47 protein-coding genes, 1 tRNA gene and 1 pseudogene (2 of these 49 only partly in view) are annotated in these 57,513 nt (G+C 68.7%); 35 read left to right on the top strand and 14 right to left on the bottom strand.

Going from position 1 to position 57,513, the window contains the following annotated elements; translation table 11 throughout:
* The 7 genes from infB to ASF57_RS14005 all read left to right on the top strand — a co-directional run.
* A protein-coding gene (infB, locus tag ASF57_RS14035; protein WP_056484294.1) for a translation initiation factor IF-2 crosses the window boundary here: on the top strand, nt 1-255 show its 3' portion. The gene continues 2,667 nt to the left of window position 1, outside the view; the window shows 255 of its 2,922 coding nt (coding positions 2,668-2,922); its start codon lies beyond the left edge, outside the window; the stop codon is at nt 253-255.
* A gap of 309 nt (nt 256-564) precedes the next feature.
* Nucleotides 565-999, top strand: coding sequence for a 30S ribosome-binding factor RbfA (gene rbfA / locus ASF57_RS14030; RefSeq protein ID WP_056484291.1), 435 nt, complete (start codon nt 565-567; stop codon nt 997-999).
* Between the two features lie 161 nt (nt 1,000-1,160).
* Nucleotides 1,161-2,189: a tRNA pseudouridine(55) synthase TruB gene (gene truB / locus ASF57_RS14025; protein WP_056484597.1), complete on the top strand. Its 1,029-nt coding sequence runs from the start codon at nt 1,161-1,163 to the stop codon at nt 2,187-2,189.
* Nucleotides 2,190-2,398: 209 nt separating this feature from the next.
* A complete protein-coding gene (locus ASF57_RS14020; RefSeq protein ID WP_056484288.1) occupies nt 2,399-3,925 on the top strand; it encodes a pilus assembly protein in 1,527 nt (508 codons plus the stop codon).
* Complete coding sequence (locus ASF57_RS14015; protein ID WP_082503947.1) at nt 3,922-4,512, top strand: TadE/TadG family type IV pilus assembly protein; 591 nt, start codon at nt 3,922-3,924, stop codon at nt 4,510-4,512. The genes ASF57_RS14020 and ASF57_RS14015 overlap by 4 nt, the downstream gene beginning before the upstream one ends.
* A 68-nt stretch (nt 4,513-4,580) precedes the next feature.
* On the top strand, nt 4,581-5,099 hold the full coding sequence (locus ASF57_RS14010) for a TadE/TadG family type IV pilus assembly protein (RefSeq protein WP_244476936.1): 519 nt from the start codon (nt 4,581-4,583) through the stop codon (nt 5,097-5,099).
* A 218-nt stretch (nt 5,100-5,317) separates the two neighbouring features.
* Nucleotides 5,318-6,202, top strand: coding sequence for a transporter (locus ASF57_RS14005; protein ID WP_244476935.1), 885 nt, complete (start codon nt 5,318-5,320; stop codon nt 6,200-6,202).
* Nucleotides 6,203-6,332: 130 nt separating this feature from the next.
* Here the strand turns inward: ASF57_RS14005 and ASF57_RS14000 are convergent, their stop codons facing one another.
* Both ASF57_RS14000 and cueR read right to left on the bottom strand, forming a co-directional pair.
* Nucleotides 6,333-7,505, bottom strand: coding sequence for a M20 aminoacylase family protein (locus ASF57_RS14000; protein ID WP_056484593.1), 1,173 nt, complete (start codon nt 7,503-7,505; stop codon nt 6,333-6,335).
* A gap of 93 nt (nt 7,506-7,598) precedes the next feature.
* A complete protein-coding gene (gene cueR, locus ASF57_RS13995) occupies nt 7,599-8,081 on the bottom strand; it encodes a Cu(I)-responsive transcriptional regulator (protein ID WP_056484280.1) in 483 nt (160 codons plus the stop codon).
* A 204-nt stretch (nt 8,082-8,285) separates the two neighbouring features.
* Here cueR and ASF57_RS13990 point away from each other — a divergent pair, with 204 nt between their 5' ends.
* From ASF57_RS13990 to ASF57_RS13975, 4 genes are all read left to right on the top strand, one after another.
* On the top strand, nt 8,286-8,564 hold the full coding sequence (locus ASF57_RS13990) for a hypothetical protein (protein WP_056179682.1): 279 nt from the start codon (nt 8,286-8,288) through the stop codon (nt 8,562-8,564).
* Nucleotides 8,565-8,651: 87 nt separating this feature from the next.
* Nucleotides 8,652-9,467 carry a transglutaminase family protein gene (locus tag ASF57_RS13985; protein ID WP_056179679.1) on the top strand — a complete coding sequence of 272 codons (816 nt, stop codon included), beginning with the start codon at nt 8,652-8,654 and terminating at the stop codon, nt 9,465-9,467.
* Nucleotides 9,468-9,540: 73 nt separating this feature from the next.
* Entirely contained in the window at nt 9,541-9,891 is a 351-nt protein-coding gene (locus ASF57_RS13980) for a hypothetical protein (RefSeq protein ID WP_056179676.1), read from the top strand.
* 553 nt (nt 9,892-10,444) lie between these two features.
* Nucleotides 10,445-11,464 (top strand): helix-turn-helix domain-containing protein, encoded by a 1,020-nt coding sequence (locus ASF57_RS13975; RefSeq protein ID WP_056484277.1) that lies wholly within the window; start codon nt 10,445-10,447, stop codon nt 11,462-11,464.
* Nucleotides 11,465-11,688: 224 nt separating this feature from the next.
* On the opposite strand, the gene ASF57_RS13970 is transcribed toward ASF57_RS13975, so the two are convergent.
* The 3 genes from ASF57_RS13970 to ASF57_RS13960 all read right to left on the bottom strand — a co-directional run bounded on the left by ASF57_RS13970 (nt 11,689) and on the right by ASF57_RS13960 (nt 16,699).
* Nucleotides 11,689-13,161 (bottom strand): serine hydrolase, encoded by a 1,473-nt coding sequence (locus ASF57_RS13970; protein WP_244476945.1) that lies wholly within the window; start codon nt 13,159-13,161, stop codon nt 11,689-11,691.
* Between the two features lie 251 nt (nt 13,162-13,412).
* The gene (locus ASF57_RS13965; protein ID WP_056484274.1) at nt 13,413-15,965 is read right to left on the bottom strand and encodes a PBP1A family penicillin-binding protein; all 2,553 of its coding nucleotides are present in this window, start codon (nt 15,963-15,965) and stop codon (nt 13,413-13,415) included.
* Nucleotides 15,966-16,063: 98 nt separating this feature from the next.
* A complete protein-coding gene (locus ASF57_RS13960; RefSeq protein ID WP_056484271.1) occupies nt 16,064-16,699 on the bottom strand; it encodes an HdeD family acid-resistance protein in 636 nt (211 codons plus the stop codon).
* 215 nt (nt 16,700-16,914) lie between these two features.
* Between ASF57_RS13960 and ASF57_RS13955 the strand changes: the two genes are divergently transcribed.
* Together ASF57_RS13955 and ASF57_RS13950 are read left to right on the top strand one after the other, a co-directional pair.
* Nucleotides 16,915-18,117: an HlyD family secretion protein gene (locus ASF57_RS13955; RefSeq protein ID WP_082503971.1), complete on the top strand. Its 1,203-nt coding sequence runs from the start codon at nt 16,915-16,917 to the stop codon at nt 18,115-18,117.
* Nucleotides 18,114-19,712 carry a DHA2 family efflux MFS transporter permease subunit gene (locus tag ASF57_RS13950; RefSeq protein WP_056484268.1) on the top strand — a complete coding sequence of 533 codons (1,599 nt, stop codon included), beginning with the start codon at nt 18,114-18,116 and terminating at the stop codon, nt 19,710-19,712. Before ASF57_RS13955 ends, ASF57_RS13950 begins: the two co-directional genes overlap by 4 nt.
* Nucleotides 19,713-20,072: 360 nt before the next feature.
* Here ASF57_RS13950 and ASF57_RS13945 read toward each other — a convergent pair whose 3' ends face one another.
* A complete protein-coding gene (locus ASF57_RS13945) occupies nt 20,073-21,296 on the bottom strand; it encodes a transglycosylase SLT domain-containing protein (RefSeq protein WP_056484265.1) in 1,224 nt (407 codons plus the stop codon).
* 314 nt (nt 21,297-21,610) lie between these two features.
* Here ASF57_RS13945 and ASF57_RS13940 point away from each other — a divergent pair, with 314 nt between their 5' ends.
* The 11 genes from ASF57_RS13940 to ASF57_RS13890 are packed head-to-tail and all read left to right on the top strand — an operon-like array spanning nt 21,611 to nt 33,533.
* Nucleotides 21,611-22,801 (top strand): inositol-3-phosphate synthase, encoded by a 1,191-nt coding sequence (locus tag ASF57_RS13940; RefSeq protein WP_056179656.1) that lies wholly within the window; start codon nt 21,611-21,613, stop codon nt 22,799-22,801.
* Nucleotides 22,801-23,724 carry a hypothetical protein gene (locus ASF57_RS13935; RefSeq protein WP_056484262.1) on the top strand — a complete coding sequence of 308 codons (924 nt, stop codon included), beginning with the start codon at nt 22,801-22,803 and terminating at the stop codon, nt 23,722-23,724. Before ASF57_RS13940 ends, ASF57_RS13935 begins: the two co-directional genes overlap by 1 nt.
* A 31-nt stretch (nt 23,725-23,755) precedes the next feature.
* Entirely contained in the window at nt 23,756-24,940 is a 1,185-nt protein-coding gene (locus ASF57_RS13930; RefSeq protein ID WP_056179650.1) for a methyltransferase domain-containing protein, read from the top strand.
* Nucleotides 24,940-25,941, top strand: coding sequence for a Gfo/Idh/MocA family oxidoreductase (locus tag ASF57_RS13925; RefSeq protein WP_056484259.1), 1,002 nt, complete (start codon nt 24,940-24,942; stop codon nt 25,939-25,941). The genes ASF57_RS13930 and ASF57_RS13925 overlap by 1 nt, the downstream gene beginning before the upstream one ends.
* Before the next feature lie 19 nt (nt 25,942-25,960).
* The gene (locus ASF57_RS13920; RefSeq protein ID WP_056484254.1) at nt 25,961-27,550 is read left to right on the top strand and encodes a YcaO-like family protein; all 1,590 of its coding nucleotides are present in this window, start codon (nt 25,961-25,963) and stop codon (nt 27,548-27,550) included.
* Nucleotides 27,547-28,392 (top strand): sugar phosphate isomerase/epimerase family protein, encoded by an 846-nt coding sequence (locus ASF57_RS13915; protein ID WP_056484250.1) that lies wholly within the window; start codon nt 27,547-27,549, stop codon nt 28,390-28,392. The genes ASF57_RS13920 and ASF57_RS13915 overlap by 4 nt, the downstream gene beginning before the upstream one ends.
* Nucleotides 28,389-29,612 (top strand): glycosyltransferase family 4 protein, encoded by a 1,224-nt coding sequence (locus ASF57_RS13910; protein WP_056179638.1) that lies wholly within the window; start codon nt 28,389-28,391, stop codon nt 29,610-29,612. Before ASF57_RS13915 ends, ASF57_RS13910 begins: the two co-directional genes overlap by 4 nt.
* Before the next feature lie 4 nt (nt 29,613-29,616).
* Nucleotides 29,617-30,381, top strand: a complete 765-nt coding sequence (locus ASF57_RS13905) for a PIG-L family deacetylase (RefSeq protein ID WP_056484247.1) — start codon at nt 29,617-29,619, stop codon at nt 30,379-30,381.
* Nucleotides 30,371-31,078 carry a uracil-DNA glycosylase gene (locus ASF57_RS13900; RefSeq protein WP_082503945.1) on the top strand — a complete coding sequence of 236 codons (708 nt, stop codon included), beginning with the start codon at nt 30,371-30,373 and terminating at the stop codon, nt 31,076-31,078. The genes ASF57_RS13905 and ASF57_RS13900 overlap by 11 nt, the downstream gene beginning before the upstream one ends.
* A gap of 57 nt (nt 31,079-31,135) precedes the next feature.
* Nucleotides 31,136-32,224, top strand: a complete 1,089-nt coding sequence (locus ASF57_RS13895) for a lysylphosphatidylglycerol synthase domain-containing protein (RefSeq protein WP_056484587.1) — start codon at nt 31,136-31,138, stop codon at nt 32,222-32,224.
* A gap of 28 nt (nt 32,225-32,252) precedes the next feature.
* Complete coding sequence (locus ASF57_RS13890) at nt 32,253-33,533, top strand: ATP-binding protein (RefSeq protein ID WP_056484244.1); 1,281 nt, start codon at nt 32,253-32,255, stop codon at nt 33,531-33,533.
* Between the two features lie 4 nt (nt 33,534-33,537).
* Here the strand turns inward: ASF57_RS13890 and ASF57_RS13885 are convergent, their stop codons facing one another.
* On the bottom strand, nt 33,538-35,007 hold the full coding sequence (locus tag ASF57_RS13885) for an AMP nucleosidase (protein WP_210166826.1): 1,470 nt from the start codon (nt 35,005-35,007) through the stop codon (nt 33,538-33,540).
* Nucleotides 35,008-35,304: 297 nt separating this feature from the next.
* Here ASF57_RS13885 and ASF57_RS13880 point away from each other — a divergent pair, with 297 nt between their 5' ends.
* Nucleotides 35,305-37,695 carry an EAL domain-containing protein gene (locus ASF57_RS13880; RefSeq protein WP_056484241.1) on the top strand — a complete coding sequence of 797 codons (2,391 nt, stop codon included), beginning with the start codon at nt 35,305-35,307 and terminating at the stop codon, nt 37,693-37,695.
* 118 nt (nt 37,696-37,813) lie between these two features.
* The gene (tsaA, locus tag ASF57_RS13875) at nt 37,814-38,308 is read left to right on the top strand and encodes a tRNA (N6-threonylcarbamoyladenosine(37)-N6)-methyltransferase TrmO (RefSeq protein WP_056484238.1); all 495 of its coding nucleotides are present in this window, start codon (nt 37,814-37,816) and stop codon (nt 38,306-38,308) included.
* Nucleotides 38,309-38,336: 28 nt separating this feature from the next.
* Here the strand turns inward: tsaA and ASF57_RS13870 are convergent, their stop codons facing one another.
* Genes ASF57_RS13870 through ASF57_RS13860 form a run of 3 tightly spaced genes read right to left on the bottom strand, consistent with a single transcriptional unit; the run spans nt 38,337 to nt 43,721 of the window.
* Nucleotides 38,337-41,444, bottom strand: a complete 3,108-nt coding sequence (locus ASF57_RS13870) for an efflux RND transporter permease subunit (RefSeq protein WP_082503943.1) — start codon at nt 41,442-41,444, stop codon at nt 38,337-38,339.
* Between the two features lie 58 nt (nt 41,445-41,502).
* A complete protein-coding gene (locus ASF57_RS13865; RefSeq protein WP_056484235.1) occupies nt 41,503-42,579 on the bottom strand; it encodes an efflux RND transporter periplasmic adaptor subunit in 1,077 nt (358 codons plus the stop codon).
* Complete coding sequence (locus ASF57_RS13860) at nt 42,576-43,721, bottom strand: efflux RND transporter periplasmic adaptor subunit (protein WP_244476934.1); 1,146 nt, start codon at nt 43,719-43,721, stop codon at nt 42,576-42,578. Before ASF57_RS13860 ends, ASF57_RS13865 begins: the two co-directional genes overlap by 4 nt.
* Before the next feature lie 207 nt (nt 43,722-43,928).
* Between ASF57_RS13860 and ASF57_RS13855 the strand changes: the two genes are divergently transcribed.
* Nucleotides 43,929-44,504 carry a TetR/AcrR family transcriptional regulator gene (locus ASF57_RS13855; protein WP_056484232.1) on the top strand — a complete coding sequence of 192 codons (576 nt, stop codon included), beginning with the start codon at nt 43,929-43,931 and terminating at the stop codon, nt 44,502-44,504.
* A 387-nt stretch (nt 44,505-44,891) separates the two neighbouring features.
* Complete coding sequence (locus ASF57_RS26965) at nt 44,892-47,882, top strand: PAS domain-containing protein (RefSeq protein ID WP_156376128.1); 2,991 nt, start codon at nt 44,892-44,894, stop codon at nt 47,880-47,882.
* Nucleotides 47,883-47,937: 55 nt separating this feature from the next.
* Here ASF57_RS26965 and ASF57_RS13845 read toward each other — a convergent pair whose 3' ends face one another.
* Both ASF57_RS13845 and ASF57_RS13840 read right to left on the bottom strand, forming a co-directional pair.
* On the bottom strand, nt 47,938-48,840 hold the full coding sequence (locus tag ASF57_RS13845; protein ID WP_056484226.1) for a histone deacetylase: 903 nt from the start codon (nt 48,838-48,840) through the stop codon (nt 47,938-47,940).
* A gap of 24 nt (nt 48,841-48,864) precedes the next feature.
* Nucleotides 48,865-49,809 (bottom strand): FAD-dependent oxidoreductase, encoded by a 945-nt coding sequence (locus ASF57_RS13840; RefSeq protein WP_244476933.1) that lies wholly within the window; start codon nt 49,807-49,809, stop codon nt 48,865-48,867.
* Between the two features lie 156 nt (nt 49,810-49,965).
* Between ASF57_RS13840 and ASF57_RS13835 the strand changes: the two genes are divergently transcribed.
* The 5 genes and pseudogenes from ASF57_RS13835 to ASF57_RS13820 all read left to right on the top strand — a co-directional run.
* A complete protein-coding gene (locus ASF57_RS13835; RefSeq protein ID WP_082503970.1) occupies nt 49,966-51,222 on the top strand; it encodes a ceramide glucosyltransferase in 1,257 nt (418 codons plus the stop codon).
* A 97-nt stretch (nt 51,223-51,319) separates the two neighbouring features.
* Nucleotides 51,320-52,696 (top strand): ethanolamine permease, encoded by a 1,377-nt coding sequence (eat, locus tag ASF57_RS13830; protein ID WP_056484220.1) that lies wholly within the window; start codon nt 51,320-51,322, stop codon nt 52,694-52,696.
* Between the two features lie 359 nt (nt 52,697-53,055).
* On the top strand, nt 53,056-53,721 hold the full coding sequence (locus ASF57_RS13825) for a class I SAM-dependent methyltransferase (RefSeq protein WP_056484217.1): 666 nt from the start codon (nt 53,056-53,058) through the stop codon (nt 53,719-53,721).
* Between the two features lie 3 nt (nt 53,722-53,724).
* Nucleotides 53,725-54,744 (top strand): glycosyltransferase family 61 protein, encoded by a 1,020-nt coding sequence (locus ASF57_RS24805; RefSeq protein ID WP_082503941.1) that lies wholly within the window; start codon nt 53,725-53,727, stop codon nt 54,742-54,744.
* Between the two features lie 76 nt (nt 54,745-54,820).
* Nucleotides 54,821-55,713, top strand: a pseudogene (locus ASF57_RS13820) (IS630 family transposase); the annotation flags it as partial.
* 11 nt (nt 55,714-55,724) lie between these two features.
* Here ASF57_RS13820 and ASF57_RS13815 read toward each other — a convergent pair.
* Nucleotides 55,725-55,808: transfer RNA gene (locus tag ASF57_RS13815), tRNA-Leu, on the bottom strand.
* A gap of 193 nt (nt 55,809-56,001) precedes the next feature.
* Here ASF57_RS13815 and ASF57_RS13810 point away from each other — a divergent pair.
* Both ASF57_RS13810 and ASF57_RS13805 read left to right on the top strand, forming a co-directional pair.
* Nucleotides 56,002-56,583 carry a YqaA family protein gene (locus ASF57_RS13810; protein WP_056179590.1) on the top strand — a complete coding sequence of 194 codons (582 nt, stop codon included), beginning with the start codon at nt 56,002-56,004 and terminating at the stop codon, nt 56,581-56,583.
* A 2-nt stretch (nt 56,584-56,585) separates the two neighbouring features.
* Nucleotides 56,586-57,074 (top strand): disulfide bond formation protein B, encoded by a 489-nt coding sequence (locus ASF57_RS13805; RefSeq protein WP_056484215.1) that lies wholly within the window; start codon nt 56,586-56,588, stop codon nt 57,072-57,074.
* 12 nt (nt 57,075-57,086) lie between these two features.
* Here ASF57_RS13805 and ASF57_RS13800 read toward each other — a convergent pair whose 3' ends face one another.
* On the bottom strand, nt 57,087-57,513 hold the 3' portion of the coding sequence (locus tag ASF57_RS13800; protein ID WP_056484212.1) for a DUF1178 family protein. 65 nt of this gene lie beyond the right edge of the window; the window shows 427 of its 492 coding nt (coding positions 66-492); its start codon lies off the right edge, out of view — the gene reads right to left on this strand; the stop codon is at nt 57,087-57,089.

Raw genomic sequence — 57,513 nt, 5'->3', positions numbered from 1 at the left:
GTGTCGAAGGTCGGCAAGATCGCCGGTTGCCGCATTCTCGACGGCGTGGTTCAGCGCGGTGCGCATGTCCGCCTGATCCGCGACAGCGTGGTGATCCACGAGGGCAAGCTGGCCCAATTGAAGCGCCTGAAGGACGACGCGAAGGAAGTCACCGCCGGTTACGAGTGCGGTATGTCCTTCGAGAACTTCCAGGATATGCGCGCCGGCGACACCATCGAGTGCTACCGGGTCGAGGAGATCCGGCGCACGCTCTGAGCGGCGATGCCGCTTCGGTATACCAGCGGGGTCGCGACGAGGTCGCGGCCCCGTTTCGCGTTTCGGCTTCCGAAAAGCAGGCCCCGTCGACGACCTATCGGCCGCGACGGGGAAACCTGCATGACAGGCCTATCTCCCGGGCGCCGATTTGCGTTAAGAGGTGCGCCTTCGGCGTCCGCTTCGTTTCGACCCGCTCAGGCCCTGGCCGCGCGGCGGCGCATCGACGTTCCGTTTCAGCAACGCTCGGATGAGCGTGACCGCGCCGGCCGGTGTCGAACCGCTTCGACGACAAGACGATCAGAATTCTTCATGGCCCAGAAACAGACCCCCACCGGACCCTCGCAGCGCCAGCAGCGCGTCGCCGAGCTGATCCGCCACGCGATCGCCGAGGTGCTCCAGCGCGGAGACATCCAGGACGCGGTGCTGAGCGCGCATGTCATCACGGTGCCGGAGGTACGGATGTCGCCGGACCTCAAGCTCGCCACCGCGTACATCATGCCGCTGGGCGGCCTCGACGAGGCACCGGTGCTGGCCGCCCTGGACCGCAACAAGAAGGCGCTGCGCCAGGAGGTCGCCCGCCGGGTGAACCTGAAATATGCGCCCGACCTGCGCTTCCTCCGCGACGAGACCTTCGACGAAGCGGACCGGATCGACGCCCTGCTGCGGACTGATAAGGTACGGCGCGATCTCGAATCGCAGGCGCCGGGCGAAGAGGCCGATCCGTCGGACCCCAAAGCGGACTGAGGCGGTTTCGGCCCGCGAGAGCGCCGCCGGCACGAACCCGACCCGCACCCTGCAGGTTCTCCGGCCCAAGGCGGCGGAAGACCCCGACTCAAGACTTGAACGGGACGGATGACGGCGCAGCGCGTGCCGCCCGGCCCCTGTGATCAGTGACCGAGGATTTCATGATCAACGAACCGACCATCGAGCGACCCGAGGGCTCTCCCCCGCCGAATCCGGCGGACCGACCCGTGGCCGCCGAGGGCCGTCGCCCGCCGCGTGGTGCGCCGCGCCCGGATCGGCCGAAGCGCCGGGACGTCAATGGCTGGGTCATCCTCGACAAGGGCGTGGGCATGACCTCGACCCATGCCGTCGCGGTGGTGAAGCGCGCCTTCAACGCCAAGAAGGCGGGACATGCCGGCACCCTCGATCCCCTGGCCTCCGGCATCCTGCCGATCGCCCTCGGCGAGGCGACCAAGACGGTGCCGTTCGTGATGGACGGGCGCAAGGCCTACGTCTTCACCGTCACCTGGGGCATCGAGACCGACACTGACGACGCCGAGGGTCGTCCGGTCGCCACCAGCGAGGCGCGGCCGACCCGGGAGGCCGTCGTGGCCGCTCTGCCGACCTTCGTCGGCGCCATCGAGCAGGTGCCGCCGCGCTACTCGGCGATCAAGATCGCGGGCGAGCGCGCCTACGACCTCGCCCGCGACGGCGAGGAGGTGGTGCTGGTGGCGCGCCCGGTCCAGATCGACCATCTCGCGGTGGTCGAGCACAGCCCCGAGCGGACGGTGATCGAGGCCGCCTGCGGCAAGGGCACCTATGTGCGGGCACTCGCACGCGACCTCGGGCGTCTGCTCGGCTGCTACGGCCATGTCTCGGCCCTGCGCCGTACCCGCGTCGGTCCCTTCACGGAGGCCGATGCCTGCCAGGTGGCGGCCTTGGAAGAAGCGGGACCGGACGGCAATGCCGGCTCGCTCCACCCGGTCGAAACCGCCCTGGACGCGGTGCCCTCGGTGCCGGTCTCCCGCGACATGGCTTTGCGCCTGATGCGAGGCCAGCCGGTGATCCTGCGCGGGCGCGACGCCCCGGTCGAGGGGAAGGCCTTCGCCACCTGCGGCGGCATCCTTGTGGCGGTCGGCGATGTCGAGCGCGGCGAGCTGGTCCCGCACCGGGTGTTCCATCTCGGCGGCACGGCCAATCGCTCGGACTGAGAGATCGAAGGAGGAAGGTGCGTTCTCGAACGCCCTTCTTCGGCCTCGAAACAGACGTCCGCCATCGCTCTCAAACAATCGATGAAAAAGACGTGATCACGACTTCGGTTGTTCGAGCGCGTCGACACGACCAAACCTCGGCGTCTGTCTTAAGTGAATCGTAAATCTTCGTTGGCATTCGTCAGCTCAAGCTTCAGCTCGGGCGACGAATGCGCTGCGATATCTTTCGACGGTTCCGCAATGACGGACAGGGCGTCGTTGCGCTGATCTTCGCCCTGGGAGCGATCCCCCTGCTTCTATTCGCCGGCACGGTCATCGATTACGGCGTCAAGTCGATGGCGCGGCAATCGGCACAGGGGGTGACCGACGCCACCGTGCTGTCCCTGGCCAAGCTGCCGATCACCACCACCGATGGCGATCTGTCGAGCAAGGCCGACGCGCAGGTGCGCGCCGCTCTGGTGAAGACGCCGATCGACGGTCTGCTGGTCCGGACCACCCGCAACGGCGACGACATCACCGTGACGGCGAGCGGCAGCACCCCGACCAGCCTGACGCGTCTCGTCGGCCTCACCGGCATGCCGATCTCGGTCTCGAGCACGGGCCGCCGGGCCTCGGACAACCTCGAGATCGCCCTCGTGCTGGACAATACCGGTTCGATGGAGGGCACCAAGCTCACCAACCTGAAGTCGGCCGCCAAGGATCTCGTTTCGACGCTGTTCAAGGCCGTAGACCCCTCGAAGCCGAATGCCCTGCGGATCGGGATCGTCCCCTTCTCGATGACGGTCAATGTCGGCCCGTCGAACGCCGCCGCCTCATGGATCGACACCGACGCCCGGTCCTCGGTCCACGGACAGATCTTCAATTCCGCCGCCAACCGCCTGACCCTGTTCCGGCAGATGGGCGTCACCTGGGGCGGCTGCGTCGAGGGTCGGCCGATGCCCTATGACGTGCAGGAAACGCCCCCGAGCGCGGGCACGCCGGACACGCTGTTCGTGCCCTACTTCGCCCCGGACGAGGCGGATACGGAGTATTACCGGACGCCCATGTGGAACGACTACATGGCGGACGGCGTGAGTTCGGGCACTCTGCGCAGCCGCCAGGGTCAAGTGAATAAGTATCGGACCAGCCCGATCATCAGGACGGGCCGGATCGGCAATGACGGCGACAATTATCTCTACGGTCCGAATTCCGGTTGCGAGTTGCAGCCCATCACCCACCTGACGACCTCGCAATCCACGCTCAACAGCGCCATCGACGCCCTGACCGTCCGGGGCGACACCAACATCCCGATCGGTCTGATCTGGGGCTGGCACGTTCTGTCGCCGCTCGGTCCCTTCGCCGAGGGGGCGGCCTATACCGACAGGACCACGCGCAAGTTCGTGGTGCTGATGACGGACGGCCAGAACCAGTCCGCGACCCGCCCCAACAATTCGAACAACTCCTATTACTCGGGCATCGGCTACATCTGGCAGAACCGCATCGGCACGATCTCCGATGATTCGAACACACGGCGGAACGCCATCGACAGCCGGCTGTCGACGCTGTGCGGCAACATGAAGAGCGCCGGAATTGCGATCTTCACGGTGCGGGTCGAGGTCTCGGAAGGCACCAGCGACATCCTGAAGAACTGCGCCTCGGGCAGCGACAAGTTCTACGACGTCCAGAACGCCTCCGACCTCAGCGCCGCCTTCAAGGCCATCGCGGCGCAGATCAGCGAATTGCGGATCTCCCGATGATGGGGCGCCTCATTCTCGCAGGCGTCAGGCCGGCGATGCCGCCCGTGGCCCCGGCCCTGCGCCGACTGGCCCGCGACACGCGCGGCGGGGCCTCCATCGAGTTCGGAATGGTGGCGGTGCCGTTCCTGCTTCTGCTCGGCGCGATCATCGAGGCCGGCATGCTGATCCTGGCCCAGCAGCTCCTCGACGACGCCCTCGATCGGGGCGGCCGCGCGGTCTTCACCGGCGTGTACCAGGACGCGGCCGGCACCAAGCCTCCGGTCGACCGCCTCGTGGCGGAGATGTGCCGGGGCCCGGTGCTGTTCGACTGCACCAAGCTGAAGGTCGAGATGACGACCGCGTCGACCTTCAGCGCCACTGCGGCTGCCTCGCCCTACGATTCCACGACCGGGACCGCGTCGTCGACCTTCGGCACGCGCTTCACCTGTCCGCAGGGCAGCGACATCGTGACGATCCGTGCGGCCGTGGTGATCCCGCGCTTCTTCGGCTTCACGGGAATCGTGGCGCTGCCGGTCTCGGCCACCGCCCAGATGATCACCGCGACCACGGTCTTCCGCGCCGAGCCCTATCCGGTGGGAACGTGTTGAGGCTGTGCCGGCGGGGTGGCCGGCGAATTCGCCGGCAGATTCGCCGGCTCGCGGGCGACCGGGCCGGGGTGAGCGCGGTGGAATTCGCCCTGGTCGCCCCCGTGATGATCGTGATCTTCATCGGAACGATCGAGCTGCCGCGGGCCTACGCCACCAAGCAGCGCCTGGTGCGCGCCACCCGCTCGATGGCCGACCTGATCTCGCGGGGCAGCCTGACCAGCGTCACCGACGTCTACGCGGCGGGCCGCGCGGTCATGTATCCCTCGGACGCCAGCGGGTCCGGCATCATCCTGACGGCGGCGGGCGTCTACCAGCTCGCCAACAAGTCCTACGAGGCAAGGGTGTGCTCCAGCGCCGCCGACAAGGCGACCAAGCGGGTCGCCAATGCCATCCTGGGCGAACCGCCGCCCTCCGAGGCGCGTGTCAACGCGCGCTACATGATGGCGGAGATGACCTACCGCTACGTGCCGATCTTCAACCTGTTCCCGGCCCTGAACGACCTGACCTTCTCACAGGTGACCACCTGGCCGGTCCGCTCGGTGACGGGCGCCCCGGTCGTGCTGCCGGGCGGGGCGGCTTGCCCGTAAGACACGAGGCCCCCGACAGCGTGCTGGCCTCAAGGCGTGCTGTGGCGGCAGGGTGACGGTGTTTCGCAATAGGGACTCCGCCTAACCCAGGATGGTGGCGGAGCACGAAGAACCGACCAGTTTCATCCCGGCGGGCCGTCGTTTCAGTGCGGCCCGGGAGCAGAGCCATGACGTCATCTCGGACGACCGGATCGCCATCGATCCGGGACGGCTCAACCTTGGGCCTCCGCTTGGTGCCGGCGGGTCTCGCCGCTGTGAGTCTCGCACTTCTGGGTCTCGCGCTGGATTCGTCCAACCGTCAGGCGCGGGCCGCGTCGGCGGCCGAGCCGGGCCAGACCGTCGGGCAGGCCCCCGGCGCGCCACTGCCGGTCGGTCTCTACTTCATCGACACGTCGAGCTTCGGCGTACGCGACATCGCGCCCCGATCGACCGATTCAAACATCAACCTGCCATCCTTCGTCTGGGCGACGCCGGCCGACGTGGCGGGCGGACGGCTGCAGTTGATCGTACTCCAGCCGATCGCCGTCTCGAGCACCGGTGGCGCGCCCTACCAGAGCGGCTTCGGCCAGACCCTCCTGGCCGCGCAGGTGGCGTGGAAGCTCGGGAGCAACCTCAACTTCAGCTACCTGCTCGGCGCCTATCTTCCGAGCCAGACCAAGATCGTGATTCAGAACCCGGTCCTGCACCAACGCTTCGCGATCACCTACAACGGCGACGGCTGGAACCTGACGGCGAACTTCCTCTACGGCACCTATTTCGACACCACATCGCGCACGGGGGCGTACTACCCCGACTTCCTCAACCTCGATCTCACGGCGACGAAGAAGTTCGGCAAGTGGGAAGTCGGGCCGGTGGCGTTCGGCGCAACCGACCTGCCGACGCGCAATCCCGGCTATGCCCGCCAGGGCCAGTTCGCCGTGGGCGGTCTCGTCGGCTACAATTTCGGACCGGTGAACCTGCAGGCCTACGTCACCCGCGAGGTCGTCGAGCGGAACTACCGCGGCCTGGAGACGCGCGGATGGCTGCGTGCCACCGTGCCGATCTATCAGGAGAACGCCGAGGCGGCCTCCGCCGCGCCGCCGGCGATGATCGGCAAGTTCTAGGATTGGACAGGCCTGGGGCGAGGCTTTGCGGGGGAGCGGATTGACCGCCCTCCCCTGCGGAAGTCTGCGCCCGCGATACGCCCGGCTGGCGCCAGGATCTGTAAGGACTTTGCCCGGCTGGCGCCCGAGGCTAGTCCCGGATCGGCAGCCCGGTCTCGATCACCCGCGCCCACAACGAGGCGCCATAGGGCGCGGCGGCGTCGTTGAAGTCGTAATCCGGGTGGTGCAGGCCGGCGCTGTCGCCGTTGCCGAGGAAGATGTAGGCGCCGGGGCGGTGGGCGAGCATGTAGGAGAAATCCTCCGCCGCCATCAGGGGCGCCACCGCCCGGTCGATCCCGGCCTCGCCGACCAGCCCGGCCGCCACGTCGGCGATGAAATCGGTCTCGGCCGGATGGTTCTCGGTGACGGGATAGCCGCTGTTGAAGTCGATCGTCCCGCGCGCCCCGAAGGCGGCCGGGACATGGGCGACGATCGCGCCGATGCGGTCCTGCATGAGCGCGCGGACCGGCTTCGACAGCGCCCGCATGGTGCCCCGCAGGGTCACGTCCTGCGGCAGGACGTTGAAGGCCTCCCCTGCCTCCAGGGCGCAGACCGAGACGACGGCGCTCTCCAGGGGATCGACGCTGCGCGACACCACCGATTGCAGGGCGGTGATGACGTGGCTCGCCACCAGCACGCTGTCGATCGCGTGGTGGGGCTGGGCCGCGTGGCCGCCCCGCCCCGTGATGGTGATGGTGAAGCGGTCGGTGGAAGCCATGATCGGCCCCGGCCGGATGGCGAAGGTGCCGAGAGCGAGGCCCGGGATGTTGTGCATGCCGTAGACGCTCTCGACGCCGAACCGCTCCATCAGCCCGTCGCGGACCATGGCCTCGCCGCCGCCGCCGCCCTCCTCCGCCGGCTGGAAGATCAGCACCGCGGTGCCGTCGAAGTCGCGGGTCTCGGCGAGGTATCGGGCGGCCCCGAGCAGCATCGCCGTGTGCCCGTCGTGACCGCAGGCATGCATCTTTCCCGGGACCGTCGAGCGGTAGGGCAGATCGCGCGCCTCGTGGATCGGCAGGGCGTCCATGTCGGCGCGCAGGCCGATGGCGCGGTTCGATCCGTGCGCCCGCCCCCGGATGAGGCCGACGACGCCCGTGCGGCCGATGCCGGTGACGACCGCGTCGCAGCCGAAGGCCCGCAGCTTGTCGGCCACGACGCCCGCCGTGCGGTGGACGTCGTATTGCAGCTCCGGGTGGGCGTGGAGATCGTGGCGCCAGGCGGTGATCTCATCCGCGAAGGCGGCGATCCGGTCGAGGACGGGCATGGACAGCGACTTTCGCGAGGCGACGGCTCTCAGGACGGACTGCATCCGGGACGGGACGTCATCGATCCAGCAAACAAGAGGCCAGAGACGCGGTCAACGCGTCCGGTGCCCGGATGGCGCCCCTTCGGCGCGATGATCCCCCCGCGCCAGTGTCGCGCCGGGGGAGTCCTGGGGTCCGGCCGCGAGGTCGTCGAGGATCGGGCAATCCGGCCGCGCGTCGCCGCCGCAGTGGGCGGCGAGATCCTCCAGGGTGCGGGCCATGCCCGCGAGGGCGTCGATCCGGCGGCGCAGGTCGGCGACATGGGCAAGCGCGAGCTGACGCACCTGCGCGCTGGCTCGCGAGCGGTCGTGCCACAGGCCGAGCAGGGCCCGGATGTCGTCGATGGCGAAGCCGAGGTCGCGGGCCCGGCGCACGAAGCGCAGGGCATGCAGATCGGCCGGTGCGTAGAGCCGGTAGCCGCTGGCCGTGCGCTCGGTCGGCGCCAGCAGCCCAATCTCCTCGTAGTAGCGGATCATCTTGGCGGAGACGCCGGTGGCGCGGGCCGCCTCGCCGATGGTGATCGCCTCCGCGCTCATTCCCAAAACTCCAGTGGGGGGACGGAACGCCCGCCTGCGCCCTCATCGGCCCGAGGCGTCGAAAGAGGGTCAAGCCCCGCGATGCGAACGCGCGAGGTTTTCCGCCCGTTTCCCGATGCGCTCTGCTAGAGTAGCGTATTCGGCTCATGAGAGGGGGACCCGTACGGGACCCTCCGGTGAACTCGCCCTTCGAGAGGAACACCCATGACCCGCGACAAGCCCACGGTCGACGCGCCCGCGCTAGAATACTCGCACTTGACCGGGCGCGCGACCCAGGCGGGCATCACCGTGACGGTGAACGTCTATCGCTCCGCTCACAGCGAGGATCCCTGGACCCTGGAGGTCATCGATCCGGCCGGCTGGTCGACGGTGTGGAGCGAGCCCTTCGCCTCCGACGAAGACGCCCTCGACGCCTTCATGGAGGCCGTCGAGGATGCGGGCGGCATGTGCGATTTCCTGGAGCCGCCGCCCACCCTGCACTGACGCCCCCGCGCCGACGCGCCTGTGCGCGTCGCGCCGGCCGCGCGGCAGGACGGCAACACGGCACGCCCCCATTCCAGGAGAGACCCGATGCGCATCCTCGTCGGCTGCGAGATGACCTACCTGTTTCCCCAGCCCACCCCGGTCATCGCCACGCTCAACGTCCACGCGTCGCGGGTCTCCGACCTCGAGCGGCCGGACCATCTCGTCACCAGCCCGTCGGTACCCCTGGAGGGATACCGCGACAGCTTCGGCAACTGGTGCCAGCGCATGACCGCTCCGGCGGGCACGTTCACGCTGAAGACCGAGACCGTCGTGCGCGACGGCGGCAAGGGCGACACGCTCAAGCCGGACGCCAAGGAGACGCCGATCGGACAGCTGCCCACGGACAGCCTCCTGTTCCTCCTCGGCAGCCGCTACTGCGAGACCGACCGCCTGTCGCAGATCGCCTGGGACCTGTTCGGCCACCTGCCGCCCGGCTGGAGCCGCGTGCAGGCCATCTGCGACTACGTGCATGACCGGATCACCTTCGGCTACGAGCACGCCCGCGCGACGCGGACCGCCTTCGAGGTGTTCGAGGAGCAGCGCGGCGTCTGCCGCGACTACGCCCACCTCGCCATCGCGTTCTGCCGCTGCCTCAACATCCCGACCCGCTACTGCAACGGCTATGTGAGCGACATCGGCCTGCCGCTGCCGCACGCGCCGGGCGACTTCGCGGCCTGGATGGAAGTGTTCCTCGACGGGGGCTGGCACACCTTCGACCCGCGCAACAACGCCTCGCGGATCGGACGCATCCTCATCGCCTATGGCCGGGATGCCGCCGACGTGCCGCTGACCCTGACCTTCGGCGCCAACACCCTGACGAAGTTCGTGGTCACGACCGAAGAGGCTCCGGCCGCGGCCTGACATCCACCGCGCGCCGCCCTTCATCCGGCGGGCGCCTCACCCTCCCTGTCCGACAGCAGAAAGACTTTTCGACGTGGCTAAACCCGACCTTCTCGCCGAGAACTTCTCCATCCCCGACCTGAAGGGCCGCCGGCCGGACCGCGTCGAGTATCTCCGCGGCATCTACCTCAACATGGTCCCCGATCAGGCCAAGAACCCGACCCTGCGGGTGCGCCTGAGCCGGCTCGGACCGGACGCCCAGCCGGCCTACCGCATCGAATGCGACGACGCCGACGGCAACACCGTGGTGCTGGGCTGGTACCAGGGCGACAAGCACAAGCCGCTGACGAAAAAGCTTCAGGAGAGCGAGGAATCGACCTGGAGCCGGGCCACCACGAGCTACATCGAGCTGCGCACCCTCCATAACCGCGAGATCGGCGTCTGAGACCCGCTCGCGGGAGCAGAGCGTTCCGATAGCCGAGCGCCCGCGCGGCGCTTTTGAATCCGCCATCCCGCAAGGGGTCGGCGGATCGGGCCCGAGCCCTGTACCTGCTCTTGGGTCCGACATGAGAGCGACCGGCGGGCAGGTTCGCGTGGCGAATGCGAGTCGCCTCACGGCCTCAGGACACGACCCATCGTCCTGCCCAGGCACCACATCGGTCGCGCCATTGTTGCCCACGCCGTTGCCGCCCACACCGGTGCGTTCGTTCCGGACGGCGCTGACGACGCGGTCCGCCCGTCATCGAACCGGGCGGACCTCTTCGCCGGGAGGTCCAAACGGAAACGGGCAGCCTGGACTCTACCCCAAGCTGTCCTGCCGCTGGCGACCCGGTGTCGCCACGGATGCCGGCTTGCGATGTCGCGCAACGCAGCCCCTCGACTTGCGTGCGACGGCTTCGCGGTCATCGGACCGGACACAAGTATTTGTCTTGCCCGACCAAACGACGTCATGCTCCCGTGCTTCGCCAAACGGGTCGGATAGCGAAGGATTTGGCTCGTTGGGTGCAGACGACACCACGGCCGAGGCTGGCCTGCCGCACTTCTTCCTGACGACGTCCGGCTTGCCGCCCGGAGAGGCCTTCGAGCGATGGCGCACGCTCCTGGCGCCGATGTACGCGGTCAGCCCGACCACGCCATCCGCCCCACTGCCGTTCGGCAGCAACATCGCGTACCCGATCGACGACCTCGTCGCGCATCGCACGCTGCTCTCGACCCAGCGGCTCCAGCGTGATCGCCGACGTGTCGAGGCCGGTCCCGACCACTACATCGTCCAACTCTACCGATCCGGACGCTTCCAGGGCACGGTCGCCGGCAAACCGATCTCGGCCTCGCGGGGCACCGTCACCCTCATCGGCCGCCGTCACCTGCTCGACGGCCTGCTCGACCGGGCCGATGCGATCGGCATTGCCGTTCCCTGCACCCGCCTTCACGGGCTGCCGCTCGAAAAGCACGACCTGCTGTTCGATCCGGTCCGCAATCGGCTGCTGGCGGCGCGCATTCTCGACATCTATCGCCGATTGCCGACCACACGCGCCGCCGAAGCCCCGGCTCTGGCCGATGAGTTCGTGACCTTCCTGCACCGCCTCCTCGATCGCTCGCATGCCACGGACGTGCTGGACGGCCGCGAACTCGATGGCGGCCTGATGGCGCTGGCCAGGATGATCGTACAAGCGAACCTGTCGCGCCCCGATCTGTCGCCTGAATTCATCGCGGGGCAGATGCTGGTCTCGCGGTCCACGCTCTACCGGCTGTTCGAGCCGGAGGGAGGCGTGATGCAGTTCGTAAGAGGCGAGCGCCTGCGGGCGGTGCGCGACGCACTCGCCGATCCCATGGAACGGCGCACCATCGGCCGATTGGCGGAGGTCTACGCCTTCAGCAGCGTATCGCTGCTCAGTCGCAGCTTCCGCAACCGGTACGGCGCCCCGCCCCAGGCTTGGCGTGGCGAGCGTCAGGCCGTCCAGCGGATCAGCGGTCAGGGAACGGTGCAAAACGTCTGGAAGTGGCTACGCGAAACCTGATGCCGTCATCCGAGGGTGTGCCGCACGTTCGGTGCGTTGCGACGGCGTGCGTATCCCGCACGCTGTGAGTGGCGTCCGCGGGAAAGCACCGGCAGCGCGGGATGACGTCGACGAAAAGCGTTTATCGCCCGGAAGTCGACTGTCGGACATTCGCCCGAAACAGCCATTCATCGAAGAAAGCCAGGCATCAAAAAACCCAAGACGAACCAAGCGCCCAGCGATCCCTAATCCGGTACGCGCGCGAGGGTGCCGAGGCCGTTGCTGTCGAGGGCGTCCACCGTCACCGCGTCGGCCTGGCCGCCGGGTCCGATCGCGAAGCGGATCGCCGAGGGGCGGTCGGGCATCTCCGCGTCGGGGAAACTGGCGAAGCGGTCGCGGTCGACGTGCCGGAGCGGATAGGTCCGTCCGGGCTTAGGCCCGAGCGTCAGGGTCAGGGCGCCGTCCACGGCAGCCACGACGGCCTCGCCGGCATAGGCGTTGGCGTAGCGGCCCATATAGGCGGCGAGCGGGAGGGACCCGGTGGCATCCACCGGCGCGGCGTTGGCGGCTTTGGCGGCGGCGAGGCTCGGCGCGAACAGGCTGCCGTAGGCGGCGCCCCATTCCTGCAGCCAGGACCGGGACACCTGCCCGTCGAAGACGAGATCGGCGAAGCTGTCGGCGAGGCCTTCGGGCACGCCGGACGGAAACCCGTTGGTCAGCACCACGAGGCCGAGTTTCGCGCCCGGATGGATCGCCACCAGCGTCTGGGCGCCGACGCTGAACGCGCCGGCATGACCCCAGACGGTGCCGTGACGGCCATACTCGACATTCCAGCCGAGCCCGTAGAACGAGGCGCCGCCGGTGACGGGATTCGGGCCGCGCGCCATCAAGGACTTGTGCGTCTCGGCCAGGGCAGCGGACGGGATGCGCTGGCGCCCCTCGAACTGTCCCGCATTGACGACGAGGCGCAGCCATCGCGCCAAGTCGCGGGCGCTCGAACTGACACCGCCGGCGGGTGCCTGCGCATCCGGATCGCGGGTGAGGCGGGCCACCCAGGCGTCAGCGACCCGGACGTGCAGGGCCGCCCGGTCGGGGCGCGCCAGGAAGTCCCGGTGCACCATGCTGGTCGCATTCATGCCCAGCGGATCGAAGAGGTGTTCGCGCGCCACGATTTCCCAGGGCTTGCCGGTCGGGCGCGCGGCCGCGACGGCACCCTCGGTGAAGCCGAAATTGCTGTAGGCGTAGCCCGCGCGGAAGCTCGACGACGGCCGGACCAGTCGCAGCCGGGGCAGGATCGCATCGCGGCTGAAGCCGAGATCCTCGAGATCGTCGCCCGCGCTGCCCGGCAGGCCGCTGCGGTGATTCAGGAAATCCCGCACCGTGACGGCGGCGGTCGGGTAGGGCTCGGAGAGCCGGAACGCGGGATCGAGATCGGCCACGCGCGCATCCCAATCGACGAGCCCGGCGCCCACCAGGGCGGCCACCACCGTCGCGGTCACCGCCTTCGACAGGGAGGCGACCTGAAAGACCGTGTCGGGACCGACCGGCTCGGTCCGGCCCGTTTGCTTGAGCCCGAAGCCCTCGAGGAACAGCGTCTCGTCGCCGAGCACGACCGCGATCGCCACGCCCGGCACCTCTCCCGCCGCGACGGCCCGCTGCGCCAGCGCTGCGAGGGCGGGCAGCTTCGCCACGACCTGCTCGCGGGTCGGCGCCCGCATCCCCGGGAGAGCCTGCGCCAGAGCGCCACCGGGCGCCATCAAGACCGCGGCGAGCACGAGACCGGTGGGCAAGAGGCGGGCAAACAAGAGGCGGGCAGCGACGTGGAGCCGGGTGAGGCACACCATGGACAGACCAGTTCGATTCCGGTGAAGTCCGGCGCCGAGACTGGATACCAGGTGTCTCGATAAGTCTATCGGCGAATCGAACGGTCTATCGGTCTTCCGCGCCATCTACTGATAGACGAAGCGCGCTATCGGCGACTCCACAGGCCGGCCCGCTCGGAGCGGGCCTGCTCCTCGGCCGCCAGGAGGTCGGCGGGGGCGTCCTCGGTGGCGCGGGCGCCGCCGGCCGTGAGGATCAGGGAGGCGAGGTCGTCGCCGTCGATCTGGCAGCGGAGCTGTTCGCCGGGGCCCTCGGTGGCGGGCATGCAGGTGACCTCGCGGCGGCGCAGGTAGCGGGCGAGCTGCCGCGCTAGGGCGCCGCCCTCCCCCTCGACGCCGGCGAGCCGGACGGTGCGGCCCCGGAACGCCAGGGTTCCGGTGTCGATCACCTCGGGCACGCCGCGCACGGTCGCGGCGGTCCCCGGGGAGGCGTTGGGCTGGGACGAGACTTCGCGGGCGGGCGGCGGCTCGGCGCGGGCCGCTTCCCCCCGGGCGGTGGAGGGACGCTTGCGACCCTTGGCCAGTTGCGCGGTCGCCCGCTGCACGAAATCACGGAAGAGGCTGGCGGGCAGGTCGCCGCCGCCGACCCGGTTCATCGAACTGTTGTCGTCGTTGCCGACCCAGATGCCCACGATGAGGTCAGGCGTCATGCCGATGAACCAGGCATCGCGGTAATCCTGCGTCGTGCCGGTCTTGCCTCCGACCGGCAGGCCGGAGACCCGCGCCGCCTTGCCGGTGCCGCCATCGACCACGGCCTGGAGCGAATCGAGCATCATCGCCCGGCTCTCGGTGGGGATCGCGGTGCCGCCCTTGGTCTCGGCCCGCAGGTATAGCGGCTGCGGCTGGGCGCCCCGGATGGCATGGACGCCGTGCGCGTCCACCGGCACGGTGCCGGCCAGCACGCCCGCATAGGCCCGGGTCATCTCCAGCAGCGTCACCTCGGCCGAGCCGAGCGCCAGGCTCGGCACGTTGGGCAATTCGGAGGTCACGCCCATCCGGTGCGCGGTGGCGATGACGGCCGGAATGCCGACCTCGTCGGCGAGCTGCGCCGCCACGGTGTTGATCGATTGCGCGAAGGCGCTGCGCAGGGGCATCGCCCCTTTGAACCGGCCGGTGGCATTCTGCGGCTCCCAATCGCCGATCTGGATCGGCCGGTCGACCAGCACCGTGTCGGGATTGAAGCCGGTCTCGTAGGCGGTGAGGTAGACGAACAGCTTGAACAGCGAGCCAGCCTGGCGCTTGGCCTGGGTGGCGCGATTGAACTGGCTGTCCTCGTAATCGCGACCGCCCACCATGGCGAGGATCGCGCCCTCCTTGTTGAGGACCACCATGGCGGCCTGGCTCGCCTTCTTCTTGGCGCCCTCGGCATCGAGGCGGCGGGCGACGACGCCTTCGGCCAGGCTCTGCAGATCAAGGTTGAGGGTGGTGCGGACCGTGACGTCGCCCGGCGCGTCGGCGAGCTTCTTGGCTTCCGCCGAGACCATGTCGAGGAAGTAGTTGGTGCCGGGCGGCGTCTCGGGGGGCGTGCGCAGGGTGATGGTCTGGGCGCGCGCCTTGTCGGCCTCGGCGGCCGTGATGGCCCCGGTCTCGACCATGGTCTGCAGAACCACGTCGGCGCGCTCCTTGGCGCCCCCGAAGTTCCGCGTCGGCGCCAGTTGCGAGGGTGCGCGCACGAGGCCGGCCAGCATCGCGGCCTCGGGCAGCGTCAGGGCCTTGGCGCCCTTGCCGAAATAGCGCCGGGCGGCGGCGTCGACCCCATAGGCGCCGGCTCCGAAATAGGCCGTGTTGAGGTAGCCGAGGAGGATCTCGTCCTTCGACATCGTGGCTTCGAGCCGCAGGGCGAGGAACGCCTCCTGGATCTTGCGGCGCAGGCTCTTCTCCTGAGTCAGGGAGGTGAGCCGGGCATATTGCTGGGTGATGGTGGAGCCGCCCTCGCGCACGCCGCCGCCGATGGCGTTGCGGTAGAGGGCGCGCAGGAAGCCGCGCGGATCGATGCCCCAGTGCGAGCGGAAGCGCCGGTCCTCGATGGCGATGATCGCCTGCCCGAGATGGGCCGGCATCTCGGCGGCGGTGAGCTTCTGGCCCTGGAACACCCCGCGCGTGGCGAAGACCCGTCCGTCATCGGCCTCGACGGTGATCGCCCGCTGCCCGGTCTCCGGCACGACGCCGCCGAGCGGCGGCAGGGTGGCGAAGCTGTAGAGGACGAGCCCGGCCAGGAACACCAGCGGCAGCAGCACGACGGCGAGCGCGGCCGCGACCCAGGGCCGGCGCCGCAGGCGACCGGCCAGGGAGGCGGCCGGCGCGGCCGGGCCGGTGGGCGTCGCAGCGGGCCTTGGGGCAACGGGATTCGGGGCAGCGGAACTTGCGGCGGCCTTGGTCGACGGCATCGCGGCGGGCGGGCGCGCCCGGATGCGGTGGGCGAACCCTTTCCAGGCGGGGCCGGCGGCCTGTGCCGCGCCGGCCGCACGGCGACCGGCGCCCCGCGCGGCGCCCAGGGCCAGCACGCCGAGTTGTCGACCGAGAACCTTGGCCGCGGCCGCGGCCTCGCGGGCGGCCGCCCGGGTATCCTCGGGGGGCGCCGGCGTCGTCCGGGGCGGGTCCGCCCTCTCGTGGCTCGGGCGTTCCGGGTCGAGAGAGGTCATCGGGGGCCATGATCACGGACAAACGACGCGCGACGGCTCGGCGCCGCACGGTCTCGGCCCCGGTTCTAGACCATGTCCCGCGGCCAAGGCTACGCCGTTCAGGACCGCCCGAGGGGGGCCGGACGACCGGCTTCGGCGTGGCGTCCGCGCAGGCGCAGACCGAGGATGACCAGCAACACGCCGAAGGCGACCGTGTAGGACCCGATCCACCAGGCCAGCACCAGCGCGGATATGCCGGGATTGATCAGCAGCGCGATCCCGAACAGGATCGACACCACCCCGCCGAGCACCAGGAACCAGCGCCCGTAATGGGCATGCAGGCGGAACCCGGCCGCGACCATCAGGCCGCCGGTGACGAGAGCCCAGAACGCCACGAGGTAGACGAAGGCCCAGACGGCGGCGGCCGGCACCATCACGGCGGCGATGCCGACGACGATGTCGAGGAGCCCTTCCACCAGCAGGAAGCCCCAGCGCTCGTGCCGCTGCGCCGCCCGCACCGAGGCGACGATGCCCACGATGCCGTCGACCAGCATGTAGGCGGCGAAGAACAGCACCAGCGACAGCACGAACGCGCCCGGCGCCACGAAGGCGACGAGGCCGAACAGGATGGCGACGACCCCGCGCAGGGCGACCAGCCACCAGTTGCGGGCGAGCACCGTGCTCATCGCGTCGAGCCTCGGGGTGCCCCCCGGGCTGGCTCTGCCGGGAGAAGACAGGGGAGAACCGGTCGCCATACGAACCTCCTACAGGTTGCAGGCGGAGCGTCCGCCTCGCCCGTGAACGCATCCGGAAATCGGGACGTTCCGTGCGGATCAAGACCAAAACGTCGAATGTCCGGAGGCGCCCGGGAACAATCCGGAGCGCTACTTCTTGTTGTCGCCGAGGTGGGAGTTACGGGCTGCGCGGTCGGGAACCGGGCGGCCCATGGATGCGTGCGGACGGTCAGCCGATGCTTCAGGACCAGCAGACCGGGCGGCGCCAGCCGGCACGGGACAGCGCGACGCGGCCTTCGGATCCTGAAGGCAAGGCGCCCGGAGATTCCGGGGCGGACGAGGCGGAATCGTCGCCCGATGGTGCGAGCGCCGAAGACGAGGCCGCCCAGGACAAGAACTCCGAGACGAAGCCGAACATCCTGCGCCGGCATCCATTCTGGGCGCTCGGGATCGCGGTGGCTTTCGTGGTCCTCGCGGTCGGAGTCTATCTGTACTGGCTGACCGCCCTGCACCCTTACGAATCCACCGACGACGCCTTCGTGGATGCGCGGCAATTCTCGATCGCGCCGAAGGTTGCCGGCTACATCGTCGACGTGCCGGTCACCGACAACCAGCATGTCGAGGCCGGCGCCGTGCTGTTCCAGATCGACAGGCGCGACTACGACGTGGCTCTGGCGCAGGCGCGAGCCCAGGTCGCCTCGGCCGAGGCCTCGATCCGCAACTTCGAGGCGCAGATCGAAGGCCAGAAGGCTCAGGTCGACGCGGCGCAGGCGGAGGTGACCCAGGCGGAGGCGTCCCTGAAATTCGCCCGCGAGGACGCGGCCCGGTATCGCGACCTCGCCGAGAAGGGCGCCGGGACGATCCAGCGCTCGCAATCCTCGTCCTCCACCTTGGAGCAGCAGCAGGCCGCCGACGATCGTGCCAAAGCGGCCCTGACGGCGGCGCGCACGCAGGTGGGCGCCCTCTCCGCCCAGAAGGCGGGCGCCGAAGCCAGTCTGGCCACCAGCAAGGCCCAACTGGCCCAGGCCGAGCTCAATCTCGGCTACACCACTGTCACGGCCGCGCAGGCGGGCCGGGTGGTCCAGCTTTCCGGCGCCAAGGGCCAGTTCGCCCAGGCCGGACAGACGCTCTCGACCTTCGTGCCCGACGACATCTGGGTCATCGCGAACTACAAGGAGACGCAGATCACCGACATGCGGCCGGGTCAGCACGCCGACATCGAAATCGACGCCTATCCCGATCGCAAGATCACCGGCCACGTCGATTCGGTGCAGCCTGGCTCCGGAACCGCCTTCAGCCTTCTTCCTGCCCAGAACGCCACCGGCAACTACGTCAAGGTGGTCCAACGCATCCCGGTGAAGATCGTCGTGGACCAGTGGCCGACCGACGTCTCGATCGGGCCGGGCATGTCGATCGTGCCGCGCGTGCACGTGAGATGAGCGCCGCGGACAGCGGCGCGTCGGCGAAGGCCCCGGGTGGCCACAATCCCTGGGCCATCGCCCTCGTGGTCTCTCTAGCGACCTTCATGGAGGTGCTCGACACCACCATCGCCAACGTCGCCCTGCGCTACATTTCCGGCGGCCTCGCGGTGGGACCGGACGAGGCGGCCTGGGTGGTGACGAGCTACCTCGTCGCCAACGCCATCGTGTTGACGGCTTCGAGCTTCCTGGCCAAGCGCTATGGCCGCAAGGCCTTCTTCATGTGGAGCATCGCGCTCTTCACCGTCGCCTCCGTGCTGTGCGGCTTCGCCTGGAACCTCGAATCGCTCCTGGTCTTCCGGGTGCTCCAGGGTCTCGGCGGCGGCGGCATGGCGCCGCTGGCCCAGTCGATTCTGGCCGATTCGTTCCCGCCGGCGAAGCGGGGCCAGGCCTTCGCGCTCTACGGCCTCGCCGTCGTGGTGGCGCCCGTGATCGGCCCGACGCTCGGCGGCTGGCTCTCCGACAACGTCTCCTGGCACTGGTGCTTCCTGATCAACGGCCCGATCGGCCTCATGGCGCTGGGGCTGATGCACATGCTGCTCGAGGACCCGCCGGGAGCGGTGGAGGAGCGCAAGCGCCTGCGCCGCGAGGGCGTGCGCTTCGACCTGATCGGGTTCCTCCTCGTCGCGACCTTCCTGGGCGCGCTCGAGGTCGTCCTGGACGAGGGTCAGCGCAAGGACTGGTTCGGATCGAACTTCATCGTGGTGTTCGCGGTGATCTGCGCCTTCGCCTTCGTGGCGATGATCCCGTGGGAGCTGACCCGCAAGAACCCGGTGGTCGACCTTCGCCTCCTCGGCAGCCGCCAGTTCGGCTCGTGCTTCCTGGTGATGATGGCCACCGGCGCCATCCTGATCGCGACGACGCAGTTCGTGCCGCAGTTGGTGCAGGAATATTTCGGCTATACCGCGACGCTGGCTGGGCTCGTGCTGGCGCCCGGCGGCCTCGTCACCGTGCTGATGATGCTGGTGGTCGGCCGCATTTCCGGCAAGGTGCAGCCGAAATACCTCATCGCGATCGGCGCCGCGATCGTCTCGGCCGCGATGTACGACCTGACCCGCCTGTACGGCGATACCAGCTTCTGGTTCTTCGCCTGGTCGCGCATCTATATCGGTATCGGCCTGCCGCTGATCTTCATCTCGATCACGGCCGCATCCTACGACGGCATCGCCAAGTCGCAGACCGATCAGGCCTCGGCCCTGATCAACGTCGCCCGCAACGTCGGCGGCTCGATGGGCGTGAGCCTGGCTCAGAACGTGCTCGCCTACCGGCAGCAATTCCACCAGAGCCGCCTCGGCGAGAGCATCTCCAGCGCCAACCCCAACTATCAGGAGGCTCTGCGCACCGCGACGCGGTACTTCCAGACCCACGGGGCCAGCGGCGTCGAGGCGCAGAACCAGGCCATGGCCTGGATCGGCCAGCAATTGCAGACCCAGGTCGCCTATTGGGGCTACATCGACGTGTTCTGGTCGCTCTGCCTCGTCTCCGGGGCGGCGGTGCCCCTCGCGATGATCCTGCGCAACGTCAAGCTCGGCGGCGAGACGCCGGCCGGGCATTGAGCGCGGACATGCGCGGCGATTGACGACGACGACTGCGCATCAGGGCGCCCTCTCCCGCACAGCAGGGGGATCGCAGATGGCACCACACCGTCATTCCGGGGCGCCGCAGGCGAGCCCGGTACCGAAGGGGCGCGCCAGCGGCGTGCAATCCAGATCCGCCGACGGCGCAAGGTCTTGCGCCACCTGTGCTTCTGGAACCCGTGATCCGCCGCGCGGCCCCGGGATGACGGCGTGCCGCAAGGGGGTTTCCGACAAGCGAAACGGCTTCTGCAAATGCCCTGCTTCGACGGGAGGGAGACCCGCGATTGATCCTGCCGGACCGGTGCTCAAGTCGGCGGACACGCACGGGGTGAACAGGCCTCACTCGGCGGGCGCCAGCGCCTCGGTGACGTGGACGCGCTTGCCGGCCTCCGCCGGCGCCGGGTCGGTGTCGATCTCGGTCAGTGTCACTTCGGCCTTCGCCTCCGGGGCCGCGAGGGCACCGACGCCTTCGTAGCGGTCGAGGCGGCGATCGATCATGCCGCCGATTTTTTCCCGGACCTCCGCGACGGTGAGGCTGCGGCGACCCTTGCCGGCCTTCTCGGTGAACAGGCTGCGGTTCGCCTTGGCGGCCGCCTTGAACACCTGCTTGGCGACCTGGTCGGGCTTCTCAGCGGTGAGCGCAAGGAAGCGGCCGGCGCTGGCCGTCCCGAGAAAATGCGCGAAGTACAGTTCCGCCGTCGACAGGTCGCGGCCGATGCGCTGCTCGATCCGGCCCTTGTCGCGGTTGATCAGTTCGCCCGCCATGAGGGCCGCGATGTAGGGGTCCTGGCGCAGGCGCAGCACGCGGGTGCGGGTGGCCTCGTCGGGAATCGTGATCGCGCTGCCGCGCCCCTTCACGGCCGCCGCCTCGTCGGCGAGCCCGTGCCGGGCGCCATAGGTGCGGATGAGTTCGAGCCAGGTGCCCGACAGGAACTGGAACAGGCCTTCGGCGGAGGAGGTCGACGCCTTGACCGTGGTGGAGAAGCTCGACTCCTTGTCGGCGAGCGCCATCATGTAGGCCGGATCGACGCCGGTTTCGGTCGCGGCGCGCAGAATGGTGTCGACGATCTCGCGCCGCACAGCCATGTCGCCGAAGCGCAGGTGCTCCGCCCCACTGGCATCCCGGCTCGGAGCGAGGGCTGCCAGATCGCTCTCGATCAGCGTCAGAGTGGCAGGCTCCTGCTCGATGACGGGAACCCCCGCCCAATCGGATGCGTTGGAGGTGTCGCGCGCAAGATCCGAAACAAGATCCAGGACCGGTGCGGTTGGGATCGGCGCAGCGCTTTCACGGGCCAGGGCCTGCGCCGTCACGGCGCGCTCGTCGATCCGGTCGTGGGCAGCGGCTGCCGGTGCCAGGGCATTCTGCGGAAGGGCTGCGCCCAGAATGGCGCCCGCCAGGAGCGTGGCGAGGGTTCGGCGGCCGAGAGCGGCGAAGTTCCGGCGCGCACGGCGCTCGGTCCGGGGCAGCCACGCCACGGTATCGTCTGCATTGAAGGTCTCGTTGGGCACGAGACGGCTCACGTCGTCGGCGCAGAGCGCCGGCTCCGGGAAAACCCCCATCATTGGTCCTTGTTCGTACCGCTGCCTTCGTGGGCGCGGCTTCGTTGTCATTCAGCGAGAGGACGTCTCGCCGGTCGCTGTGACCAGAATGGGACAGCTCCGTGATTCAACGATGGCAGCCTTAACGTTGAGTTAAGCCATTGTATTTACGGATTTTTAACGATTCGTTCGGCCGTCGTTCAGTCATACCGCGTCAAAAAGGCGTCCTGGCCAGGGTTGGAACGCAACCTCGGAAGCCCAGTTAGTGAGGGCTGAGCGGAATGGCCCCCGGGTTGGGAATGGCTCCCGTTCGACCTGAAGAAGGAAGCCGTTTTCCAATGAGCATGCAGACCGGTCGCCGTGTCGGCGTTGCGTTCGTTGGCATGGGTGGCGCTGTCGCCACCACCGCCATCGCAGGCATCGAGATGATCAAATCCGGATCGAACCGCCTCGACGGCCTGCCCCTGGCGGGCGTCTCCGTCGCTGGAATGGCCGATTACAAGGATCTCGTGTTCGGCGGGTGGGACCTGAACGACGACGACCTCGGCTCCGCGGCCACCGGCCACGGCGTCCTCTCCGCCCAGGACATCGAGAACGGCGCCCAGGTCCTGAAGGGCATCAAGCCCTGGCCTGCCGTCGGCAGCGCCAAGTTCTGCAAGAACATCGAGGGTGCCAACCGCATCGTCGCCAAGGACCACCGTGAGGCGGTCTCGGTGATCGCCAACGATCTTCGCCGCTTCAAGGCCGAGAGCAACCTCGACGAGGTGGTGGTCATCAACCTCGCCTCCACCGAGCGTTGGCCCGACCTGTCCGATCCGACCCTGAACTCCACCGCCGCCTTCGAGAAGGGCCTCGACAGCAGTGACGAGTCGATCAGCCCGGCGATGCTCTACGCCTATGCGGCGATCAAGAGCGGCGTGCCCTACGCCAACTTCACCCCGAGCGTGGCGGCGGATGTGCCGGCCCTGCTCGAACTCGCCAAGGACCTCAACGTCCCCGTGGCGGGCAAGGACGGCAAGACCGGCCAGACCATGATGAAGACGGTGCTGGCCCCGGCCCTGAAGGCCCGCGCCCTGCACGTCGATGGCTGGTTCTCGACCAACATCCTCGGCAATCGCGACGGCCTTGCGCTGAACGACAAGGACTCGCTCCAGTCGAAGCTGAACACCAAGGGCACGGTGCTCGACTCGATCCTCGGCTACCCGGTCGAGGACCATCTGGTCCACATCCACTATTACCGCCCGCGCGGTGACGACAAGGAAGCCTGGGACAACATCGACGTCACCGGCTTCCTGGGTCAGCGGATGCAGATCAAGGTCAACTTCCTCTGCAAGGACTCGATCCTGGCGGCCCCTCTCGTCATCGAGATCGCCCGCGTTCTCGATCTCGCCAAGAAGCGCGGCGACGGCGGCCCGCAGGAGCAGCTTTCGAGCTTCTTCAAGGCGCCCATGGTGAAGAACGGCCACGGCCCCGAGCATGATTTCGGCAAGCAGCAGACCATGCTGCTCGATTGGCTCGGCGCTCACTGATGACCGCTCAGACGGAGGGCGCCGGTCCCGCGGCCCCGCTGGCGCTGCGCGCCCTCCTCGTCGAGGTCAACGACCTCAAGCGCGTGCATTCGGCCGGGCGCACCGGCTCGATCGCCGAGCGCCTGTTCGCCCAGGGCTGGGGCGCCCTCACGGGGGGCGCCCCGCCCGAGGCGGTCGCCCTCGACATCACCGCCAAGGCGCTTACGGCCGCCCGCCTCTGCGATCTCGACGCGGCCTTCCTGGCCTCGGCTGGTCTCGACGAGGCGGCAGTGGCGGAGGTGCTGGTATCCGGCCTCGATGCGGTCGCCGACAGCGTCGATCCGGTCCTGCGGGACCGCCTCCGGGCGGCCCTGCGCCAGCCGGCCACGTTCGTACAGGGTCCCCTGCCCGGCTTCGTCGCCGCCCTGGCCCATCAGCCCCGGGCCGGCGTAACCTGCCCGGGCAAGCCGCGCATCCTGCTCGAGCCACCCGAGAACCACGCCGAGCATTGCCTGATGGTCGCGGTCTACGGCGTCGTCCTCAGCCCGTTCTACCGGGCCGACCCGACGCAGGTGTTCCTCGCCGCCATGGCGCATCATTTCCACAACGCCGCGATGCCGGATGCCGGTTTCACCGGCGAGATGCTGCTCGGCGACCACCTGCTGCCGATCATGGCCCGGACCACGCAATGGGCGCTGGACGAGCTTGACCCGGCCCTGCGGGAGACGATGGAGCGGGCGCGGGCCATCCTGCCGGACGATGCCACCGCCGAGGGCCGCGCCTTCCACGCTGCCGACTGCATCGACCGCGTGCTGCAGATCGCCCAGCATCTGCAGGCCGCGAGCCTGACCATGGGCACCGTCCTGGACGACATGGAACTCGTCCATGCGGGGCCGGTGAAAGGCTTCCACGATCGGGTCCTCGCGGACATGCGGATCCCGTGATCAGACCTCGCGACCGTACGGGCGCTTCAGCATGATCCCGTTCGACCTCCGCTCTCCGGACAGCGGCGAGCCCCTCAAGGCCGACACGCCGCACTCGCTGCGCGAGGCCCAGAGCGGCGCGCGCTGGCCGGTGATCGACGGCATTCCCTATCTCAGGACCAACCGCGCCGATCTCGTCGCCCAGACCTTGAAGTTGCTCGATGCCGGCGACGTGAACCTGGCCCTCGAAGGTCTGCTCGCCGACCAGGACGATTGGTGGACCGGCCCACCGGCCGATCCGCTCGATCTGCATGAGCTGATCCGCGAGCGCGACACCCGTTCGCTACGCGATGCGGTGCGCCTGCTCGGATGGGGCCGGGTCGGCGATTACTTCCTGCATCGCTGGACCGACCCGACGTTCCTGGCCGGTCTGACGCTCCTCGAAGCGCATTGGAACGACCCCATCTGCGTGTTCGAATTCGCCTGCGGCATCGGCCACTACCTGCGCGAGTTCCAGACCCGGGGCGTCAAGGTCGCGGGCGCCGACGTCGTGTTCGCCAAGCTCTGGGTCGCCCGGCACTGGGTGGTCGGCAAGTCGGCCCAGCTCGTCTGTTTCGACGCCCATTCTCCGCACTGGCCGATCCCGGGCGCGCCGATCGACCTCGTGGTCTGCAACGACGCCTTCTACTTCCTCGACCGCAAGGCCGAGGTGCTGGAATGCCTGCGCCAGAACGCCGGCGACGACGGCTGGCTGGCGTTCAGCCACATTCACAACAGCGACCGCCCCGGCTTCTCCGCCGGCCGCGCCGTCTCGGCCGCCGAGATCGACGACCTGTTCCCCGACGGTCTCGTCTACGACGACGACGAACTGACCCGCGCCCTGGTGGAGCGGCGCGCGCCGCACCCGCGCAGCCCGCACGACCTCACCGGCTGCGAGGCCTTCTCGGTGGTGGCCGGCCCCGGCATGCGCCCGGCGCCGCGCGCGGTGATCGACGGCATCGCCATGCCGCGCCCCGGCCGGTCGCTGCACCTGAACCCGCTCTACGGTTCGGAGTCCGGGGATCGCCACGCCATCCGGTGGCCGTCCGAGCGCTACGAGGCCGAGTACGCGGCGCGCGCCACCTATCCGAAGGTCTTCGACGGACCGGAGGCCATCGACTGGCAGGGCGGATCCGAGGCGCCGGAGAGCACCGAGGTGCGCGACCGGACCTATGTCGACCTGCCGGAGCGCTGGTGATGGAGCCCGTCCGCTGGGGCATCGTCGGCTACGGCTGGGTTGCGCGCGACTACATGGCGCCCGGTATCCGGGCCGCCGGCCATCGCCTCGTCGCCGTCGCCGATCCGGGCGAGGCGTCGCGCGCGGCGGCCGAGGCCGAGGGGGCACGGGCCTATGCCGATCTCGCCGACCTGGTGAACGACCCCGAGATCGAGGCGGTCTACGTCGCGACGCCGAACCACCTCCACCGCACCGCGATCGAGGCGCTCGCCGGTTCCGGCAAGGCCATCCTGTGCGAGAAGCCGATGGCGGCCTCGCTCGGCGATGCCGAAGCCATGGTGGAGGCTCTGCGCGGCAGGGACACCTTCTACGGCACCGCCTTCGACCAGCGCCACCACCCGGCCCATCGCGCCATGCGCGACGCCGTCCGGGCGGGCCGCCTCGGCACGGTGACGGCGATCCGGATCGTCTATGCCTGCTGGCTGCCGCGCGCCTGGACCTCCTTCACGGGCCAGGACAACTGGCGCATCGACCCGGCCAAGGCCGGGGGCGGCGCCCTGATGGATCTCGCTCCGCACGGCCTCGACCTCGTGGACTTCCTCCTCGACGAGTCGATCCACGATCTCGCCGCCCTGACCCAGGCGCGGGCGCAGGATTATGCCGTCGACGACGGCGCGCTGCTGATCGGGCGCACGCCCTCGGGCGTGCTGGCCAACCTCCATGTCGCCTATAACTGTCCGGACGTCCTGCCGCGCCGGCGCCTCGAAGTCACCGGCACGAACGGTCTGCTCACCGCCGTCGATACGATGGGACAGGTGGCGGGCGGGACGCTGTCGTTCACCGACGGGTCAACCGGCACATCCGACACTTTGCCCTTCGACGGGGCGGCGTCGCCCTTCCTGGAACAGGTGAAGGCCTTCGGATCGGCGCTGCGCCGGCCGCAGGAGCGCGAGGCCTACAGTGCGGCGCGCGACCTTCACACCATGCGATTGCTGGCCCGCGCCTACGCCGCGTCGGCCTGAACAACGGAAACGCACCACCGTGAACGAGCAGGACCAGGACGACCGCGCCCGCCACAGCCGGATCAAGGCGCCGCGCGCCTACACCTATGGCGGTCCCCGCCGGATCGAGGGCCTGCCGAGCGCTCTGCCCGAGCCGGTGCGGGCCTATCTCGACATCCTGCCGGAGGGCCGCATCGTCGGCTTCCCCCTGGCGCCCCTCGACCGGACCGGTATCCCGGTCTGGTTCGTGTCGCTGTTCCTCGACGACCCGTTCTTCGTCGGCGCGATGCCGAGCGGCATCGGCTACGGCGCCACCGACGACGAGGCGATCATCGGCGCGGTGGCGGAAATCGCCGAGAACCTGATGCCGTCGCTGGCCGTGATGCCGCGCAAGAAGGAGCGGGCCAGCTACGACGACCTCGTGCGGGTCTACGGCGCCGGTGCCGTCGCCGATCCCCTCACCCTGTGCCTGCCCGCCGGCAGCCCGGTCGGACGCGGGACCACGCTCGAATGGACGGCGAGTCTGCGCGCCCGCACCGGCGAAACGGTGCTGATGCCGCTCGACATCGCCGCCACCGATTATTTCGAGCTGTCGGAGGGCTACAAGCCCTTCACCAACCTGATCACCAACGGGCTCGGCGCCGGTCCGGACGTCGATTTCGCCCTCGGGCACGGACTGCTCGAATTGCTCCAGCGCGACGGCAACGGCCTGCTGTTCCGCGCTCTCGACCAGGGCGTGGTGCTCGACCTGTCGGACGGGCTCGGACCCGAGACGCGGAGGATGCTCGACCGGCTCGAATCGCTCGGGATCAAGGCCCTGCCGAAATTCGCCACCGACCAGTTCGGCCTGACCAACCTGTACGTCGTCGGCTACGACCGGAATCTCGCCGATACGCCGGTGCCGATCGCGCTCTCGGCCTGCGGCGAGGCCTGCGACCCGGACCGCGAGCGGGCGCTGCGCAAGGCACTTCTCGAATTCCAGGCCGCCCGCGTGCGCAAGGCCTTCGGCCACGGGCCGTTGGCCTTCGCCGAGCAGGTGACGCCGCCGGGCTACGTCAAGGCCTTCATCGACAAGGCCCTGCCGAGCCTCGACCTGGAGGAGAGCCGCGCCCTCAAGGCGATGCTCGAATGGATCGTGCAGCCGCCGGAAGGCATCGCCGCCACCTTACGCGACACCGTCTATTCCGAGCGTGCGACCAAGCGCTTTACCGATCTGCCGACCACGGAAGCGCCGGACGGGCATGCGCGTGGCCGCATCGCCCGCGAGCGCCTGGAACAGGCCGGCTTCGACGTGCTCTACGTCGATTGCTCGCCGCCGGGCGGTCGCGTCGGCGTGGTCAAGGCGATCGTGCCGGGGCTCGAGGTCGAGACCATGAGCTATCACCGCATCGGCGAGCGCAATACGCAGAAGCTCATCGAGCGCGACCATCCGCTGATCCGCTTCGGCGAAGCCACCGACACCCTCAAGCCCGTGCGCCTCACCCCGGAGGCCATCGAGCGCTTCGGCGGGCAGCCGCTGTTCGACACCGCGCTCGCCGACCGCATCGTCGGCTCGCATTACCCGCTCTACCGCGAGCCGGAATCGCACCACGCGCCGTTCCGGCTGGCCCAGCAGGGACGCGCCGCATGAGCCTGCGCTTTGCCTACAACACCAACGGCACCGCCAATCACCGCCTCGACGACGCGATCGATCTCATCGCGGAAGCCGGTTACCAGGGCGTGGCGCTGACCCTCGACATCCACCACCTCGATCCCTTCGCCGAGAACTGGGTGCAGGAGGCACAGCGGGTGTCGAGCCGGCTGCAGCGCCTCGGCCTCGGTTCGGTGATCGAGACCGGCGCCCGCTTCCTCCTCGACCCCCGCGCCAAGCACGAGCCGACCCTGGTCAGCGGCGATGCCGCGGACCGTGCCCGGCGCATCGGCTTCCTCAAACGCGCCATCGACATCGGGGCCATCCTGCATTCCGAGGCCGTCTCGTTCTGGGCAGGCGTCACGAAGCCCGGCATCGATCGGGCGGACGCGGAAGGCTGGCTGCGCGAGGGTCTGGCCGAGGTGGTCGCCTACGCCGCCGAGCAGAACGTGGTCGCCTGCCTGGAGCCCGAGCCCGGCATGCTGATCGAGACCCTCGATGATTTCGATGCCCTCGACGTGCCGGGCTTGAGGCTCGCCCTCGACACCGGTCACTGCCTCGTGACCGGCGAGCGCGACCCGGCCGTCGCCGTGAGCGAATTCGCCGACCGCATCGGCACCGTGGCGATCGAGGACATGGCCCGGGGCATCCACATCCACCTGCCCTTCGGCGAGGGCGACATGGATGTCCCCTCCGTGCTCGCCGCCCTCGACGCGATCCACTTCGAAAAACTCGTCTGCGTCGAGCTCTCCCGCGAGAGCCACCGGGCCGACCTGATGGTGCCGGCCTCCCTCCAGTATCTGCGCGCCTGCCGCAATCCGAACCCGGGAGCCTCTGCGTGAGGATCTGCTTCGTCTCGCGCCGTTACTTCCCGGCGATCTCCGGCATGAGCGTCTACGCGCAGAATCTTTTGCGCGAGTTGGTCGAGGCCGGCCACGACGTCACGATGATCTCGCAATATCGCGGCGACGCCTTCGGTACGCGCGTGTATGGTGGCGGCCCGCCCCCCGCCGTCCCCGGCGTGACCGTGATCGGCCTGGAACAGCTCGGCGAGCAGGAGAGCGGCGATTTCGAGCGCGACATCGACACGATGGTGGCGACCATCGAGGCCGAGCACGCCAAGGCGCCGTTCGACATCCTGCACGCGCAGTACGGCTACCCGACCGGATGGGCGACGCTGCTGGCCTCGCGAAACATCGGCGTGCCCAACGTGGTCTCGATCCAGGGCGGCGACGGCCACTGGGTCGGCTCCTGCTGTGAAACCCACCGGGTCGCGATGTGCGAAGTGCTCGCCCACGCCAACGCCCTCCTGATCGGCGGCGCCTCCTTCGTCGGCGAGGTCTGCGACCGGCTGGGCTCGGACCCGGCCCGCTTCACCATCGTGCCGGGGGCCGTCGACACCGCGCGTTTCACGCCCGGACCCGGCGGGCATGACGGCCCGGTCCGGTTGTTCTACCACGGCCGGGTCGACCGCCGGAAAGGCGTCCTCGACCTCATCGACGCCCTCGCACTGCTGCGCGACCGGGCCATTCCGTTCGAGGCCGTCATCTCGGGCATCGGGCCGGACGTCGATTCGTCGAAGGCCCGCGCCGCCGAACTGAACTTCTCGGAGACGGCCATCCGGTTCACCGGCTACGCCGATTACGACACGGTGCCGGAGCTTTACCGGGCGGCGGACGTGTTCGTGTCCCCGACCTATGCGGAAGGGTTCTCCAACACGATCCTGGAAGCGATGGCGGCCGGGCTCGCGGTGGTGTCGACCCACTCGGTCGGCGTCTCGGATTGCCTCCGCGACGGCGAGAACGGCCTCATGGTCCAGCCCGGTGACGTGCCGGCCCTGGCCGAAGCCCTGGGTCGGATCATCGAGGACGCCCCCCTGCGCCGGCGCCTCGCCGAAGACGGGCTCGCCGAGTGCCGCCGGGTCTATTCCTGGCGCGCGGTCGGACGGCAGATCATGGACGCGTACGCACGCGTGGTGAACGAGCGCCCGGCGACCGATTTCCCGACGACGCTGCCGCACGACCCGTCCTGCCGCTTCCGCGCCGAACCGCACCTGCTCTGAGCCGATGCCGACCGCGCTCGCCCTGTCGCCGCATCTCGACGACGCCGCCTTCTCCTGCGGTGGGCTGCTCCATGGCCTTGGCCAAGCGGGCTGGCGCGTGGAGACCGTGACGGTGTTCACCGCCTCGGTGGGGAACCCGACCGGCTTCGCCCTCGCCTGCCAGACGGACAAGGGTCTCGGACTCGAGATCGACTACATGGACCTGCGCCGGGCCGAAGATGCGGCGGCCATCGCCGCCCTTTCGCTGGCTCCCCCGCGCCATTGGCCCTTCCGGGAGGCCCCGCATCGCGGCTACGACTCGGCGCCCGAGCTGTTTCGCGACGTACGGGGCGATGACGGGATCGTGCCCGACCTGACCCGAGCCATTCGCACCTTGATCGCCGAGATGGCGCCGGATCTCATCCTGGCGCCCCAGGCGATCGGTGGCCATGTCGATCACGTCCAGGTGGTTCGCGCTCTCGACGCGGCCGAGCCGGTCGCACCGATCCTGTGGTGGCGCGATTTCCCCTATACGATCCGTGACCAGACCCCCAAGGAACCCCTGCGGGCGCGCTTTGCCGGCCTGCCGGAAGTGGAAGCTCGGTCCGGCCCCGAGGGCCGCGCGGCCAAGGGCGCGGCCTGCGCCGCCTACGCGACGCAGCTCGGCTTCCAGTTCGGCGGCCCGGAAGGCCTGGCCCAGCGCCTGGAGCAGGAAGGCGGCCTGGAACGCTTTCGCCTGGAGGGCGATCTGCCCGCAACGCTCGGGCGCCTCGTCGCCGATGTCGTCTGAGGCACCGGACCATCCGAAGTCCCTGCGGGACCCGGCCGTTCTCGCGGCTCGAAAAACGCTTCTCGCACGTCCGCATATCGCCCCGATCCGGGCTCTGGCCGAGCGGATCGCACGGGAGCGGGGCGCGGAGGTTCCGGACCCGGCCCCCCTCGACGGCGGCGTCGAGGCCCGGTTGCTGCTCCTGCTGGAGACGCCGGGGCCGGCGATCCGCGGCACGGGCCTGGTTTCGCGCGACAATCCCACTGGCACCGCCGCCAACCTGTTCCGCTTCCTCGCCGAGGCCGGTCTGCCCCGGCGCGACACCCTGATCTGGAACACGATTCCGTGGGTGATCCACGCACCCGGAGCGCTGAACCGGTCCCCGCGCCGCTCGGAGATCCGTCAGGCGGCGCCGTATTTAGCGCCCCTGCTGGACTGCCTTCCGCGCCTGCGCGTCGTCGTGCTCTCCGGGCGGGTCGCGGGCCTCATGCATGGGGACCTCGCCGCCCTGCGGCCCGACCTGACGGTGGTGGCGATTCCCCATCCGAGCCCGACCTATGTCTGCACCGCGCCGAGCGTCACCGCGCGCATCCGGGCCGGACTGGCCGAGGCACGGGCCTGCATCGCCGGTGGGCATTGCGCCTCTCTCGCTGGCAATTGCCCGCCGATGCCCCTAAATGCGGGCAACGGGCCGTGGTCCGGCACAAGCTCGGGATGACCTATGCCGCCGACGAGGCCGAGCGAGGGAAGCCCAGCGGAGGCGGACGCCGACACGATGAACTTTGCGAGACAGCAGAAGCAGATCGAGACGGCCGAGGTGCTCGCGCCCGAGGCCTCGCCGATCGACGGGGTGGCGGCCGAGGCGCCGAAGGGTGGCCTGCGCGGCCGCTACGCCTGGCTCGGTACCATCGCCAGCCTCGCCATCCTCGCAGGCTCGCTGTTCGTCCTGTGGAAGCTCGTCCAGACGGTGACCTGGGCCGAGATGCACGCGGCCTTCACCGGTGCCTCGGGGGAACAGCTCGGCCTCGCCTTCCTGTTCGTCGCCATCAGCTACCTCTTCCTGACCTGCTACGACGCCCTGGCGCTGCGACAGCTCAAGCTCAAGGTGCCGTACCGAACCACGGCCCTGGCCTCGTTCACCAGCTACGCGGTCAGCTTCACCCTGGGCTTCCCGCTCCTGACGGCCGGGACAATCCGCTACTGGATCTACTCCAGCAAGGGGCTGGGGGCCGCCAAGATCGCCGCCCTCACGGTGATCGCCGGCTTCACCTTCTGGCTCGGCATGGGCGTCGTCCTCGGCCTCAGCCTGATCGCGGAGGCAGGCCAGCTCGCCGCTCTCACCTTCACCAGCATCGCGCTGAACCAGGGCGTCGGTTTCGGGGCGCTCGTCGCCGTGGTGGCCTACCTGCTCTGGGTTTCGATGAAGCGCCGCCACGTGCGGGTGAAGAGCTGGCGCCTGGAACTGCCCGGCGCTTCGGTCTCCCTGAGCCAGATGGTGGTGGGGATCGGCGATGTCTGCGCGGCGGCCGCCACCCTCTACGTGCTCCTGCCGGCGGGCACCTCCATCGGCTTCACCACCTTCGTGGCGATCTACGTCCTGGCGGCGATGCTCGGGATCGCGTCGAACGCGCCCGGCGGCATCGGGGTGTTCGAGGCGACGGTCCTGCTGGCGCTGTCGAGCCTGCCGCGCGACCAGGTGCTCGGGTCGCTGCTGCTGTTCCGGGTCTGCTACTATCTCGTGCCCTTCGTCATCGCGCTGGCCATGCTCACCGTGTTCGAGATCGTGAAGCGGTCGCGCGACGCCAAGGCGAGCCGCGAGATCGAGAGCGCACGCGAGACGGCCACGCGCGATCTCGGGGCCTGACGCAGGTCCATCGTTCCGGAGGGTCTGAATGGCACGCGGCATGCGCCGATCGGCCTGGAGTGCCGCGGCCCTGACGGCGATCGGGATCGGCCTCGTCTCCTTCGCGCGCGGAACCCTGGACTGGCCGATGGTCGCCGCCTCCCTCGCCGCGGCGGGGCTCGCAGGATTCATCGGCAGTCTCGGCCGTGCCCCGATCATCCGGGCGCCGGAGAGTATCGCCGCCTCGCGGCATTCGGTGGCGGAGGCGCTGCTCGCCAACATCCCCGATCCCGTCATCCTGGTCGACCGCCGCGCCGTGGTGATCGAGGTCAATCCGGCCGCCCGGGCCCTGTTGCCGGCCCTGAAGCTGCGCCACCCGCTCTCCTTCGCGTTGCGCGCGCCCGACGTCCTCGACGGCATCGAGGAGGTTCTGCGCAACGGCGCCTCGCTCAAGACGCTCTACACCACCCGCGTGCCGACCGAGCGCGCCTTCGAGGTGCAGATCGGCGCCCTGCCGATGCCCGACGGGGTGGTGGGCGGCCAGCCCAACGTGGTGCTGTTCCTGCGCGACCTGACCTCGGCGCGGCGCCTGGAGGCGATGCGGGTCGATTTCGTCGCCAATGCCAGCCACGAGTTGCGCACGCCGCTGGCCTCGCTGCTCGGCTTCATCGAGACGCTGCAGGGTCCGGCCCGCAACGACCCTCCGGCCCGCGAGCGCTTCCTCGGCATCATGAAGACGCAGGCGCAGCGCATGGCGCGCCTCGTCGACGATCTCCTGTCGCTGTCGCGGATCGAGCTGCGCGAGCACGTGGCGCCGACCCGGCCGGTGGACCTAACCCGGATCGCCCGCGAGATGGTCGACACGCAGGGGCCGTTGGCACGGGACCGCGGCGTCGCGCTGACCATCGAGGCCGAGGGCGCCTTCCCCATCCTGGGCGAGCGCGACGAATTGCTTCGGGTAGTGGAGAACCTGATCGAGAACGCGGTGAAGTACGGCGGCGGGGGCGGTCGCGTGGCGGTCGCGCTCCGGCGCCACACCGATCCGGCGAGCGGCCGGGCCAACGTCGAGCTCAGCGTCCGCGACCAGGGCCGGGGCATCGCGGCCGAGCACATCCCCCGCCTGACCGAGCGCTTCTACCGGGTCGATGTCGCCTCGAGCCGCGACCAGGGCGGCACCGGCCTCGGCCTCGCCATCGTCAAGCACATCGTCAACCGCCACCGCGGCCGCCTTGTCATCGAGAGCGTCCCCGACGAGGGCACCACCGTGCGGGCGCTGTTTCCGGATTACCAGCCGGCGGCACTTCCCGACCCGACGATCGAACCGGCCTGAAGCGCTATCGGAACGGCGGCTCGTCGAAGCTGCGCAGCTTGCGCGAATGCAGGCCGTGGCGCTCGGCCCTCAGATTGTCGAGGGCGGCGAGCCCGATGAGCAGGTGCTCGGCCACCGCGCGCTCGTAGAAGGCGTTGGCCGCACCCGGCAGCTTGATCTCGCCATGCAGCGGCTTGTCCGAGACGCACAGAAGCGTGCCGTAGGGAACCCGCAGGCGGTAGCCCTGGGCGGCGATCGTCCCGCTCTCCATGTCGACGCCGATGGCGCGGGACAGGTTGATGCGCCGGCGCTCCTGGCTGAAGCGCAGCTCCCAGTTGCGATCGTCGTAGGTGACGACCGTGCCGGTGCGCAGGCGGCGCTTCAGGTCCTCGCTGGTCTCGCCGGTGACCTGGGCGGCCGCCGCCTGGAGGGCGAGTTGCACCTCGGCGAGCGCGGGGACCGGCACGTCGGGCGGCACCAGCTCGTCCAGGATTCGGTCGCGGCGGAGATAGCCGTGGGCGAGGACGTAGTCGCCGATGGTCTGCGACTGGCGCAGGCCGCCGCAATGACCGACCATCAGCCAGCAATGCGGGCGCAGGACCGCGAGGTGGTCGGTGATGGTCTTCGCGTTGGAGGGGCCGACACCGATATTCACGAGGGTCGTGCCCTGCTGGCTGCCGTCGGGGCCGCGCGCCACCAGGTGGTAGGCGGGCATCTGGTACTTGTGCCAGGGCGAGGCGGCGATCAGCGCCGCGGGGTCGACCGAGGCGGCTTCCGCGCGCGACACCGAGATGCCGCCCGGCAGGATCAGGCGCTCGAAGCCGTCGTCGCCGCGTGCCAGGCGCTCGAGTCCGTGGCGGATGAAGCCGTCGACGTAGCGATGATAGTTGGTCAGCAGGATCCAGGGCTGCACGTCGCCCCAGTCGCTCCCGGTGTAGTGGACGAGGCGGCGCAGCGAGTAATCGGTCCGGATCGCGTCGAAGAGAGCCAGCGGGCGCGGCGCGTCGGGTACGTCGTGCCAGAGCCCGTCGGCGATCTCGTCGCCCACCACCGAGAGCAGCGGCACCGGGAAGTAGGTGGCCAGATCGCGCGGAGTGACGCCGCTGCGGCCGAGATCGGCGCCCGGCTCGATCACGTAGGGATAGGGGATCTCCTGGGCGCTGAGCCCGACTTCGAGGGTCACGGCGTAGTCGCGCACCAGGGGCCGGAGCTGCTCCAGGAGGTAGCCCCGGAAATGCGCCGGCTGGGTCACGGTGGTGGCGTAGGTGCCGGGAGCCTGGAGCTTCGCCGTGGCGCGGGACACCTGCGGCATCGGCCCGGCGGGCTGGTAGGTCAGGCGCAGCTCGGGGTAGCGGAACTGAAGCCGTTCCGTCGCGTCCGGCGGGGCTCCCCCGTCGAGGTAGCGCGCGAGGGCCGATTGCAGCGCCTCGATCGCCCCCGCGTGCAGCGCCTCCAGGCGGTCCACGGCGGTCTCGGGATCGGAGACGGACTCCATCGGTCGCAACTCGTCGCGGATCACGGTGCCTCCTGGCCAAACCTTCGGTCCCGGTCCGTCTTACACCCGCGTGTGGCGTGAGGCGACCGACCGGGCGGTCGGGATTCCAGGCTGCTGATTTCAGCTGTGTGACATCAATGACAAAGATGTCGTGCGACGGCTGGTTGGTTGCTTGGCAACCATTTCAATAGGCCGACAAGTCCTTTAACATATGAAAGGCATACATTCCCTCTGCCGGAGCGAAAGCCGAGTCTTGGGTCAGGCGAATTCGACGCCAATAGGGGGAAACCGGCTTCGATGCTCACCGTCATTGGTTGCTTCTTCATCGGTAACGACCCCTGGTTGGTCGTGCTGGCAGCAATCATTTGCACCTTGGCCGCCAGCTCTACGATTGCGTTGCTGGTCCATGCGCGCCGGCCGAGGGCCGGATGGCGCAGCGGGTGGGTCGCGATCGCGGCCCTGGCGGGTGGCTCGGGCATCTGGGCGACCCACTTCCTGAGCATGCTGGCCTGCGATCCGGGTTTGGTCACCGGATACACGATTGGCCCGACCGTGCTGTCGCTGGTGCTGGCCGTGCTGGTGACGGGGATCGGTCTCGGAACGGCGGTGTTCTGGGCCGCCCGCGTCGCTCCGCTGGTGGGCGGCGGCATTGTCGGCCTCGGCATCGCGGTGATGCATTACACCGGCATGGCGGGCTACGAGATCGCCGGCCACGTGATCTGGAACGCCCCCCTCGTCGCGGTTTCGATCGCCGTCGGCATCGTGTTCGCCATCGCGGCCCTGTGGATCGGCCTGACCAGCACGCGCACCCGGGGACGGGCCGCCGGTGCCGCCCTTCTCGTCGTCGCCATCTGCGCCCACCACCTGATCGGCATGACGGCCGTCACCCTGGTGCCGGACCCGCGGGTGAGCGTGCCCGAAGAGACCGTGCCGGCCCTTTGGCTCGCCCTTCCGGTCGGCCTCGCCAGCCTGACGATCCTCCTCATGGCCTGCATGGCCCTGATCCTGGACCTTCGCGACCGCCAGAGCGCGGTCTATCGCGGACGCCTGCTGAGCCTCGCCAACGCGGCGGTGGATGGCCTCGTCATCTGTGACAAGGCGGTCATCGTCAGCGCCAACGACAGCTTCGCCACGCTGACGGGCATCCAGGCCCGGGACCTGACGGGCCTGCCCCTGTCGCGCTTCTTCCCGGATCGCGACACCCTTCGCGGCCTCGCCGAGCGGGCCGACGAACCGATCGAGGGCAACCTTCACCGCACGGACGGAACCGTCCTGCCGGTCGAGCTGATCATGCGGCCGATCGCCTACGCGAGCACGCCGCACGTGGCGCTGGCGGTGCGCGACCTGACCATGCGCCGGCGGGCCGAGCGCCAGATCCAATTCCTGGTCAGTCACGACCCGCTGACCGGCCTGCCGAACCGGCAGGCCTTCTATGACCGGCTGGACCAGCATCTGCGGCAGGCCGTTCCGGGCGAGCGCCTCGCGCTCCTCTACATCGATCTCGACGGCTTCAAGGAGATCAACGACCTCGTCGGCAACGCCATCGGCGACGTCACGCTGGTGCGGGTGGGCCAGCTCATCGCCGGCCTTCTCGACGAAACCCAGATGGTCGCGCGCGTGGGCAGCGACGAGTTCGCGGTGGTGACGCCATGCGCCCACGCGGTCACGGCCGGGCGGCTGGCCGAGGAGATCCGGGCCACGCTCCGGGCCGCCTCGGACCGGGCGCCCCAGGGTGAGCCCGTGCCGGCCGCCACCATCGGCATCGCGGTGTTTCCCGACGATGCGCGCGACCGCAACGATCTGGTGAACGCGGCCGACACCGCGCTCCTCCTGGCCAAGACCGAGGGACGCGGCAGCTACCGCTTCTTCGAATCGTCGGTCGGGCAGGATGTGCGCGACCGACGCATCCTGGAGAAGCACCTGCGCCGCGCCCTGAGCGAGAACCAGCTCCGCCTGGTCTACCAGCCCCAGATCGAGACCCGGACCGAAGCCGTGTTCGGATTCGAGGTGCTCCTGCGCTGGCACCATCCCGCGCGCGGCCTGATCTCGCCGGCCCTGTTCATCCCCATCGCCGAGGAGAGCGGGTTGATCCGCGAGATCGGCGCCTGGGTCCTGCGCGAAGCCTGCCGGGAGGCCGCGCAATGGGTCGCGCCGCTGACCGTCGCGGTGAACGTGTCCGGCCTGCAGGTCCACGATCCGGCTTTCGCGCCGAGCGTCAAGGCGATCCTGGCCGAGACCGGCCTCGATCCGGCGCGCCTCGAACTCGAGATCACCGAGACGGCCCTGATCCGCGATCCGGTCCGTGCCTCGACCAACCTGCGCCAGCTGAAGGCCCTGGGCCTTCGCATCGCCATGGACGATTTCGGAACCGGGTACTCGTCCCTGTCGAACCTGCGCCTGTTCCCCTTCGACACCATCAAGATCGACGGCTCCTTCATCGCCGCGGTGGATTCGAATCCGCAGGCCGCCGCCATCGTGCGTTCGGTGCTGGGGCTGGGCGCGGGGCTCGGCCTGCCGGTGATTGCGGAGGGTGTCGAGACCGCCGAGGAACTTGCCTTCCTGGGCGCTGAGAACTGCCACGCCGCCCAGGGCTATTTCATCGGGCGCCCCGCCCCGATCAGCGCCTTCGCGCAGCATACGGGGGGATCGCGCTCGGACGCCCACGTCGTCGCCACGGTCGCCGCCTGAAGGAAATCCGCCCCGCGCGTCGCCGATCGTCCGGGGACGACTTGCCTTCCGGGGATTTTCTGCTCGAAACCGACGCTCCGCGCCGCGATGCGCAAATCCCGACGAGAAGGCCTGCCGCATGCGCGACGAATCCGGACATCGCCCCGGCGAGACGGCGATCCCGCTGCCTGCGGCCTTCGATGCCGGGCTCTACTTCATCGGCCGCATCCGCACGCCCTGGGCGACGCGTCAGGACTGCCCGAAGAACGGGCTCCAGACCGAGGCGACCTGCACCCTCGCGGTCGACCCGCCCTTCGCGGACGGTCTCCAGAACGTCGAGGGCGCCAGCCACCTCATCGTGCTGTACTGGATGGACGAGGCCGCCCGCGACCTGGCGCTGCAGCGTCCCCGCCATGCGGATGGCAGCCGGGGTACCTTCTCCCTGCGATCGCCCGCGCGCCCGAACCCGATCGCCCTGTCGGTGGTGGAGCTTCTCGGGCGGGACGGCTCGTGCCTGACCGTCCGCGGCCTCGATTGCCGCGACGGCACCCCGCTCCTCGACATCAAGCCCTACTACGCGACGACCGATTCGCGCCCCGGCGCCACGGTGGACCGGGCCGGGACGTCACGGTGAGGCGGAGCACCCGGCGCAGGTCGGGGAATCACCCGGCATGCGCCTCGCGGCCGTGCACCTGCCCGTCGGCCCCGTGGACCCGGCGCGGCGTGCCCTTCGGCGGCGCCTTGATCCGGTACCAGCCGACATAGAGGGCGGGCAGGAAGAACAGGGTCAGGAAGGTCGCCGCCAGGATGCCGCCGATCATGGCGTAGGCCATCGGCCCCCAGAACACCTCGCGGGCGATCGGGACGAGGCCGAGGCTGGCCGCCGCCGCGGTCAGCAGGATCGGGCGCATGCGGTGGCAGGTGGCATCGACCACCGCATCCCAGGGCGGCAGCCCGTCGCGCTCGTACTCGTCGATCTGGGTCACGAGGATCACCGAGTTGCGCACGATGATGCCGATCAGCGCCAGCACGCCCAGGATCGCCACGAAGCCCATCGGCTTGTCGAAGGTGAGCAGCGCGAGGGCGACGCCGATCAGCCCGAGGGGCGCCACGCTCGCCACCAGGAAGAGCTTCTGGAAGCTCTGGAGCTGGATCATCAGGAACATCGCCATGGTGAGGAGCATCACCGGCGCCACGGCGGCGATCGGCCCCTGGCCCTTCGCGCTTTCCTCAACGGCCCCGCCCACCGCCAGGATGTAGCCGTCGGGCAAGGTCTTGCGGAACGCCGTGATCTTCTCGTCGAGCTGGCCCACAACGGTGGCGGGCTGGGTGTCGTCGGCGATCGAGGCCCGCACCGTGATGGTGGGCAGGCGGTCGCGGCGCCAGACGATGGGCTGCTCCAGCTCGTAGCCGATGGTGGCGAAGGCGAGGAGCGGCACCACGCTGCCGTTGGCGAGCGGAACCTGCAGGCTCTGGAGCGTATCGAGGGAGTTTCGCTCCACCGCCTGGGCACGGGCCACCACGTTGACGAGGTAGATCGAGTCCCGCACCTGGGTGATCGCGCGGCCGCCGACGATGCCGTTGAGGATGCCGGCGATGTCCTCCGAGGTGACGCCGAGCTGGCGCGCCTTGTCCTGGATGATGTCGACCTTCAGCACCTTGCCGGGCTCGTTCCAGTCGAAGGTCGGCACGTCGAGATGCGGGTTCGAGCCGACGATGTTGGCCAGCTCCAGGGCGTAGCCGCGCAGGGTCTGGAGGTCGGGTCCGCCGAGTCGGTATTGCACCGGCCGGCCGACCGGGGGGCCAAGATCGAGGGAGTGGATCAGGAAGTCGGTGCCGACGAATTTTTCCCGCGCCAGCGTGTCGAGCTTGGCCTTCATGCGCTCGCGGGCCTCGATCGACTTCGTCTCGATGACGATCTGGCCGAAGAAGGCGTTGCCGAGCTGCTGGTCGAGGGGCAGGTAGAAGCGCACCGCGCCCTGTCCGACATAGGACGACCAGCGCACGATCTCGGGATCGCCCACCAGGGTCGCCTCGAAGCGGTCCATCTGGCTCTTGGTCTCCGCGATGCTGGCGTTCTGCGGCAGCGTCATGTCGACCAGAAGTTCCGGCCGGTCGGAGGACGGGAAGAACTGCTGCTGCACGAAGCCCATGCCGACGATGGCCGCCGCCAGCATGGCCACGCAGGCCATGACGGTGGTCCAGCGCCAGCGCATGGCGCCCAGCAGCATCCCGGTGAAGATCCGCATCGAACGGCTCGGGGCGTCGTGGTCCTTGTGCTTCATCGTCTTCGGCAGGAGCTTCACCCCGATGAGGGGCGCGAACAGGACCGCCACCACCCAGGAAACCAAGAGCGAGGCGGCAATGACCACGAACAGCGAGTAGGTGTACTCGCCCGCCGAGGAGCCGTTGAAACCGATGGGCAGGAAGCCCGCCACGGTGACGAGCGTCCCCGTCAGCATCGGGAAGGCAGTGGAGGTGTAGGCGAAGGTCGCGGCCTTCTTCAGGCTGTCGCCGACTTCCAGGCGGGCGACCATCATCTCGACGGTGATCATGGCGTCGTCGACGAGGAGGCCGAGGGCGATGATCAGCGCGCCGAGCGAGATGCGCTGGAGCGTGACGCCCATCACCTGCATGACCACGAACACGATGGCGAGCACGAGGGGAATCGATAGCGAGACCACGAGACCGGCGCGCCAGCCGAGGGAGATGAAGCTGACCGCGAGCACGATCACCACGGCTTCGATCAGGGCCTTGGTGAAGCCGCCGACCGCCTCTTCGACGATCTTGGGCTGATCCGAGACGAGGTGGATGCCGACGCCCACCGGCAATTCGCCCTCGAGCTTGCGCATCCGCTCCTTCAGGTCGTGGCCAAAGGTGAGCAGGTTGCCGGAGGGCTGCATCGCGATGGCGAGGCCGATGGCCGGCTGGCCGTTGAAACGGAACAGGTCGGTCGGCGGATCGGTGAAGCCGCGCGAGATCTCGGCCACGTCGGAGAGGCGGAAGAAGCGGTCGTTCACCCGCAGGTTGACCGCGCGCAGGCTCTCCTCGGACACGAACTGGCCACCGACCCGGATCGAGACCCGCTCCGGTCCGGCCTGGATCACGCCGGATGGCGCGATGGCGTTCTGCGACTGCAGGGTCTTGATCACCGAGTTGGTGTCGAGGCCGAGCCCGGCGAGCTTGCGGGTCGAGAAGTCGAGGTAGATCACCTCGTTCTGGGCGCCGAGCAGCTGCATCTTGCCGGCGTTCGGCACCTTCTTCACCTCGGCGCGGACGCGCTCGACGTAGTCGCGAAGCTGGCGCTGGGTCACGCCGTCGGCCGTGAAGGCGTAGACGTTGCCGAACACGTCACCGAACTCGTCGTTGAAGAACGGACCCTGAATACCCTGCGGGAAGGTGCCCTGGATGTCGCCGATGCGCTTGCGCACTTGGTAGAAGATCGCCGGGATGGTCTTGGGCGGCGTCGTCTCGCGCAGCTGGACGAACACCGTGGCCTGCCCCGGCGTGGTGTAGCTGCGGCTGAAATCGACGGCATCGATCTGCTGCAGCTCCTTCTCGATCCGCTCGGTGACCTGATCGAGCGTGTCGCTGATGGTGGCCCCCGGCCAGCGCGCCTGCACGATCATGGTCTTGATGGCGAAGGGCGGGTCCTCCTCGCGGCCGAGGCGCTCGTAGGCCAGGAAGCCGGCCACCACGGAGATCAGCATCAGGAACCAGACGAAGGAGCGGTGCTCCAGCGCCCATTCGGAAAGGTTGAAGTTCTTCACGGTCTTGCTCTCGCCTCAACGGGGTGGCGACTGATGACGGATGGCGGTCGAGACCCGATCAGGGCGCCTGGTCGGACAGGCGCACGGCCTGCCCCTCCTTCAGCGAATGGACGCCGGCCAGCACCACGCGGTCTCCGGCCCCGAGGCCCTCGCCGATGCTGACGCGCTCGCCGTCCCGGTGCGTGACGGTGACGAAGCGCTTGAGGACGCTCTTTCCGTCCGGGGCGACGACCCAGACCGCATCGCGGCCGCCCTCGGTCAGCACCACCGTGGCGGGCAGATCCACGTGCGGCGGCTCGGCTCGCGCCAGCATCACCGTGAGGGTCGAGCCGAGGCGGAAGGCCGGGGATGGATCGATCAGCGTCATGCGGATGCGCCGCGTGCGCGTGGTCTGGTCGGCGAAGGGTGCGATCTCGCGCACGCGGGCGGTCGCCGTCACATCGGGAGCGCTCTGCAGGGACACGGTGAATTGCGCGTCCGCCGGCATGGTGCCGACCAGTTCCTCCGGGATATCGACCACGGCCTCGCGCTCTTCCGGGCGAGCCAGGGTCGCCACCGCCTGACCCGCGCTGAGAACCTGGCCGACCTCTGCGCTGCGGACCGTGACGACGCCATCGAAATCCGCGTGCAGTTCGGTGTAGCCGATCTGGTCGCGCGCCTTCTGCAGGTTGGCCTCGGCCTGGGCCAGTCGCGCCTGGGCGGTGTCCCGGCTCGCCACGGCGGTATCGAGCTGGGCCTGGGTGACGTTGCCGCCGGCGAGCAGGCGGCGGCGGCGGATCTCCGTCGCGTTGGCGTTCTCCGCCTGCGCCTTGGCATCGGCGAGGTCCGCTTCGGCCCGGGTCAGGGCGAAGCGCGGGACGACCGGATCGAGGGCGGCGATGCGCTGGCCCTTGTGCACGATGTCGCCCACGGTGACGTCGCGGGCGATCATCCGGCCGGCGATCTGGAAGCCGATCTCGGACTGGTAGCGCGGCGCCACGACTCCCGCGAAGGGTCCGAAGACCTGGGCGTCGACGGGCTTGACCACCCGGTACAGCACCGGCCGCACGGGTGGGGGCCCTGCCGGCTCCTCGGCGGCGTGGCAGGCGCCGAGGAGAGCGACGAGCGCGAACGCGCTCCAGAGCGGGCGGGTCATCGCGTCGCCTCGAGGGTCTTCGAAACGGCGACGGTCTGGCCTGGCCGGAGAAGCTGGATCCCCGCGATGACGACCTCCTCGCCGGGCGTGACGCCCTCCTTGAGCGCGATGGTGTTGGGGCCGTAGCGCTCGATCACGACGGGCCTCGGCCGGACGGTCCCGGTCTGGGGATCGCGCACCCAGACCGCCGGGCTGTTCTGCCAGCGATAGAGCGCCGACCAAGGCAGGACGATCGCCGGGCGCGGCTGGAACTTGCCGGTGCCGATCACGACGGCCCCGAGGCTCATGGCCTTGGGCGTCTCCTCGAGACCGACCTTGATCCGCACCGTGCCGGAAGCGGCATCGACGCTGGGCGAGATCTCGCGCACGCGACCGACCGCCTTGACGCGCGGGTCGGCCTGCAGCGTCACCTCCACGGTCTTGCTCGCCGGCGGCGCGGCGAGCACCGCTTCGAACACGTTGAAGACGGCGTCGCGCGGCCCGTCCTGCGCCATCACCAGGACGGTCTGGCCCGCCTGGACCACCTGGCCCACCTCGAAGGTGCGACTGAGGACGATGCCGTCCACGCCGGCCTTCAGGTCCGTGTAGGAGTATTGCTCCTCGGCGGTGCCGAGGGCGGCCCGGGCCGAATCGACCGAGGCCTGGGTCGTGCGCAGCTGCTGCTCCGCATCGTCGTAGCTCGGGCGGGTGGTGTAGCCGCTGGCCAGGAGCTGCTCCTGGCGCTTGAAATTCAGCTTGGCCTGGGTCAGCAGCGCATCGGCCGAGGTGAGCGCAGCCTGGGCGTTGTTGAGGTTGGCCCGCTGCTCCTGGGGATCGAGCTTGGCCAGGACCCGATCGGCGGTGACGTGGTCGCCGACCTCCACAAGGCGCTTGGCGATCTTGCCGTTGGTGCGGAAGGCGACATTGACCTGCGACTGGGCCTGGATGTCGCCGGTGAAGATCAGGTCCGAGGCGATGGTGGTCGAGCGGGCGATGGTCGTTCGCACGAGGGCCATGGCCGGGGCGGCGTTCTTCGAGGCGCCTGCGGGCGACGCTTCGGTGGCGGCCTCTGCGCCGAGCACCGGCGACATCGCGGCAGCTGCGATCGCAAGGCCGAGGCCCAGGCCTCCGCGCCAGCGCGGCCAAACGGTCTGCCAACCCACCATTGCGTCCTCGAAACCCAAAAAGCCCCTACCTCGCCTCATCCATATCGTCTATCATACCGACCGTCCAGACGGTTTCTTGCAAGAGCAGATCGGCTCCTGGTTTTCGTAACGCCCCGGTATCTCGTTGAAGTATTCGATCTTTCTGCCATGTGCGGCTTTGATTTGGTATCATCGCGAAACCTTGGCACCTCTGCCGGATGATCGATGATGAAGGCGCGTACCCGCCGCGAAGACCGACCGCTGGTGATCCTGGATGCCGCCGAGCGTCTGATCCGGCGCATGGGCACCCGCACCCTGACGATCGATGCGGTGGCGGCGGAAGCCTCTCTGAGCAAGGGCGGCGTCCTGCATCACTACGCCTCGAAGGATGCGCTGATCTCGGCGCTGGCGGAGCGCAAGCTGCGCGAAATCCGTGAGAGCGTGACGGCCCACGAGGCCGAACAGGGGCCGGGACCGGCCGCCCTCCCCCTGGCCCTGATCGCCCATGCGCGACAGATCTATGCCGACGAGGATGGATTTCCCCGGGCGCTCCTGCTGGCTTCTGCCGAGAACCCGGAGGCCTTCGCGGGCTTCAACGCCTTCCTGCGGGACCGCCTGGCCCAGATGGAGGACGTGGCCTGCTGCCCGGGCGCCGGGGCGATGCTGACCTTCGCCACCCTCGGCCTCCTCCTCTCTCGCACGCTCGGCTTCCACTGCCTGGAGGGGGCGGAACTGGAGAAACTGTTCGACGCCATGGAGCGCACCGCCAGGAGCCTGCCGAAGATCGAGGCGCGGCCCTGAGCGTCTCAGCTTTGCGAGCGTCCGCTTGCGTACATCGATGAGCGAGAGACGCCGCTGACGGTCCTTCCGTATTGAATCAGACGAAGCCGGCCGATGGCATGCCGCGGAGCATGCAGGGCAAGAATGATCGCAAGGATGAGGGCCAAGCCTTCACCATGATCGATACTTTCGCAGTGCCGCGCGACCTCCCCCGAATCTACGCGACGCTGTTCCGAAGGCCCGGAATGATTTCGTCTCCGCGAAATCCGTTCTGCCGAGACCCGGAGAAGCGCTGTACGACCCGGATCAACGCAGCTATGCCTTGATCATGCCAGCCGGACCGCCCGATCCGATCGCCCGAAGATCCGAGATGCCCAACGGCTGCGACCGATCCGGGATTTGTGGCGCGTGACCGTCTCCCTGGCGTTTCTCGATGCCGGCGGCGTCACGGGTGCCGAAATCCGCGCACACGACTGGTCGGGGACGAGATTCGGACCGCCGGAGACCTGGCCGGCGTCCTTGCGCAATACGCTGGCGCTCATGCTCGCCTGTCCCCGGCCGATGTTCCTCGCCTGGGGACCCGACCTGCTCTGCTTCTACAACGACTCCTACCGGCCGATCCTCGGCTATCGCCTGTCGCACGCGCTCGGCCGTCCGTTCCGCGAGGTCTGGGGCAGCATCTGGGACGACATCGGTCCACTGGTGGAGGCCACCCTCGCGGGCGAGCCCCGCACCTTGACCGACATGAAGCTCGATCTCGCCCGCGCAGGACGGGCGGAGGAAAGCTGGTGGTCGTTCACCTACTCGCCCGTCTACGACGATGCCGGCGCGATCAACGGATTGCTCTGCGTCACCGCGGAAACGACCGACCGCGTGCTCGGCGAGGCCGCCCTGCGCGAGAGCGAAGACCATTATCGCCACACGGTCGAGTTGAACCCGCAGGTTCCCTGGACCTGCGATGCTGCCGGCAACATCACGTCCTACGCGACCCGCTGGCTGACCCTGACGGGACAGGCCCCCGGCGAGCCCCTGGGCGACGGCTGGACCCGGGCGGTGCATCCCGAGGACCTGCCGCGGACCATCGCCGTGTTCGGTGCCTGCATCGCCTCCGGAGACCCGGTGGATGTCGATTACCGCATCCGCCTCGCGTCGGGCGAGCACCGCTGGATGCGGGCCCGCGCCTTTCCGCGCCGGACGGAGGGCGGCGAAATCCTGTGCTGGTACGGCGTGGTCGAGGACATCCACGACCGCAAGCAGGCCGAAACGCGCCTGCGACGGCGCGAGGAGCAGCTGCGGCTGGCCACCGAGGCGGCCGAGATCGGCACCTGGGACCTCGATCCGGTCGGCGGTACGCTGGTCTGGTCGGACCGCACCAAGGCGATGTTCGGCTTTTCCTCCGGCGCGTCGGTGACCCTCGACGACTTCTACGCCACCCTGCACCCCGAGGATCTGGCGGCAACCCGAGCGGCCTTCGCCTCCGCCATCGACCCGGCCCTGCGCACGACCTATGACGCCGAGTACCGCACCATCGGGCGCGACGATCGGCTGGTGCGCTGGGTGGCGGCGAAGGGCCGGGGCGTGTTCGACGAGACCGGGCGCTGCGTTCGGGCCCTCGGGACGGCCATCGACATCACGGCGCGCAAATCCGCCGAGGGCCACCTGCGCTTCCAGATCGCGCTGGCCGACCGCCTGCGCACGGCGGCGAGGCCGCTGGACATCAAGATGATGGCCTCGGCCAGCCTCGGCGCGCATCTGGGTGTCGGCCGGGTCGGTTACGGCCATCTTCAGAACGAGGGCGAGGTCATCTCGGTCGAGCGCGACTGGTGCGACGGGCGCATGCCCTCGCTCGCCGGCGTGGTCCGGGTGCTCGATGCCTTCGGCCCCGCGCTGGTGGTCGAGTTGCGCCAGGGGCAAACCCTGGTCGTGACCGATTGTCGGACGGACCCGCGGACCGCCGAGCCGGCGTTCCAGGCCACCTGGGACAGCATCGGAACGCGGGCGCTGATCGTGGCTCCGATGATGCGAAGCCTGGAATCCGGCGGCCTGTCCCTCGGCGGCGTGTTCTTCGTGCATTCCGACGCGCCGCGCATCTGGACCGACGCGGAGGTCGGGCTGACCATGGAGGTCGCGGCCCGGACCTGGTCGGCCTACGCGCAGGCGGAGGCCGAGGCGGCCCTGCGCGAGTTGAACGCCACCCTTGAGGAGCGCGTGGCGGGACGCACGGCCGAGCTGGAACAGACCCACGAGGCCTTGCGGCAGGCGCAGAAGATGGAGGCGGTGGGCCAGCTCACCGGGGGCGTCGCGCACGACTTCAACAATCTCCTCACCATCATCCGCTCCTCGGTCGACTTCCTGCGTCGGCCGGATCTGCCGGAGGTGCGCAAGAGCCGCTACCTCGATGCCGTCTCCGAGACCGTGGACCGGGCCGCCAAGCTCACCGGCCAGCTGCTCGCCTTCGCCCGGCGCCAGGCCTTGAAGCCCGAGGTGTTCGACGTTCGGGCGCGCCTCATCGTCATCGCCGACCTTCTGGAAACGGTGACGGGCGCCTGTATCCAGGTCGTCACGGCGCTGCCCGAGGAGACCTGCCACATCCGCGCGGATCTCAGCCAGTTCGAGACCGCGCTGATCAATATGGCGGTCAATGCCCGGGACGCGATGGAAGAGCGGGGCACCCTGACCATCCGCCTGGAATGCCGGGCGCCCATGTCACCCCTGCGCGACCAGGGCGGCCAAGCGGACCGGTTCGCCGCGATCTCGCTCAGCGACACCGGCATCGGGATCCCGGCGGATCATCTCGACCGGATCTTCGAACCGTTCTTCACCACCAAGGGCGTGGGCAAGGGCACCGGGCTCGGGCTGTCGCAGGTCTTCGGCTTCGCCAAGCAGTCGGGCGGCGACATCGCGGTCATCAGTACGGTCGGGGCGGGAACGACCTTCACGCTCTACCTGCCGGAAATCGAGCCCGATCAGGTCCCGCCCACGGCCGCCGGCGTGATCGAGCATCCCACCGTCTCGGGGGACGGCCTGCGCGTCCTTCTCGTGGAGGACAACCTGGAGGTGGGCCGTATCGCCCGCCAGATCCTGGAGGATTTCGGCTATCTGCCGACCTGGCACACCGACGCCGAGAGTGCGCTGGCGGATGTGGAGCGTGAAACCACACCCTTCGACATCGTCGTGTCGGACGTGGTCATGCCCGGCATGGGCGGCGTGGCCCTGGCTCAGGAGTTACGGCGCCGCCGGCCGGATCTACCGGTGCTGCTCGCCTCGGGATACAGCCACATCCTGGCCCAGGAGGACGCGCACGGCTTCGAGCTTCTTCAGAAACCCTATTCGGCCGAGCAGCTCGGCCGGACGATCAACCGGATCGTCGCACGCCAGGTGGCGCTGTCGGAACCTTAGGCAAGGAACCGCTCCCGCCGCTCGGCCTTGCGCCGGCACGTCGGGCGTCGCGGCGTCAGGCTGCCTGCTCGGCCATGGCGGCGAAGACCAGGGCGTGCCGGGCCGCCAGGGCGTCGATGTCCGTGGAATAGCCGCCGCCGATCACCCCGACCAACGGGATGCCGCGGCGGCGGACGGCTCCCACCACGTACCGGTCGCGCGCCAGGAGGCCGGCATCGGTCAGGTCGAGGCGCCCGAGGCGGTCGTCGCGGTGGGGGTCGACGCCGGCATTGTAGAACACGAGGTCGGGGCGGATCGCATCGAGGAGCGGTCCGACATGGGCCTCCAGCACCGCGCGGTATCCGGCATCGTCGACGCCGTCGGGCAGGCCGACGTCCCGGTCGCCGACGATCTTGCGGGTCGGGTAGTTCTTCTCGGCGTGGATCGAGAGGGTGAAGAGATCGGGGGTGCCGCTGAGGCAATCGGCGGTGCCGTCGCCCTGGTGGACATCGCAATCGATCACCAGGGCGCGGGCGATGGTGCCCTCGGCATGCAGGGTGCGGGCGGCGACCGCCACGTCGTTGAAGATGCAGAAACCGGCCCCGGTCTCGCGTCGGGCATGATGACTGCCGCCGGCCGTGCTTCCGGCGATCCCGTGCGCCAGGGCGAGGCGGGCGGCCAGGAGGGTGCCGCCGACGGACGCGCAGGAGCGGGCGACCACCGAGGCGCCGACCGGAAGGCCGATGCTGCGCTCGATTTCGCGGGAGACGTCGAGGGCGAGCACGGCCTCGACGTAGGCGCGATCGTGAGCGGCGGCGAGAAGCGCGGCCCCGGCCGGCTCCGGCCGGACGAAGCCGTGCGGCGCGAGGCCCTGCTCCACCAGCAGTTCGGCCAGGCGCCCGTATTTGCGCATCGGGAAGCGATGCCCCTCCGGCAGGGTCGCCTCGTAGGCCGGGTGGAAGACGATGGGCAGGCTCATGTGGCAGACCTCACGACACGCGCCTCACGCCAGTTCGGCGAGGAGGCGGTCGGCCAGGGCCAGGCCGCTGTCGTAGGCGGCCTCGACGCGCGGCCCGAGGCAGCCGTCACCGGCATAGCCCAGGCGCTCGCGCGGGTCGTAGAGGCAGGGTTCGCCGCAGGTTTCCTCGACGAGGGCGTAGCGCCAGCGATGGCCGCGCCCCTGTCCGGCGACCGGCACTCCGAAGAGGACGGACAGGGCCGAGATCAGCCGTGCCGCCGCCGCCTCGGGCGCGTCCTCCAGGTGGGTCCTCGACCAGTCGGGCGTGGCATGGACGGTGAAGGCGGGCTTCCCGCTCGGCCGGCCGGGCTTCGTGCCCTCGCGAAAGATGGCCGCGACCGGTCCTCCCGCGGGTCGTAGGACGTCGCCCACGAAGGGAAGGTCCTGCGCGCAGGTCAGCATCAGCGACCAGCAGGGTGCGTAGGTCGCCCGCTCGATCGTCGGCAGCACGAATCCGCTCGTGGCGAGGAGGCGCGACGCCTGAGGCCCTGGCAGCGTGAGCACGACGGCCTCGAACACCCGCGGTTCGAGACCCTCGGCCAGAGCCAGGGTCCAGCCGCTCGACACGCGCGACAGGCCCGTGACGGTGCGGCCGACATGAACCTCGAGACCGCCGAGGAGATCGCGCACCGGCGCGGTCATGTCGGGCACGGCCGTGAAACGGTCAGGACCATCCCAGGGCGCCACGAGGCCGCGGCCCGCCCAGGCGGCGAGCCGCGCCCCGAAGGCGGAGCCATGTGCCCGCAGAACCTGGGCGCCGTGATCGAAGCGGAGCCCGGTGTCGCGATCGCGCCGGTTCGCCATGCGGCCGCCGACCTGACGGCCCTTGTCGAACAGGGTGACGGCGAGGCCGGCCTCGATCAGGCGGCGCGCGGCGCTCGCCCCCGCCATCCCGGCTCCCACGATCGCCACATGCGCCGGTCTCGCCACGCCCGCCCCCTCCGTTCCCCCGGGTTGTCATACGACTGAAGCATCGCGGCTGTTAGGGGCGCTGGGACGGTCGGGGACGCGGCGCGATGTCCATCCCGCGATCGGTCGCGTTTCGGGTCTGACCAACGGGAGATGTCGCGGATGTGGGATCAGGCGATGCGGGACTTGTCGGAGCCGAGCGCTGCGGTCGCTCTGGCGTTCTGCGCCGCCCTGACGCTGATCAACCTGGTCGGGATCGCGGTGGCGGCCGTCCGAATCGGGCGGCGCAACGGCGCATCGGTGTTCCCCCAGGGCGCGCCGGTGTCGCTGGTCCGGCCGGTCTGCGGCGTGGAGACCTTCAGCGAGGAATTGCTGACGCGCGGCTTCCGGCTGGTGCATCCGTCCTACGAGCTGATCTTCTGCGTCGCCGATGAAGCCGATCCCATCGTACCGCTGGTGCGTCGGCTCATGGCGGCGCATCCGCAGGTCCGGTCCCGCCTGATCGTCGGCGACGAGCGCATCAGCGACAATCCGAAGCTCAACAACTGCGTGCGCGGCTGGGAGGCGGCCCGCCACGACTGGGTCGTGCTCGCCGATTCGAACGTGGCGATGCCGCCGGACTACCTGCAGCAATTGCAGGCGGCCTGGCGTCCGAACACCGGCCTCGTCTGCTCGACGCCGATCGGAGCGCGGCCCGAGGGCCTGTTCGCCACGGTGGAATGCGCCTTCCTGAACACCCTCCAGGCGCGCTGGCAATATACCGGCGAGGCCCTCGGCCTCGGCTTCGCCCAGGGCAAGAGCATGCTTTGGCACAAGCCCTTCCTGGAGGCACGCGGCGGCATCCGCGCCCTGGCGGCCGAGATCGCCGAGGATGCGGCGGCGACCAAGCTCGTGCGCGCGGCCGGGGCGCGCGTCCATCTCGTGGCCGCTCCGTTCGACCAGCCCCTCGGGCGCCGCACCCTGGCGGAGATCTGGTCGCGGCAGTTGCGATGGGCGCGCCTGCGCCGGGTCACCTTCCCGCTGTTCTTCGCGCCCGAGATCGGCTGCGGCCCGCTCCTGCCCTTCGGCATCGCCCTCGCGGCCGCCCCCTCCCCGGCGCTCGCCGGAAGCCTTCTCGCGCTGACCGGGCTCTGGTATGCGGCCGAAATGGCGCTGGCCGCCCGGGCGAAGTGGGTCCGGGGCCCCGGTCTCCTCCTGGGCTTCATCATCCGCGATGCCCTGATCCCGTTCGTGTGGACCAGCGCCTGGCTACGCGGCGCGGTTCTCTGGCGCGGCAATGCCATGAACATCCGGACGACGATGGACCTCCAAACAACGAGGGACCTCCGAACAACGAGGGACTCGCGGACCACCATGGAGATCGCACCGCCGAACACCGGTGCCGCGACACGCAGCCCCTGGCGTCGCCTGTGGCCCCGGGCCAGCGCAGCCTGACGGTGCCCGCTCCAGCTGCATCGCCCTGCCGGCACGGCGGCAGCGCTCTTGCTTAGGCTCCGCGGTCCGCACCGGGCGGACAAAAGGGGCCAGGGCGATGCAGACCGAAACCAGCGGGCTCCATAAGGGCCTCAACGCCTTCCATCTCTGGGGCATCGCCGTCGGACTCGTGATCTCGGGCGAGTATTTCGGCTGGAGCTACGGCTGGGCTTCCGCCGGAACCCTCGGCTTCCTCATCACCACGATCGCGGTTGCGGCGATGTACGTCGCCTTCATCTTCAGCTTCACGGAACTCACCACCGCGATCCCGCAGGCCGGCGGCCCCTTCGCCTACAGCCGGCGCGCCTTCGGCCCGGTCGGTGGCTGCATCGCCGGCTACGCGACGCTGATCGAGTTCGTCTTCGCGCCCCCCGCCATCGCGCTCGCCATCGGCGCCTATCTCAACGTGCAGTTCCCCGGCCTCGACCCCAAGCACGCGGCGCTCGGCGCCTACCTGATCTTCATGACCCTCAACATCGTCGGCGTGCAGATCGCCGCGACCTTCGAGCTGTTCGTCACGATCCTGGCGGTGGCCGAACTCCTGGTCTTCATGGGCGTCGTCGCCCCGGCCTTCTCGTGGTCGAACTTCGCCGCCCACGGCTGGGCCGGCACCGACACCTTCGGCCTGCCGGCGATCGGCGGCCTGTTCGCCGCGATCCCGTTCGCGATCTGGTTCTTTCTCGCCATCGAGGGGGTGGCGATGGCGGCCGAGGAGGCCAAGGACCCGAAGCGGACCATCCCGATCGCCTACATCACCGGTGTGCTGACCCTGACGGCCCTGGCCTTCGGTGTGATGATCTTCGCTGGCGGCTCGGGCGACTGGCGGGCTTTGAGCAATCTCAACGACCCCCTGCCCCAAGCGATGAAGACGGTGGTCGGCGAATCGAGCGGCTGGCTCCACATGCTGGTCTGGCTCGGCCTGTTCGGCCTCGTCGCCTCGTTCCACGGCATCATCATGGGCTACTCGCGGCAGATCTTCGCCCTGGCCCGGGCGGGCTTCCTGCCCCGTGGCCTCGCCCGGGTGCACCCGCGCTTCCGCACGCCCCACATCGCCACCCTCGCGGGGGGCGTGGTCGGCATTGCGGCCGTCTACAGCGACAACCTGGTAACCATCGCGGGCCAGTCGCTCACCGCCAGCATCGTCACCATGGCGGTGTTCGGCGCCCTGGTGATGTACGGGATGAGCATGGCGAGCCTGTTCCAACTCCGCCGGGCCGAACCGGACCTCGCCCGCCCCTACCGCGCCCCGCTCTATCCCGCCGCGCCCGCCTTCGCGCTGGTGATGGCGGCGGTCTGCTTCGTCGCCCTGGTGATCTACAATCCGGCGATCTTCGCGATCTTCCTCGGCGTGATGGTGCTGGCCGTGCTCGCCTCGAAATGGCTGGCGACCCCAGACGCGGCGGTTATCGGCCCGGTTTACGATCCGGTGTTGTGAGGGCGCGGCATGGCTGACGACGCGAGCTGCGAATCACGCAATGAATTTAGACTGTAAACAGCTTCGATGAGTCAATCAGATCAGCTCGCGGTATTCCGGCGACGGCAACTAAAGTCGGCGAGCAGAGTTTTCTATCATCAATATATATTATGATTGTCAACCGACACTCACTAACCACCGCGACATTTCACGCCATTGGGCTGGGATAAAATCATTCTCAAATCGCCAAGCAGATACGTCACGGCTATATATTTTTATTTATATTTACATAGACGCGTATGAAGCTTTTGCAATACGCCCCCTAAGGTGATAAATGCAGTTACAAGCATCAGTTTGCACACTTCGAGGCCGATGGCGATATGTCGCTGTACCAAATCTTCCTTTCAAACACCGGCCGCCCTATTCACAAATCGGGACATTATTTCTTCGCCTACGAGCGTCATTTCGGGCGTTATGTCGGTCATCCTGTGACCTTTCTGGAGATCGGCGCAGGCAATGGCGGCTCAGCGCAGATGTGGAAGAGTTGGCTGGGTCCTCTTGCACGCATCGTCACGATCGATATCAACGAAGTGTGCAGACAATACGCGGATGAGCAGATCGCCGTGCGGATTGGCGACCAGTCCGATCCGCAATTTCTCCAATCGCTCCTTGACGAGTTTGGCACCTTCGACGCGGTGCTCGATGACGGAAGTCATCATATGGAGCACGTCACCAAGAGCTTCGATTTCCTCTACAAAAGGATCGCTGCGAATGGCGTCTACATGATCGAGGACATGCATACGGCATACTGGTCCGATTATGGCGGAGGCCGAGGTGATCCGCGCTCAATGGTCGAGCGTTTTAAAGGATTGATTGACGACCTCAATGCCGACCACGTTACGGATGGTACAGTGGCGCCATCATATTTTACAAGACAAACAGTTGCGATGACTGCCTACGATAGCGTTCTCGTGCTTGAACGTGCGCCGATGATCAACAAATTCATGAAAATGATCGGCGATGATACGCAACGCGCGAATTACTGACTGATGAAGTTGCTTGATCTTTGCACCATGCTCTGGGGGTCAGCGGAAATCCGCGACCCTGCCCCTGCAATCGAAGTGGTGCATGATTGCCGTTACATTCCCTATGCGGGAAACCGATCTTGGGGCCTCTATGGAAGAGATGGGCGTCTGATCGATCTGGCGGTTGACTTCCGCGAGGGCATCCACCATCCACCCGACCAATCTCTTGCAGTGTTACCGATCGCGACGGGAATCGAGAGCCTAGCTCCGGACGGCACCTATATTTATGGCGGACGTATCAATCCGCATTTTGGTCATTTCTTAGTTAATACTCTGCCCCGATTCTGGGCTATGCCGAAAATCCGGTCGCCGAACACCAAGATCTTGTGCCATGCGCCCGGCACACCGGAGAACTGGTTCAGCATTCCATTCGTAGCGACAGCCTTTGGCTTACTGGGTCTTTCTCCTCACGACTTCGTAAAATTTGAGAAGCCGACGCGACTGCGGACCGTTGTTGTTCCGGCGACGAGCCTAGAAGAACAGCACGCAGGTTACCGCGCTTTCGCAGACTTGTGCCAGGGGATTGGCGACCGGATACGCTCTGCGGAAAACTTCGAGCGAACCGATCGGCCAATTTACTATTCGAAGACTCGGCTTTCCTCGGCCGTTGGATTGATTACCAACGAGCTGGAAATCGAGACAGTCATGAAGGATCATGGGGTCGAAATTATCTACCCGGAAACGCTCAGCTTTGCCGATCAAGTACGTTTAATGTCGTCGCGAGACCAAATTTTGGGTTCAGCCGGATCTTTTCTGCATGCCAGTATTTTCTGTCCGCCGCGCCGGATCACCTGCCTTAACGTGACAGAAAAGATAAATTCGAATTACACCATAATTGACAGCTTGGCTGGCAACACGGCTACGTATCACTACCCACCAGCCCTCAGGGTCTTGGATGGAAAGGACGGATTTCTGACACTGCGCTATCTACCTGAGGCAAACCGCGTCGCGGAAGAACTACTGGCTGCAATAAAGGCAGCTTAGTGGTCTGAGTTAGAAGTTCGGTTTCAGATTTTGAGCTTGCACCTATCTGTCGGGGATATCCGCACGGAGGTGACCCATGGCCCGTGGTCCAAAACCTGCTCCTCTCCATCTGACTGAGGACGAGCGCACGCGCTGGGCGGGGCTTGTCCCGTCGCAATGTCGGCCAAGCCTTGGCTCAGCGCGCGCGGATCGTGCTGGCCTGCGCTGAGCCAGGATCGACCAACAAGTGGCGCTGCCCGTGATCTCGGCGTCAGCCGGATGAGCGTCACAACGTGGCTCGCCCGTTTCCTCACCCATCGCCTCGACGGCCTCGTCGACCTGCCCCGCTCCGGCGCGCCACGTGTCGTCACGGACGCGGCCATCGAAGGGATGGTCACCCTCACGCTGGAGAGCCAGCCAGAGAATGCCACCCACTGGTCGACCCGCGCCATGGCCCGGCGGGTCGGCATGAGCCAGAGCATGGTCTCGCGGGTCTGGCGTGCCTTCGGGCTGCAGCCGCACAAGACCGACACCTTCAAGCTTTCGACCGATCCCGCCTTCGTCGACAAGGTCCGGGACGTGGTCGGCCTCTACATGGCTCCGCCGCATCGTGCTTTGGTGCTGTGCGTCGACGAGAAGCCGCAGATCCAAGCGCTGACGGGCACGGCCCCCGTGCTGCCGATGCGGCCCGGCCAGCCGGAGCGCCGAACTCACGATTATCGTCGCCAGGGTACGACCGACCTGTTCGCCGCCCTCGACGTCCAGGTCGGGACGGTGATCGGCCACTGCACAGGCCGGCATCGTTCGATCGAGTTCCGCGACTTCCTCGATCAGATCGAGGCGGCCGCCTCAGGCGATCTCGAAGCTGCGATCCACGCCTACATCGACCAAACCAACGCCGATCCAAAGCCCTTCGTCTGGACCAAACCCGCTGATGCGATCCTCGCAAGCGTCGGACGCGTCTGTCAGAGAACCTCTAACTCATACCACTCGAGTGGTACTGGTGCCCGCGGAGGGACTCGAACCCCCACGCCTCTCGGCTTCCGATTTTGAGTCGGACGCGTCTACCATTCCACCACGCGGGCACTCAGCGAATGTCCTGCCGCGCGCGCCGCATCCTGTCAACCGAGACTCCGGGGTCCTCACGCGGGTCAAGAGCGGCCATCTGGCCGAGGGCGGTTCTAGTTTGTTGCGAATGCGGTGCGCGCGCGCTCGCCAGCGGCGGCGCCGTATGATCAAAGGACGCCGCCCGCCACCTCTAGCCTTTCCGGACCCCTCATGATCCGTCGCCTCTACGAGTGGATCCTCGCGCTCGCGGGCAAGCCTTCGGCACCCTACGCCCTCGGAGCCGTGGCCTTCGCCGAAAGCTCGTTCTTTCCGGTTCCGCCCGATGTGATGCTGGTGCCGATGGCGGTGAGCCGGCCCGACCGCGTTTGGTTCTACGCCCTGATCACCACCCTCGCCTCCGTGGTCGGCGGTCTCGTCGGATACGCCATCGGCGCCCTGCTGTTCGACTCGGTCGGACAATGGGTGTTCCGGGTCTATGGCCTCGCCGACAAGGCGGCGACCTTCCAGGCCTCCTATGCCGAGTACGGGCACTGGGTGATCCTGCTGAAGGGCCTGACGCCAATCCCGTTCAAGCTCGTGACCATCACGTCAGGCTTCGCCCATTACGATCTGTTCTGGTTCGTGATCCTGTCGCTCCTGACGCGCGGCGCCCGATTCTTCATCCTGGCGGGACTTCTGGGCCGCTACGGCGTTCAGATCCGGGGGGTGCTCGACCGGCACCTCAACGTGGTGGCGGCGATCGCGATCGCGGTGATCATCCTCGGATTCGTGATGTTCAAGGTGCTTCTGTAGACATGGACGACACCTCGCTCCTGCGCTTGCGCCGCGCCGCCCTGTTGGTTCTCGTCGGGTCGGTGCTGACCCTGGCCGGCGCCTGGTACTTCCAGTGGTGGCTCGGCTACGTGCCGTGCAAGCTGTGCCTGACGGAGCGGATTCCCTATTACGCGGCCATCCCGCTCGCGCTTCTCGGACTGTTCCTGCCGGCCTGGGGAGCGCGCCTCGTGCTCGGGTTGGCAGCTCTCGGGTTGCTCTACGGGGCGGGCCTCAGCGTGTACCATGCGGGCGCGGAGTGGAACATGTGGGCCGGCCCCACCGATTGCGGGGGTGGTGCCGGCGCCAATCCGGCCGCAGTCGGTGATTTCCTCAATGCCCTGCAGATCACGCGGGTGGCCGATTGCTCGACGGCGGCCTGGCGCCTGTTCGGCATCTCGCTCGCAGGCTGGAATGCCCTGATCGCCTTCGCGCTCGCCTCGGTGTCCGGAACGGCCGCGCTGAAGCGCTGATGCGCTGAGGCCTCAGTGCCGGTCGTCGGATCCCGGCGGGAGCGGGAGGACCGCGATGCCCTCGTCGAGGAGGGAGCGGGCCTCGTCCAGACTGGCCTCGCCGTAGATCGCACGGGTCTCCGCCTCACCATAATGTTGGCGTCGGGCCTCCTCGGGGAAGCGACGACCAACATCGTCGGCGTTTCGGGTCGCCTGCTCGCGTAGGGCTTGCATCATCGCGCGCAGGCGCTGCTCCGGTTCGGTCATCGCCAATTGGGGCGCTGTCTGGGGCGCCACGGACGGCAAGGTCTCGGCCGGCGCGACCTCGGCGGAGGACGGAACGGTCCGTCCCCCGCGATCCGTCCGGGCGACGGAGGGGGCCATCATGCTCTTGCCGACCCGTGCCGATCCGCAGACCGGACAGGACACCAAGCCCCGCGCGACCTGGGCGTCGAACGAA

Source organism: Methylobacterium sp. Leaf117, from assembly GCF_001422985.1.
Taxonomy (GTDB): Bacteria; Pseudomonadota; Alphaproteobacteria; order Rhizobiales; family Beijerinckiaceae; genus Methylobacterium.
Note: the sequence above shows the minus strand (reverse complement) of the source record. Positions and strands in the feature narration are given on the sequence as shown.

What these genes read in the sequence shown, in the direction of transcription:
- rbfA (WP_056484291.1), top strand. Translation starts at nt 565, where the DNA reads ATGGCCCAGAAACAGACCCCCACCGGACCCTCGCAGCGCCAGCAGCGC.
- truB (WP_056484597.1), top strand. Translation starts at nt 1,161, where the DNA reads ATGATCAACGAACCGACCATCGAGCGACCCGAGGGCTCTCCCCCGCCG.
- ASF57_RS14020 (WP_056484288.1), top strand. Translation starts at nt 2,399, where the DNA reads ATGCGCTGCGATATCTTTCGACGGTTCCGCAATGACGGACAGGGCGTC.
- ASF57_RS14015 (WP_082503947.1), top strand. Translation starts at nt 3,922, where the DNA reads ATGATGGGGCGCCTCATTCTCGCAGGCGTCAGGCCGGCGATGCCGCCC.
- ASF57_RS14000 (WP_056484593.1), bottom strand. Translation starts at nt 7,505, where the DNA reads ATGCCCGTCCTCGACCGGATCGCCGCCTTCGCGGATGAGATCACCGCC.
- cueR (WP_056484280.1), bottom strand. Translation starts at nt 8,081, where the DNA reads ATGAGCGCGGAGGCGATCACCATCGGCGAGGCGGCCCGCGCCACCGGC.
- ASF57_RS13990 (WP_056179682.1), top strand. Translation starts at nt 8,286, where the DNA reads ATGACCCGCGACAAGCCCACGGTCGACGCGCCCGCGCTAGAATACTCG.
- ASF57_RS13985 (WP_056179679.1), top strand. Translation starts at nt 8,652, where the DNA reads ATGCGCATCCTCGTCGGCTGCGAGATGACCTACCTGTTTCCCCAGCCC.
- ASF57_RS13970 (WP_244476945.1), bottom strand. Translation starts at nt 13,161, where the DNA reads ATGCGGGCGCCGACCCGCGAGCAGGTCGTGGCGAAGCTGCCCGCCCTC.
- ASF57_RS13965 (WP_056484274.1), bottom strand. Translation starts at nt 15,965, where the DNA reads ATGACCTCTCTCGACCCGGAACGCCCGAGCCACGAGAGGGCGGACCCG.
- ASF57_RS13960 (WP_056484271.1), bottom strand. Translation starts at nt 16,699, where the DNA reads ATGGCGACCGGTTCTCCCCTGTCTTCTCCCGGCAGAGCCAGCCCGGGG.
- ASF57_RS13955 (WP_082503971.1), top strand. Translation starts at nt 16,915, where the DNA reads ATGCTTCAGGACCAGCAGACCGGGCGGCGCCAGCCGGCACGGGACAGC.
- ASF57_RS13950 (WP_056484268.1), top strand. Translation starts at nt 18,114, where the DNA reads ATGAGCGCCGCGGACAGCGGCGCGTCGGCGAAGGCCCCGGGTGGCCAC.
- ASF57_RS13945 (WP_056484265.1), bottom strand. Translation starts at nt 21,296, where the DNA reads ATGATGGGGGTTTTCCCGGAGCCGGCGCTCTGCGCCGACGACGTGAGC.
- ASF57_RS13940 (WP_056179656.1), top strand. Translation starts at nt 21,611, where the DNA reads ATGAGCATGCAGACCGGTCGCCGTGTCGGCGTTGCGTTCGTTGGCATG.
- ASF57_RS13935 (WP_056484262.1), top strand. Translation starts at nt 22,801, where the DNA reads ATGACCGCTCAGACGGAGGGCGCCGGTCCCGCGGCCCCGCTGGCGCTG.
- ASF57_RS13930 (WP_056179650.1), top strand. Translation starts at nt 23,756, where the DNA reads ATGATCCCGTTCGACCTCCGCTCTCCGGACAGCGGCGAGCCCCTCAAG.
- ASF57_RS13925 (WP_056484259.1), top strand. Translation starts at nt 24,940, where the DNA reads ATGGAGCCCGTCCGCTGGGGCATCGTCGGCTACGGCTGGGTTGCGCGC.
- ASF57_RS13915 (WP_056484250.1), top strand. Translation starts at nt 27,547, where the DNA reads ATGAGCCTGCGCTTTGCCTACAACACCAACGGCACCGCCAATCACCGC.
- ASF57_RS13905 (WP_056484247.1), top strand. Translation starts at nt 29,617, where the DNA reads ATGCCGACCGCGCTCGCCCTGTCGCCGCATCTCGACGACGCCGCCTTC.
- ASF57_RS13900 (WP_082503945.1), top strand. Translation starts at nt 30,371, where the DNA reads ATGTCGTCTGAGGCACCGGACCATCCGAAGTCCCTGCGGGACCCGGCC.
- ASF57_RS13895 (WP_056484587.1), top strand. Translation starts at nt 31,136, where the DNA reads ATGAACTTTGCGAGACAGCAGAAGCAGATCGAGACGGCCGAGGTGCTC.
- ASF57_RS13890 (WP_056484244.1), top strand. Translation starts at nt 32,253, where the DNA reads ATGGCACGCGGCATGCGCCGATCGGCCTGGAGTGCCGCGGCCCTGACG.
- ASF57_RS13885 (WP_210166826.1), bottom strand. Translation starts at nt 35,007, where the DNA reads ATGGAGTCCGTCTCCGATCCCGAGACCGCCGTGGACCGCCTGGAGGCG.
- ASF57_RS13880 (WP_056484241.1), top strand. Translation starts at nt 35,305, where the DNA reads ATGCTCACCGTCATTGGTTGCTTCTTCATCGGTAACGACCCCTGGTTG.
- tsaA (WP_056484238.1), top strand. Translation starts at nt 37,814, where the DNA reads ATGCGCGACGAATCCGGACATCGCCCCGGCGAGACGGCGATCCCGCTG.
- ASF57_RS13865 (WP_056484235.1), bottom strand. Translation starts at nt 42,579, where the DNA reads ATGACCCGCCCGCTCTGGAGCGCGTTCGCGCTCGTCGCTCTCCTCGGC.
- ASF57_RS13855 (WP_056484232.1), top strand. Translation starts at nt 43,929, where the DNA reads ATGATGAAGGCGCGTACCCGCCGCGAAGACCGACCGCTGGTGATCCTG.
- ASF57_RS13845 (WP_056484226.1), bottom strand. Translation starts at nt 48,840, where the DNA reads ATGAGCCTGCCCATCGTCTTCCACCCGGCCTACGAGGCGACCCTGCCG.
- ASF57_RS13835 (WP_082503970.1), top strand. Translation starts at nt 49,966, where the DNA reads ATGCGGGACTTGTCGGAGCCGAGCGCTGCGGTCGCTCTGGCGTTCTGC.
- eat (WP_056484220.1), top strand. Translation starts at nt 51,320, where the DNA reads ATGCAGACCGAAACCAGCGGGCTCCATAAGGGCCTCAACGCCTTCCAT.
- ASF57_RS13825 (WP_056484217.1), top strand. Translation starts at nt 53,056, where the DNA reads ATGTCGCTGTACCAAATCTTCCTTTCAAACACCGGCCGCCCTATTCAC.
- ASF57_RS24805 (WP_082503941.1), top strand. Translation starts at nt 53,725, where the DNA reads ATGAAGTTGCTTGATCTTTGCACCATGCTCTGGGGGTCAGCGGAAATC.
- ASF57_RS13810 (WP_056179590.1), top strand. Translation starts at nt 56,002, where the DNA reads ATGATCCGTCGCCTCTACGAGTGGATCCTCGCGCTCGCGGGCAAGCCT.
- ASF57_RS13805 (WP_056484215.1), top strand. Translation starts at nt 56,586, where the DNA reads ATGGACGACACCTCGCTCCTGCGCTTGCGCCGCGCCGCCCTGTTGGTT.